This is a genomic window from Actinomyces sp. HMSC065F11, from assembly GCF_001813085.1.
Classification (GTDB): domain Bacteria; phylum Actinomycetota; class Actinomycetes; order Actinomycetales; family Actinomycetaceae; genus Gleimia; species Gleimia europaea.
This window is the reverse complement of the sequence record NZ_KV811472.1, coordinates 1-55034: the sequence shown is the minus strand read 5'-3', so window position 1 is coordinate 55034 and position 55034 is coordinate 1. Positions and strand designations below refer to the sequence as shown.

At 54.6% G+C, this 55034-nt stretch carries 69 protein-coding genes and 1 tRNA gene (1 of these 70 running past the window's edge); 15 read left to right on the top strand and 55 right to left on the bottom strand.

The window, feature by feature from the left end:
* The 17 genes from HMPREF2891_RS06000 to HMPREF2891_RS05935 all read right to left on the bottom strand — a co-directional run.
* Positions 1–240, bottom strand: partial view of a hypothetical protein gene (locus tag HMPREF2891_RS06000; protein ID WP_148131731.1) — the 5' portion only. The gene continues 783 nt to the left of window position 1, outside the view; 240 of the gene's 1023 nt are visible here — the first part of the coding sequence; the start codon lies at positions 238–240; its stop codon lies beyond the left edge, outside the window.
* Between the two features lie 122 nt (positions 241–362).
* A complete protein-coding gene (locus HMPREF2891_RS05995; protein WP_070664444.1) occupies positions 363–1310 on the bottom strand; it encodes a hypothetical protein in 948 nt (315 codons plus the stop codon).
* 9 nt (positions 1311–1319) lie between these two features.
* Positions 1320–2177, bottom strand: a complete 858-nt coding sequence (locus HMPREF2891_RS05990; protein ID WP_070664442.1) for a hypothetical protein — start codon at positions 2175–2177, stop codon at positions 1320–1322.
* On the bottom strand, positions 2165–5491 hold the full coding sequence (locus HMPREF2891_RS05985) for a phage tail tape measure protein (RefSeq protein ID WP_070664440.1): 3327 nt from the start codon (positions 5489–5491) through the stop codon (positions 2165–2167). Before HMPREF2891_RS05985 ends, HMPREF2891_RS05990 begins: the two co-directional genes overlap by 13 nt.
* On the bottom strand, positions 5484–5606 hold the full coding sequence (locus HMPREF2891_RS09865) for a hypothetical protein (protein ID WP_261666843.1): 123 nt from the start codon (positions 5604–5606) through the stop codon (positions 5484–5486). Before HMPREF2891_RS09865 ends, HMPREF2891_RS05985 begins: the two co-directional genes overlap by 8 nt.
* Before the next feature lie 197 nt (positions 5607–5803).
* Positions 5804–6355, bottom strand: a complete 552-nt coding sequence (locus HMPREF2891_RS05980; protein ID WP_070664438.1) for a hypothetical protein — start codon at positions 6353–6355, stop codon at positions 5804–5806.
* On the bottom strand, positions 6352–6837 hold the full coding sequence (locus HMPREF2891_RS05975) for a phage tail tube protein (RefSeq protein WP_070664436.1): 486 nt from the start codon (positions 6835–6837) through the stop codon (positions 6352–6354). The genes HMPREF2891_RS05980 and HMPREF2891_RS05975 overlap by 4 nt, the downstream gene beginning before the upstream one ends.
* Positions 6827–6982, bottom strand: coding sequence for a hypothetical protein (locus tag HMPREF2891_RS09670; RefSeq protein ID WP_186822303.1), 156 nt, complete (start codon positions 6980–6982; stop codon positions 6827–6829). Before HMPREF2891_RS09670 ends, HMPREF2891_RS05975 begins: the two co-directional genes overlap by 11 nt.
* A 12-nt stretch (positions 6983–6994) precedes the next feature.
* Positions 6995–7330, bottom strand: coding sequence for a hypothetical protein (locus tag HMPREF2891_RS09545; RefSeq protein WP_148131730.1), 336 nt, complete (start codon positions 7328–7330; stop codon positions 6995–6997).
* A gap of 4 nt (positions 7331–7334) precedes the next feature.
* Complete coding sequence (locus HMPREF2891_RS05970; protein ID WP_070664434.1) at positions 7335–7679, bottom strand: hypothetical protein; 345 nt, start codon at positions 7677–7679, stop codon at positions 7335–7337.
* Between the two features lie 46 nt (positions 7680–7725).
* Positions 7726–8034 (bottom strand): DUF6093 family protein, encoded by a 309-nt coding sequence (locus HMPREF2891_RS09970; protein ID WP_410002357.1) that lies wholly within the window; start codon positions 8032–8034, stop codon positions 7726–7728.
* Positions 8035–8080: 46 nt separating this feature from the next.
* On the bottom strand, positions 8081–8410 hold the full coding sequence (locus HMPREF2891_RS05960; protein ID WP_070664430.1) for a hypothetical protein: 330 nt from the start codon (positions 8408–8410) through the stop codon (positions 8081–8083).
* A gap of 70 nt (positions 8411–8480) precedes the next feature.
* The gene (locus HMPREF2891_RS05955) at positions 8481–9449 is read right to left on the bottom strand and encodes a hypothetical protein (RefSeq protein WP_070664428.1); all 969 of its coding nucleotides are present in this window, start codon (positions 9447–9449) and stop codon (positions 8481–8483) included.
* Positions 9442–9753 (bottom strand): hypothetical protein, encoded by a 312-nt coding sequence (locus HMPREF2891_RS05950; RefSeq protein ID WP_070664426.1) that lies wholly within the window; start codon positions 9751–9753, stop codon positions 9442–9444. The genes HMPREF2891_RS05955 and HMPREF2891_RS05950 overlap by 8 nt, the downstream gene beginning before the upstream one ends.
* 83 nt (positions 9754–9836) lie before the next feature.
* Positions 9837–10862: a major capsid protein gene (locus HMPREF2891_RS05945; RefSeq protein ID WP_070664424.1), complete on the bottom strand. Its 1026-nt coding sequence runs from the start codon at positions 10860–10862 to the stop codon at positions 9837–9839.
* A 12-nt stretch (positions 10863–10874) separates the two neighbouring features.
* A complete protein-coding gene (locus HMPREF2891_RS05940) occupies positions 10875–11243 on the bottom strand; it encodes a hypothetical protein (RefSeq protein WP_070664422.1) in 369 nt (122 codons plus the stop codon).
* A gap of 63 nt (positions 11244–11306) precedes the next feature.
* Positions 11307–11816: a hypothetical protein gene (locus HMPREF2891_RS05935; protein WP_146002556.1), complete on the bottom strand. Its 510-nt coding sequence runs from the start codon at positions 11814–11816 to the stop codon at positions 11307–11309.
* Between the two features lie 164 nt (positions 11817–11980).
* Between HMPREF2891_RS05935 and HMPREF2891_RS05930 the strand changes: the two genes are divergently transcribed.
* The 4 genes from HMPREF2891_RS05930 to HMPREF2891_RS05915 all read left to right on the top strand — a co-directional run bounded on the left by HMPREF2891_RS05930 (position 11981) and on the right by HMPREF2891_RS05915 (position 13853).
* The gene (locus tag HMPREF2891_RS05930; RefSeq protein WP_070664419.1) at positions 11981–12835 is read left to right on the top strand and encodes a CHAP domain-containing protein; all 855 of its coding nucleotides are present in this window, start codon (positions 11981–11983) and stop codon (positions 12833–12835) included.
* Between the two features lie 6 nt (positions 12836–12841).
* Complete coding sequence (locus tag HMPREF2891_RS05925) at positions 12842–13156, top strand: hypothetical protein (protein WP_070664417.1); 315 nt, start codon at positions 12842–12844, stop codon at positions 13154–13156.
* A 61-nt stretch (positions 13157–13217) separates the two neighbouring features.
* On the top strand, positions 13218–13550 hold the full coding sequence (locus HMPREF2891_RS05920; RefSeq protein WP_070664415.1) for a hypothetical protein: 333 nt from the start codon (positions 13218–13220) through the stop codon (positions 13548–13550).
* An 18-nt stretch (positions 13551–13568) separates the two neighbouring features.
* A complete protein-coding gene (locus tag HMPREF2891_RS05915) occupies positions 13569–13853 on the top strand; it encodes a hypothetical protein (RefSeq protein WP_070664413.1) in 285 nt (94 codons plus the stop codon).
* A 281-nt stretch (positions 13854–14134) separates the two neighbouring features.
* Here HMPREF2891_RS05915 and HMPREF2891_RS05910 read toward each other — a convergent pair whose 3' ends face one another.
* The 35 genes from HMPREF2891_RS05910 to panB form a co-directional block, all read right to left on the bottom strand.
* Positions 14135–14605, bottom strand: coding sequence for a hypothetical protein (locus HMPREF2891_RS05910; RefSeq protein WP_070664411.1), 471 nt, complete (start codon positions 14603–14605; stop codon positions 14135–14137).
* 25 nt (positions 14606–14630) lie between these two features.
* Positions 14631–14894 carry a hypothetical protein gene (locus HMPREF2891_RS05905; RefSeq protein ID WP_070664409.1) on the bottom strand — a complete coding sequence of 88 codons (264 nt, stop codon included), beginning with the start codon at positions 14892–14894 and terminating at the stop codon, positions 14631–14633.
* Positions 14895–14896: 2 nt separating this feature from the next.
* Positions 14897–15286, bottom strand: coding sequence for a helix-turn-helix domain-containing protein (locus tag HMPREF2891_RS05900; protein WP_148131729.1), 390 nt, complete (start codon positions 15284–15286; stop codon positions 14897–14899).
* Positions 15287–15303: 17 nt separating this feature from the next.
* Positions 15304–15579 (bottom strand): hypothetical protein, encoded by a 276-nt coding sequence (locus HMPREF2891_RS05895; protein ID WP_070664405.1) that lies wholly within the window; start codon positions 15577–15579, stop codon positions 15304–15306.
* A gap of 120 nt (positions 15580–15699) precedes the next feature.
* The gene (locus HMPREF2891_RS05890; RefSeq protein WP_070664404.1) at positions 15700–15903 is read right to left on the bottom strand and encodes a hypothetical protein; all 204 of its coding nucleotides are present in this window, start codon (positions 15901–15903) and stop codon (positions 15700–15702) included.
* Positions 15904–16059: 156 nt separating this feature from the next.
* Complete coding sequence (locus HMPREF2891_RS05885) at positions 16060–16509, bottom strand: hypothetical protein (protein ID WP_070664402.1); 450 nt, start codon at positions 16507–16509, stop codon at positions 16060–16062.
* Complete coding sequence (locus HMPREF2891_RS05880; RefSeq protein WP_070664400.1) at positions 16506–16874, bottom strand: hypothetical protein; 369 nt, start codon at positions 16872–16874, stop codon at positions 16506–16508. Before HMPREF2891_RS05880 ends, HMPREF2891_RS05885 begins: the two co-directional genes overlap by 4 nt.
* A 27-nt stretch (positions 16875–16901) precedes the next feature.
* A complete protein-coding gene (locus HMPREF2891_RS05875; RefSeq protein WP_148131728.1) occupies positions 16902–17549 on the bottom strand; it encodes a hypothetical protein in 648 nt (215 codons plus the stop codon).
* Between the two features lie 35 nt (positions 17550–17584).
* Positions 17585–17911 carry a hypothetical protein gene (locus HMPREF2891_RS05870; RefSeq protein WP_070664397.1) on the bottom strand — a complete coding sequence of 109 codons (327 nt, stop codon included), beginning with the start codon at positions 17909–17911 and terminating at the stop codon, positions 17585–17587.
* 119 nt (positions 17912–18030) lie between these two features.
* A complete protein-coding gene (locus HMPREF2891_RS05865; protein ID WP_070664395.1) occupies positions 18031–18573 on the bottom strand; it encodes a hypothetical protein in 543 nt (180 codons plus the stop codon).
* A gap of 68 nt (positions 18574–18641) precedes the next feature.
* Entirely contained in the window at positions 18642–19136 is a 495-nt protein-coding gene (locus tag HMPREF2891_RS05860; protein WP_070664393.1) for a hypothetical protein, read from the bottom strand.
* A 77-nt stretch (positions 19137–19213) separates the two neighbouring features.
* Positions 19214–19564: a helix-turn-helix domain-containing protein gene (locus tag HMPREF2891_RS05855; RefSeq protein WP_070664390.1), complete on the bottom strand. Its 351-nt coding sequence runs from the start codon at positions 19562–19564 to the stop codon at positions 19214–19216.
* 69 nt (positions 19565–19633) lie between these two features.
* A complete protein-coding gene (locus HMPREF2891_RS09965) occupies positions 19634–19978 on the bottom strand; it encodes a DUF4326 domain-containing protein (RefSeq protein WP_102218628.1) in 345 nt (114 codons plus the stop codon).
* 806 nt (positions 19979–20784) lie between these two features.
* Positions 20785–21129, bottom strand: coding sequence for a hypothetical protein (locus tag HMPREF2891_RS05835; RefSeq protein ID WP_070664382.1), 345 nt, complete (start codon positions 21127–21129; stop codon positions 20785–20787).
* Between the two features lie 41 nt (positions 21130–21170).
* On the bottom strand, positions 21171–21899 hold the full coding sequence (locus HMPREF2891_RS05830) for a hypothetical protein (protein WP_070664380.1): 729 nt from the start codon (positions 21897–21899) through the stop codon (positions 21171–21173).
* Between the two features lie 110 nt (positions 21900–22009).
* Positions 22010–22348, bottom strand: coding sequence for a DUF7698 family protein (locus HMPREF2891_RS05825; protein ID WP_070664378.1), 339 nt, complete (start codon positions 22346–22348; stop codon positions 22010–22012).
* A 92-nt stretch (positions 22349–22440) separates the two neighbouring features.
* Positions 22441–23943 (bottom strand): phage portal protein, encoded by a 1503-nt coding sequence (locus tag HMPREF2891_RS05820; protein ID WP_070664376.1) that lies wholly within the window; start codon positions 23941–23943, stop codon positions 22441–22443.
* A 31-nt stretch (positions 23944–23974) separates the two neighbouring features.
* Positions 23975–25441 carry a terminase large subunit domain-containing protein gene (locus HMPREF2891_RS05815; RefSeq protein ID WP_083311277.1) on the bottom strand — a complete coding sequence of 489 codons (1467 nt, stop codon included), beginning with the start codon at positions 25439–25441 and terminating at the stop codon, positions 23975–23977.
* Positions 25438–26037 carry a hypothetical protein gene (locus tag HMPREF2891_RS05810; protein ID WP_070664374.1) on the bottom strand — a complete coding sequence of 200 codons (600 nt, stop codon included), beginning with the start codon at positions 26035–26037 and terminating at the stop codon, positions 25438–25440. Before HMPREF2891_RS05810 ends, HMPREF2891_RS05815 begins: the two co-directional genes overlap by 4 nt.
* The gene (locus HMPREF2891_RS05805) at positions 26034–26969 is read right to left on the bottom strand and encodes a ParB/RepB/Spo0J family partition protein (RefSeq protein WP_070664371.1); all 936 of its coding nucleotides are present in this window, start codon (positions 26967–26969) and stop codon (positions 26034–26036) included. The genes HMPREF2891_RS05810 and HMPREF2891_RS05805 overlap by 4 nt, the downstream gene beginning before the upstream one ends.
* On the bottom strand, positions 26944–28299 hold the full coding sequence (locus tag HMPREF2891_RS05800; protein WP_070664369.1) for a putative antirestriction adenine methyltransferase: 1356 nt from the start codon (positions 28297–28299) through the stop codon (positions 26944–26946). Before HMPREF2891_RS05800 ends, HMPREF2891_RS05805 begins: the two co-directional genes overlap by 26 nt.
* A gap of 51 nt (positions 28300–28350) precedes the next feature.
* Positions 28351–28424: transfer RNA gene (locus tag HMPREF2891_RS09665), tRNA-Gly, on the bottom strand.
* 52 nt (positions 28425–28476) lie between these two features.
* Complete coding sequence (locus HMPREF2891_RS05795) at positions 28477–28890, bottom strand: hypothetical protein (RefSeq protein WP_070664367.1); 414 nt, start codon at positions 28888–28890, stop codon at positions 28477–28479.
* Complete coding sequence (gene metK, locus HMPREF2891_RS05790) at positions 28887–29951, bottom strand: methionine adenosyltransferase (RefSeq protein WP_070664366.1); 1065 nt, start codon at positions 29949–29951, stop codon at positions 28887–28889. The genes HMPREF2891_RS05795 and metK overlap by 4 nt, the downstream gene beginning before the upstream one ends.
* A 105-nt stretch (positions 29952–30056) precedes the next feature.
* A complete protein-coding gene (locus tag HMPREF2891_RS05785) occupies positions 30057–30599 on the bottom strand; it encodes a hypothetical protein (RefSeq protein WP_148131725.1) in 543 nt (180 codons plus the stop codon).
* Positions 30600–30669: 70 nt separating this feature from the next.
* A complete protein-coding gene (gene ssb, locus HMPREF2891_RS05780; protein ID WP_070664362.1) occupies positions 30670–31116 on the bottom strand; it encodes a single-stranded DNA-binding protein in 447 nt (148 codons plus the stop codon).
* Positions 31117–31126: 10 nt separating this feature from the next.
* A complete protein-coding gene (locus tag HMPREF2891_RS05775; protein ID WP_070664361.1) occupies positions 31127–31804 on the bottom strand; it encodes a hypothetical protein in 678 nt (225 codons plus the stop codon).
* A 331-nt stretch (positions 31805–32135) separates the two neighbouring features.
* Positions 32136–33203: a hypothetical protein gene (locus HMPREF2891_RS05770; protein WP_070664359.1), complete on the bottom strand. Its 1068-nt coding sequence runs from the start codon at positions 33201–33203 to the stop codon at positions 32136–32138.
* Entirely contained in the window at positions 33200–33391 is a 192-nt protein-coding gene (locus HMPREF2891_RS05765; RefSeq protein ID WP_070664357.1) for a helix-turn-helix domain-containing protein, read from the bottom strand. The genes HMPREF2891_RS05770 and HMPREF2891_RS05765 overlap by 4 nt, the downstream gene beginning before the upstream one ends.
* Positions 33391–34377, bottom strand: a complete 987-nt coding sequence (locus HMPREF2891_RS05760; RefSeq protein WP_070664355.1) for an AAA family ATPase — start codon at positions 34375–34377, stop codon at positions 33391–33393. The genes HMPREF2891_RS05765 and HMPREF2891_RS05760 overlap by 1 nt, the downstream gene beginning before the upstream one ends.
* 84 nt (positions 34378–34461) lie before the next feature.
* Positions 34462–34743, bottom strand: coding sequence for a VRR-NUC domain-containing protein (locus HMPREF2891_RS09960; RefSeq protein ID WP_070664353.1), 282 nt, complete (start codon positions 34741–34743; stop codon positions 34462–34464).
* Between the two features lie 160 nt (positions 34744–34903).
* Positions 34904–35791 (bottom strand): recombinase family protein, encoded by an 888-nt coding sequence (locus HMPREF2891_RS05750; protein ID WP_070664351.1) that lies wholly within the window; start codon positions 35789–35791, stop codon positions 34904–34906.
* A gap of 264 nt (positions 35792–36055) precedes the next feature.
* Positions 36056–36826: a polyphosphate--glucose phosphotransferase gene (ppgK, locus tag HMPREF2891_RS05745; protein WP_070664349.1), complete on the bottom strand. Its 771-nt coding sequence runs from the start codon at positions 36824–36826 to the stop codon at positions 36056–36058.
* Between the two features lie 16 nt (positions 36827–36842).
* Positions 36843–37727: a type I methionyl aminopeptidase gene (gene map / locus HMPREF2891_RS05740; RefSeq protein WP_016445027.1), complete on the bottom strand. Its 885-nt coding sequence runs from the start codon at positions 37725–37727 to the stop codon at positions 36843–36845.
* Positions 37728–37739: 12 nt separating this feature from the next.
* Positions 37740–38573 carry a 3-methyl-2-oxobutanoate hydroxymethyltransferase gene (gene panB, locus HMPREF2891_RS05735; RefSeq protein ID WP_070620454.1) on the bottom strand — a complete coding sequence of 278 codons (834 nt, stop codon included), beginning with the start codon at positions 38571–38573 and terminating at the stop codon, positions 37740–37742.
* Between the two features lie 142 nt (positions 38574–38715).
* Here panB and pheS point away from each other — a divergent pair, with 142 nt between their 5' ends.
* The 10 genes from pheS to argH all read left to right on the top strand — a co-directional run bounded on the left by pheS (position 38716) and on the right by argH (position 50654).
* Entirely contained in the window at positions 38716–39807 is a 1092-nt protein-coding gene (gene pheS, locus HMPREF2891_RS05730) for a phenylalanine--tRNA ligase subunit alpha (RefSeq protein WP_070664347.1), read from the top strand.
* Positions 39808–39809: 2 nt separating this feature from the next.
* The gene (gene pheT / locus HMPREF2891_RS05725; RefSeq protein WP_070664345.1) at positions 39810–42461 is read left to right on the top strand and encodes a phenylalanine--tRNA ligase subunit beta; all 2652 of its coding nucleotides are present in this window, start codon (positions 39810–39812) and stop codon (positions 42459–42461) included.
* Between the two features lie 91 nt (positions 42462–42552).
* Positions 42553–43047, top strand: a complete 495-nt coding sequence (locus HMPREF2891_RS05720) for a flavodoxin domain-containing protein (RefSeq protein ID WP_070620444.1) — start codon at positions 42553–42555, stop codon at positions 43045–43047.
* 86 nt (positions 43048–43133) lie between these two features.
* Entirely contained in the window at positions 43134–44204 is a 1071-nt protein-coding gene (locus HMPREF2891_RS05715; protein ID WP_070664344.1) for an Asd/ArgC dimerization domain-containing protein, read from the top strand.
* Complete coding sequence (gene argJ / locus HMPREF2891_RS05710; RefSeq protein WP_070664553.1) at positions 44204–45373, top strand: bifunctional glutamate N-acetyltransferase/amino-acid acetyltransferase ArgJ; 1170 nt, start codon at positions 44204–44206, stop codon at positions 45371–45373. Before HMPREF2891_RS05715 ends, argJ begins: the two co-directional genes overlap by 1 nt.
* A complete protein-coding gene (gene argB, locus HMPREF2891_RS05705) occupies positions 45370–46254 on the top strand; it encodes an acetylglutamate kinase (RefSeq protein ID WP_070664342.1) in 885 nt (294 codons plus the stop codon). Before argJ ends, argB begins: the two co-directional genes overlap by 4 nt.
* A gap of 2 nt (positions 46255–46256) precedes the next feature.
* Entirely contained in the window at positions 46257–47462 is a 1206-nt protein-coding gene (locus HMPREF2891_RS05700; protein ID WP_070664340.1) for an acetylornithine transaminase, read from the top strand.
* Positions 47459–48004, top strand: coding sequence for an arginine repressor (locus tag HMPREF2891_RS05695; RefSeq protein ID WP_034510949.1), 546 nt, complete (start codon positions 47459–47461; stop codon positions 48002–48004). The genes HMPREF2891_RS05700 and HMPREF2891_RS05695 overlap by 4 nt, the downstream gene beginning before the upstream one ends.
* Positions 48001–49233 (top strand): argininosuccinate synthase, encoded by a 1233-nt coding sequence (locus HMPREF2891_RS05690; RefSeq protein WP_034510948.1) that lies wholly within the window; start codon positions 48001–48003, stop codon positions 49231–49233. Before HMPREF2891_RS05695 ends, HMPREF2891_RS05690 begins: the two co-directional genes overlap by 4 nt.
* A 5-nt stretch (positions 49234–49238) precedes the next feature.
* Positions 49239–50654, top strand: coding sequence for an argininosuccinate lyase (gene argH / locus HMPREF2891_RS05685; RefSeq protein WP_070664338.1), 1416 nt, complete (start codon positions 49239–49241; stop codon positions 50652–50654).
* A 57-nt stretch (positions 50655–50711) separates the two neighbouring features.
* Here the strand turns inward: argH and HMPREF2891_RS05680 are convergent, their stop codons facing one another.
* From HMPREF2891_RS05680 to HMPREF2891_RS05670, 3 genes are all read right to left on the bottom strand, one after another.
* Positions 50712–51611 (bottom strand): TIGR01777 family oxidoreductase, encoded by a 900-nt coding sequence (locus HMPREF2891_RS05680; protein ID WP_070664336.1) that lies wholly within the window; start codon positions 51609–51611, stop codon positions 50712–50714.
* 34 nt (positions 51612–51645) lie between these two features.
* Positions 51646–52716, bottom strand: a complete 1071-nt coding sequence (locus HMPREF2891_RS05675) for a PTS sugar transporter subunit IIC (protein ID WP_070664334.1) — start codon at positions 52714–52716, stop codon at positions 51646–51648.
* 75 nt (positions 52717–52791) lie between these two features.
* Positions 52792–53325 carry a transcription repressor NadR gene (locus HMPREF2891_RS05670; RefSeq protein WP_070620414.1) on the bottom strand — a complete coding sequence of 178 codons (534 nt, stop codon included), beginning with the start codon at positions 53323–53325 and terminating at the stop codon, positions 52792–52794.
* A gap of 94 nt (positions 53326–53419) precedes the next feature.
* Here HMPREF2891_RS05670 and tyrS point away from each other — a divergent pair, with 94 nt between their 5' ends.
* Positions 53420–54685 (top strand): tyrosine--tRNA ligase, encoded by a 1266-nt coding sequence (gene tyrS, locus HMPREF2891_RS05665; protein ID WP_070664332.1) that lies wholly within the window; start codon positions 53420–53422, stop codon positions 54683–54685.
* Positions 54686–55034 lie beyond the last annotated feature (349 nt).

Sequence of the window (55034 nt, the reverse complement as noted above, 5' to 3'; positions counted from 1 at the left end):
CCCGTCCGGGTAGGACTGCAAGGTGCTCCAAATGTGGCGTACGACGTCCAACGGATCTACTTGGATACGGCTCCACACGTCTTCAACCCAAGGTTGACCTTTAGGGTAAGCACTGAACCCGGTGCATTCCACTTCAACCCCTTGACGCTGGTTCTCGATTCTTGTGACGATCCCTCCAGTAGTTAAAGCCCCGTTCTCCTCAACCCACACACCGTGGCGCCACGGTTCAAGAGGGGACACGAACTCACCCACAAAGAACCTTAAAGACGCTGGACGACTCAGACTAGTGGACCAGTGAACATCTTGGTAAGGAAACCCTGCCTCCCACGTGGCGCCTGTGAGCAGATCTTCAACCACTAACCTCATAGGGCAGTACCTCTGAAAGTCCACTTAATAGTTCCGGCACTCTGATAATCCAACTTGACGTTTCCGCCACTTGTGACAAGTCCAGCCAGGCCAAGAGTCACGGTGTCGCCCCTGAACTTTGACACGTCCAACGTGCCAGCCATATACAACGATTGACGCAGATTGTAATTAACCCACTCAGATCGTTCATGAATAATGATGCCGTTCTCACTCATATCCGCATCGCGTAGATTGTCCTTATCCCGCGTGGCGAACACTCTGACGCCTGCGACCATTCGAGACGCAGTGACCTCGATACGGACACCATTCATTGCGATTTCCACGATTGCTTCTGACGCCCAGTCGGGAACCTTCGCGCTCGTCCACGTGACTGCCTTATAGGAGGTGCCAGCAGCGCCAAACGGCATTTGCTCGCGTGGTGTAGACACCACCAACCCAGTTTCTTCTAGTGGCACAGCAACAGTTCGGAGGTCTGTAACCATTCCTGCTGTCACGCCACCCGACCCTGCTGGAATGGTAAGCCTTGCCAGTACGACATGTGGGTAAGAGACGGGGGCAGTCGTTGCCTTAGCTCCAACGCCCTGCACTAACTCCAACCGTGCAAAGTCGCCAGTACCTTGCCCGCCATACTCTGGGTCATCGATACGGATAATGACAAGGTCGGTACGTGTACCCCCACCAGGAGCGGGCACTTCCACCGTTGCATTCGCTACATTCTGAGCGACGTAAGACTGTCCGGCAGCACCCGCATAGGTAGACACGATCACAGCCGCTCCACCTGCTACCGTCACATTGAACGACCCGTTCGCAGTCACCTTCAGGTCAGTAGGTCGAACCACGCCTTGAGCGCCACTAGTAGCCGCATACGTTGCTGTCCTAGCGACTGCCGCCGAGTGGTAAACACCATCACCCTGAACCGCCCAGGGCACTGCTTGCATAACCATTAGAACTCCTTAGATAGTCGCGTAAGCGTCGCGTGTCCAAACGTCGACACTTCCAATGTCTGAATTACCGGCGCCCACCGATATTAAAACCGGATAGTCCCCAGGAGGGAGTAGCAAGTCACTGAACCGCACTCCCGCTCCCAACAACATGTGGGCGGGGCGACCGTCATAGGTCTTGACTGTGCGGGCACGGGCGTCCACCTCTATCCAAGGAGAAGGAACTACGCCAGTGAACGGTACACGCACTTTGCCTATAGTCACCACCGGATCTTTAACCGGCCCATATACGCGTATGCGGACCGGAGATGGCACTTCTCCTTTAACCTGCAGAGTCCCACCTTTAGCAGCGTCCGCTGCGCTTCCTTGCATGACGAGTGGAAACTCTGCTGGAAACACGAACCCGAACTTCACGTTCGGCTTGTGCGACACTGCCGACACTTTTCGCTCCGCACCATAAAACCAGGGGGACGACATTTGGAACGTGGCTCTCACACGCAGATATCGGAAGTGAATACCCGAATGGAGGTCACCTATCTCAAACCCGCGAGGGCGACCAAAAGCAACGACTCTACGGTTCGCAATGTTCAACGTCATCGCGGTCTCGCTAGTACGGTACTTCTCCCATTCGGACCGTAAACGGCGCACCAAGTTGAACGTTTCCTCAGCGGAACTAGTCCTGGAAACGCCGATATGCAGGTCAACTTCGGGAGATGCCACCAGATCGCGACCGAGGTGCAGTATTGACGTCTGCTCATCTTGAAAATCGTCATCAAACACGCTGCGACGAGGGACAACCACGTCTTCGAGCGTGTAACTGGTGCCCGTGCCCAACTGGATTTCACCGACTGTGACGTTCACCGTCGCCATTCCATGCTCCTCATTTCACGCCCGAACTCCCGAATAACCTTGTCCACCATTTCTTCAGTTGAAACCCCACCAATGTTGAGCGTGTTCACCGTTGGTGCCGGAACGTTGGTTCCAACGTAATGAACAGGCTGTACGCGCCCGCCAGTGGCGAACTTTGGTGCCCTACCTTCCCTCACGAGACGCCGCAACCTCTCAAGGTTGGCGTGGCCGCCAATCTTCAAAACTTCCTCTGCTGTCCACACGTGCTCACCATTTGACAGCCAGGCGGGGATAGAATCTGAAGTTGCGGTTCCGGGGCCGATCACTGGGCCGCCGGTTGCTAGTCCGACGGCGCTTTTGACTGCGTTCCAGGCAGAGCCAACTTTCTGTGCGAATATCGACACCGTGTGAGCGACGGGCAGGTTCGCCACCCATGTGTTAACAGACCCGGTCATGTTGTCCTTAGCGTTGACTGTGACTGTGCCAGTCCGCGTATCTACGTAATTCACAGCGCCGTCGGTTTGTTGCCTAGCCGGGCTGGTGTTCGCGTCGACAACGAACCTATACTCGCTCGACGCTTTAGAGGTCACCCCGTCGACCTTCTGGTCAGCGGAGCTGGTATTAGCGTCGACGTTAACCGTTGCCGGAGTGTTCTCAGTGGTCTCTGAGACTTGCGCTTTGAACTGTTCAATAGTCTCGGGTGGCAGTTCAATACCTGCGTGAACTAGGGCTTCCTCAATGCTCATGCCTTCGTTGATTGCAGCAGAGAACTTGCGCGCGGCTTCCGCGCCGTGAGATTGCATAATCTCACCTATAACGCCCATGACTGCTTCCGACTTGAGTGCTTCGGCGAAGGCTTCTGAAGACCCTGTGCCCGCGTCACCAAACAGTGCGTTCAACCTGTCGAATGCAGCCGTGTTACCTTCCGCACCATCAACAAGGTCCTGCACGATCTGCGCTCCCGCCGGCCCCATCTCCATCAACTCAGCGAAAGCGGCTCCCGACAAGGCACCAGATTCGACAAAAGACTGCAAGACAAGCATGTTTTCCTGCCAGTTTTTCATCGATTCGACTTGCTTTTCGATCCCTGACAGCCAGTCTCCAAGACTTGTATACGCTTCGCCCGTGTTCTCTGAGAGGTCAACGAACGAGCGTGATAACTCGGAGACGTGACCCACCCACTCTGCCATTTCTTCTTGCGTCATGGTCATAGCGCCACCCCAACGATCTACGGTCGCGGCAGCGTCCATCATCGCGGCGTCTTGGAGTTCGACAGCGCCAGTCGCTTCGTCAACCACCGGCACTAGTTCGCCTTGAGCCATTTTCAGAAGCATGGTCTCGTCCGCGTCGAGTCCTGCGGCAGCAGCCTGTCGTTTCAGTTCATCTGACAGCTCCGGCATGGCTCTCAGTAGATCTGTCTTTGCTGCTTCATCGTCACCTAATGTGTCAGCTATAAGGCGGAACTGTCGGGCAACGTCCTCAATATTGCCTGAGCTTGCCATCTGCGCAAACGTCTTGTCATAGTCTTTGAGCGCGTCGCGAATCTTTGATTCACCAGCGCGAATATCCAGACCAACTAGGCCAGCCAGCCCTTCAGTGAAAGATGCAAGACTACTGGTCGCCTTATTCCACATCGAGTCGTCGTTGATCCAGCTCAAAGCACTCTTAAACGACTCGGTATCAATATCGAACTGTCCACTGAACCAGTCTGTGAACGGATTGCCAGTAGACCTGACCTCCTGAAACAGTGAGGAGAGCGAGTCTCCGGACTGTTCAGCTTCCAACAATCGCCTTGAAAGTTCACCAGCGTCGATACTAGTTTCAACCATTGACTTGCCAACTGCGGACAAGGTGCTTAACAGTGCTAACCAGCCGGCCACTTTGCCAGCTTTTTTACCGACACCAAAAACCTTACTACCCTTCGTTGCAAACGTGTCAAACGTGGCAGAGGAAACTATCCCCAAGTTCTTCAGTGTCTGCATCAGTTCCGCAAACTTGACGACACTGTTCACAGCAAAACCGCCGGCAAGCATGATTCCACCACCAAGCAGGCCGATGCTCGTGAGTGCTCCAGCTACAGGCTCCGGCATGCTGCCTATCAGTTTCGCTAGTTCCGAGATGCCGTCCGCCGCAACTTGCACTGCAGGCAGTAGGGAATCGCCAAACGTGATTGCAGCGTCCCGGATATTATTCATTGCCAGTGTTCGACGTGCCGCGGTCGTTTGGAAACGTCTCGACGCTTCTTCTTCGAGTGCAATGTTCTCTTCATACGCTTGCCGCGCAAGCTGCATGTATTCGCCAACCTGGTCGGCCATTAGGGCGGTCGATCCTAAAGTACGCTGCATTTGAGCGTCGGTCATGCCAAGCTGACGCATGATCGACGTCGTATCCTCCCCAGCTTCTTGAAGCTTGCCGAAACCTTGCAGGAAGCTGACCACCGCGCTGGAAGCATCTTCCTCCCACGCTCTCCGGAACTGCTCGGCAGTCATTCCGGCAGTATCAGCAAACGTTTGCAGCTTGTCGTTACCGCTACGCGAAGCGTCACCCATGGTTTGGAAGAGCTTAGAGAACGCTGTTCCACCAATCTGTGCGGAAACACCAGCCGAGGTGAGTGCCGCACCCCACGCCAACACGTCGGAAGAACTCATCTGCGCTTGACGGCCAGCGGCAGCCAGACGCAAACCAGTCTCCATGATTTCCGCCTCTGTGGTTGCCGTATTATTGCCCAGTGCCACGATGGTGGCACCTAGCCGGTCAACCTGGCTGATGGGGTGCCCCATGATGTTACTGAACCGAGCCATGTCCGTCGCTGCTGATTCGGCAGTCATGTTCGTGGCTTCGCCGAGCATGATGAGCGTCTTCGTGAACTTAGCAACATCTTGACGCTTCACGCCAAGCTGTCCTGCACTCTCAGCGACCGCAGCAATTTCTTGGTGAGTGGCCGGAAGGACGTCACGCGCCAAACTTCGCAACTGATTTTCCAACACGCCACCAAGGTCAGCACCATCTACGGTTTTAGCAACACCAGCCCATGCAGACTCCCAGTCTTCTGCAGCTTTGATAGCCAGACCAGACGCTGCTGTGGACATACCACCCGTCACCATGAGTGTCTTGCCTAATGCCGTCAGGTCCGCCGAATGGTCACGCACCCACTGGGCGTCAGTCAAGTTCTTCCGAGCACCACCAGCAATGACTGAGAAACTATTGACAGCTGTCCTCGCTGTGTTATCAACATTTCTCCCGAAAGACTGAACGGCAACACCTGCACGTTGGAGTGCTGTCTCCAACCCGGTAGCATTGCCGTCGATCGTCACTGACAAGTTATAGTCACTCATCAAGCACTTCCTCAATTGGCCTTAGCGTTATGAAGGTGCCCGGCTGCGGCTTGTCCAACTGCTGTTCCAACAGTCCAACCAGCTCACACCCTCTACATGTGGTTACGTCAGCCACTAGCGCATTTCTATCTTCTTCAAAATCGGACGGGCGTGTTCCACATCTGGAGCACGCCTGCCGTTTCCAAGCTGCATACTCAAGCGCTTTGATTCGGTCAAGACCGGTCCAGGTTCCATCACCACCCAGAAACTGTGAATGGGGGATACCCCACTGGTCACACAGTTCTAATTCGGCTCTAAAAACCGGGTCGGCCTTTATCCTTTTCCCACAGTTTCCCACTTAACTGTCGGAGCGTCGTTGACCTGCAATGCAGCAGCGAACAGTTCGTGCCAGTCTCCCGCAGATAGTGCCTTATGGAGACCTTTAGCATCTTCGACCGTCATGCTGTCACCCGTCTCCACGAAAGTGCCATCTCGCTTCTCAACGTCCACATGACTTGCCGCAACCACGGCAGGCGCGAAGGAATCAACGTTGATTTTCCCGTTCGTGTCCGAATGGTCTAACCTCAGTCGGTCCATCACGTCAGCAGGAAGGCTACGGAAGCGGAGATGAATAGTAGCCTTATCCAACTCCGCTTCCGCGACCTCTACAGCTTGAACCAGGTCCGCGACACGGTTCGTAACCGCTTCGGGTGTGACGTCCTCACCATCAGTCTCAAGTTCCTTCGCAGCTTCCAATCTGCCCGCTACGAGATTAGTTCTAGCAACCTGAACTTCGTCGACCTTACTCGGGTCAACAATGACACTCACGGTTGCTTGAGCGCGGGGACGTTCCCGCAGTTTGGCAAGCTTATCTTCCCACGTCATGCTGTCGGTACCGCCAGGTCCTCAGCAGGCTCGCCAGTCACTGCGAACGTGACGGTGAACGTTGCAGGATCAGACGAGGAAACCGTAATGTTCGCGGAGCGTGAGCCAACACGAACCGGATAGCAGAACCCGGAAGTATCGCCCTGCTTCTGCCCTCTCGGATAGATCGCAACATACCCCTCCGTGTCACGCTTGAAGGTCGTCTCAAGCTCATTCGAATCAAGGTCCTCATAGAACTCGATAGTCGATTCAGACGTCTCCAGATTGCCCGGAATACTCGACTCGTGGCGAGAGCCAAGGTCTGGTGTAGGAATTCGCCCGACCGTCGTATTGAATCCGGAAATGTTCCGAATGAAGCCAGACAAGTTTTTACCAGCTTCAAGTTCTGCCTTAGTAGGCCCAGTCGACATGTCTGCAACCGTGGTCAGGAAGTACACTTCTGTAACTCCGGGACGTACGAAGCGGTTCTGCTTAGTGGTCATTTTTGCCTTCCTCCTTGGCTTCATCCTTCTTATCCTTGGCTTCATCCTTCTTAATTTTCCAACCTTGCTTAGCCCATGCTCGCGCTTGCGCGTCGTCTAGCACATCCGCGTCAGCCTTCAGGTCAGGGTGCGTAATTTTAATCATGATGTCCTCTCATCAGCGCACGGCAACCCTTATTACAAGTGTAGCCCAACCATCTAACGTTTCCCCTACAGGAATGCCATAAGAAATAATCTGTACACCCCAGCTCCCAGTTAAAGAGTCCAACACGCGATCATGGAGCTTGTACGCTTCTTCCCAGTCGGTTCCGGTGCACGTGATCTGGATTGAGACTTTGCCCGAAACGCCACCTAGATCCAAAGCTTCTATTACCCCGTTTAACGGACTTAAAACAATGGAAGGAGGAGAGGGAGGGGGAACCTGGGTTGAGACGCTTAGATCACCAGGTAGAGTGCGTTTCAGCCGCGTTAAGGCTTCGCTAAGAGATGGCATAGCGTTACTCCTCGATAATTTCGCGGATAGACCGCTGAAACACAGGATCAACCGTGTCCACAGCCGGTTGAACGTGTGGGCGCGGATGCTGATTAAAAACACGCCCAAGTCGATCAGGACCAGTGAAACCATATTCGAGCCGTCGGCCCTGGGGTGCTGCCGTCCCAACCACAGCTTGAACTCGAGCGCCCGACTGTCTCACCTCATGTGTCCACGAAGACTGATAGTGCCCCGTAACAACACGCGGCTTATCGAGACCTACAGGCGAGTCCGCTTTCACCATGTTCGCTTTAACCGCTGTCTCCAAAAGGTTCGCGGCATCAGACACCGCGCGATAAATAGCCGCCACTGTCCGAACCCGTTTCACCTCCAACTCTGCCTGGAGCTGGCCCGAATTATGAGATAGCAATTTCTTTAACCTCCGCCATAATCAAAACCTGGAACGAAGACGCTGGCGGTTGTGAAACTACCCTCCACTCCCGGCCCGAAAGAGCTGGCGGGCGAACCGTGGAAAGTCGCGAACCAGTAACCTTTATCCGATCACCGACACGCAAGCCCGGCCCGTCCCAAGGCAAAAGTATTCTCCCAACGTTAGCCGACTGAGAAGGAACAAGCCCAGGGGTGAAAGTGCTCCCTTCGGGGGGTGCAGGAATTAGCGCAGCAGGCCCACTCCACAGCTCCTGCCCGTCTCGAGAAACAGACACCACGTCGGGCAGGAACTCTTCGCCGATAGTGCGTAGCCCAGAAACATCAAATACCACGGTTCTTCAACTCCGAAAGTAGCGCCCTAGTGAACGCGGCGGGGCCTTGCCCTACGCCACGCTGCAGGACTGACTGTTCGATCTCTTCGGGATCAATATCGCCAAGGCGTGACAAAGTCCCGGCTTCAACGTCTCCCTCGACCTCCACGAGGTTAAGGACTGGCGACAGCCAGACCTGGACACCGTCGGGGGTGGCGTCTAACGCAAACGCTTTCAGGTGACTCCTAATATCGTCGCCATCCAATAGGATCTGGGAGACTTTCCCACGTTCCACTTTCAGCACCAAACGACTGAACGAGTTTTCCACAGGCTTGTCCATGTTCCACTACTACTTTCTTCTAATTCTAGTTCTAATTCTGTATCCGTGACATAACCGTTACGTAACGGCGTTACGTCAACTTCTTTCTAGCTTTTTCCAACCGATCAGAAACGTGCCTTAATCGTTGAGCGTTAGAGGAAACAGCTCGGCTCGATAGAACCCCTTCAACCCTGCTTAAACGATCCAAATCTTCTTCAAAAGTCTCCAAGTTTTCTGGCAAAAATTCCTCAAAATTTTCCCGAAATTTGTCAGGAATAGGCAAGAAACTCCTGCGACAGTTAGGGTGTGCAAGCGGAAACTCCCGCGCCTCTTCTAATGTTCGCAAAGTGCCGTTAGGCTTATCTGAATCCTTATGAGACACCCAGCCACAATCCATACCATCCGACACTAAAACCTGGCTCACATTTTCTTCCGAAGCCTTATTTAACGTGCCCATGTTGAATGCGACCTTCCCCTTAGTTCTTGCCGCCATTCGGGCATATTCTCCGACCGCATGGTGAGACCCGTCTCGATACACGATCGCGCTAATTCTGTACTTATCCTCAAGGAGACGACGGAAATCCCTTGCAGACTGTTCAGCCGTGCCGCCTAACGCTTGCCAAGAAAGAGTCTCTCGAGCCGCCTTGCGAACGACTCTTGCGAAACGTTTAGACGTGCGGCCCGCAGCTTCGCTAGCCGCTAGAAAGTCCGAGTAAGTGTCCGTGGCTAAAGCTTCGACTGCGTCTCTATGAAACAGAGTCCAACGAACCGGGCGCCGCAACCTGTTGCCCGCATATATGACACCCGCCCCATACTCGCCCGCGACCAGGGTAGACAAATCAGTAGCACCTACCTCGGCGACATCTTGAAAGTCGGAAACAGCGGCCTGCAATTCGCGCAAACGTTTCAACGCTTGCTTCTTGGGTAAACCCTCTTCGACCAAGGAAAGAACAGCTTGCCGTTCCTTCTCGACGCGATCCCACGCATTTTCCAGAGCCGCTGCGATTCGCTTTGCCTGTAGATCTGGATCAGAAACCGGCAACGGCGGCCACTCATACACGACGCCACCTGTCCGCAATGTGGAAACCAATGCTAGACGAATCCGACTCACCGTCTTGCGGCAGAGCACGCAAACGCGATATCTCGCTATCTATCGCTGCAACGTTATCCCTCATGCTCACGCTAAACGCCCCAGGAATAGAAACCGAAAGGGGCTGCGCAATGAGCTTTTGCCGGCGCTTAACCAGAATCGACACCGCCGCGTCACGCACTGAACCAAACTCTGTAACAACCGTTTCGAACTCGGCTCTATCAATATCGCCCAGAGTGCCCTGAGCCCACTTCCACTGACTGTCCGAAATCACTTAAACCCTCCCAATAATAGGTACGAAGAAGGGGAGGAGCGCCAGCAGGACAACGCCCCTCCCCTGCAGCCACGGTTCAAGAACTAAGACGGGAGAACCGTGGCGGCTACGATGCCTGGGGTAGCGAGAACAGGCATCGCAACAGCTGATGTCTTCGTCGTGACCGCAACCGGATCGTGCTCAAACTGCCGTGTCGCGACAATGCCCGGCGCGTTAGCTGCCGCAAGACGCGGATTGCCAGACGTTTGTAGCGCAAGAGCTTCCGCAGTTAGACCCATCTGAGTGGTCCCGACTTGCGGCACAGCGTAGACAATTTGATTGTCCGGGAGAACGCGGGTCGGAGATCCGTCTACGAAAACACTCTCGTCATACACCGTAATCCTGGGAAGTCCCCACCGGTCACGAACCGCATTAACCTCAGCAGGGGCCAAGACTCGACCGTCAACAGACTGTCCGAAATAGTCGGCTCTATAAGCTTGCGAAGCCGCAAGCGCATTCATCACGCGCCTAGAAGCAATAGCGACAGACGGGACACCTAGAGAAGCCTGGGCAAGCACGTCCATCCAGCTAAGCTCATCCTTCAGGATCGTCGCTTCCGGCTTGTCCCAAGTAGCAGAAGGCGAAACAATCTGCTTACGCGGAACCTTGAAGTCAACTACAGAGTCAACCCCATTTTCCTTTATCGTGATCTTGCCGGTAGAAAGCAACTGCCCAGCCGCCAGTTCAAGACGAGACTGGATTGCGAGCACCTGATTCTCGATATTGTCGAAAATCGAAGCAATAATCTCGGCAGAGTCCGCACCAGCCGCAGCGTTTTGCAGCAGGATCTGAGACTCCTCGATAGGCTCCTTAGCGCCCAGGGGAGGAAGATACCCCTCAGCTACGGTGCGCTTCCCCGAGGTAGACAGTCGGGGAGTCGGAGCGTTGAAAGCCCGATACTTAGCGACAGAAACTGTCACGTCGTTGCGAGCAATCTTGTACTTAGGTCCGCGCACAGTCTCATAAGGAAGCACGAGACGAGTGAGCACAAATCGATCCGCCAGCGGAACCCTACGAGCAAATTCCGTGGTATCCAGGTCGGAAATCTTATCCAGAAAAGCGTCAATCATGCTAAACCACCCTTACCGATACTCGATCAGCTTCGGTGCTTCAACGCCCTCCACGAGCGCGCCACCAGGAAGCTTCTTGGAATCAATAATTCCATGCGTCATCATGGCAGCCACCTGGGCGCCTGACGCTGGAACTGTCGCAAAAAGATGCCCAAGACAGGCGTCTCCAGTAGTAGACGCGGGCACAAATGCTCCATCGGTCCCAACCTTCAATGGAACACCCGCGAGAATATACTTCTTATCCGCCGAGAGGTACTTGGCAGCCGTGAACTTTGCCGTATCCAGCGTGATCGTCCGGTTATGCTCACGATCTACAGCAATCACCCAAGGACGGTCATCTCCGAATTCGACTTCTGTAATAGCGGGATTATAATCAGCCATTACTGTCTCCAATCATTGAAAACTTGCAAAAACCCGCCCTTATTAGGGGCGTCTACCAGTCGTTCAGTCCCGACCGTCAGGACCGCCGAACCTCTGCTTAGCGGCTTCAATTCCGAACGCTCCGGGCACGGTCTCGTGAGACTGTGCTGCCGGAACACCTTTAATCTCCGGTTGAACGTTCTTCGACGTGAACATTCCCGGGTACCGCTTCTGCAGATCCGTAACACTTTCATCAATTGACGTACGGTCAACCAGCTTCAAAGCGTCTTTAACATAACCGTCCTGAACTCCCGCGTGAACGAGAGCTGACTCTAAGCGCACCTCCTCCTTCTCCTTTTCGAACTCGGCACGCTCTTCATCCAAACGCTTACGGTCGGCTGCTAGATCCGCTTCAGCTTGAGTCCTTGCAGACTGCTCTGCATCCCGTCCAGCTTGGACAGCTTTGGTGAGCTCGTGAACGTTGTCAAAACCCAAACTCTCCAGAAGCTCACGACGACCTTTTTCAGCGCCTTTGCCGCGAGCGTCCGCAAACATCTTGTCCAGGTCTTCCTGCTTGAAAGTAACGTCAGTCAATTTCTCTAATCCCATGTAACCTTGAAGTGTAACCCTACAAGACTAGATTACAACACGACGGAGGAAAACAGTGCGACCCGACGAAATAACCGACGAATTCAAAGCGAAAATGAGCCTGATGGACAACCCAGACCTAGACCCCGCAGACGTGGAGGAGACCGACAATGACAACAGCAAGTAAAGTCCTCGAAGTCGCCCGAGGCGAGCTGGGGTATAGCCGTTGGAACGACCCGGCGGCGGGCACGAAGTACGGGCGTTGGATGGCCGAGCTCACCGGCCAGGCATGGTTCGGAACTTCCGGCGTGCCTTATTGCAATATGTTCACCTCATGGGTGCTTGCTAGGGCGGGCGTGAAAGAACCCGCCCCAGGCCATTTCGCCTACGTGCCTTCTACGATTAAGGAATACGCAAGGCAAGGCCGCCGCCTGGGCAACCCGCGCAACGCCGCGCCCGGCGACCTAGTGTGTTTTGACTGGGACGATGACGGGATTGCGGACCATATCGGCATTGTCGAAACCAACAACGGCGAGTATTTGACCTGTATTGAGGGCAACACTTCCGGGTCGTGGCAAGGCTCCCAAAGCAACGGCGGCGGCGTCTACCGTCGCACCCGCTATTGGAATTCGGTTATCGCGATCTTGCGCCCTGCCTACACCGCCACAGCCACACCAACCCACACAAACGCGGTAACAGTGGACGGCTATTGGGGCAGTGACACTACGCGCGCCCTACAACGCATTAATGGCACGCCGGTTGACGGCGTTATCTCTAGCCAGGAGATCGCTAACCGTGACTACATGCCCGCCGCCACGAGCGGATGGGAATGGACAAACCACCCCGTCGGCTCGCAACTAATCGCCCGCATGCAACGCGCGTGGGGCACGTCCGCTGACGGGATCATGGGTCCCGGCTCAGTAAAGGCCATGCAGAAATACTACGGCGTGACCGTGGACGGCTACATGGGAGTCGAGACAGTCAAGGCCATGCAGCGCGCTATCAACCGCCAACTAGGAAGGTAAAAAATCATGGAAACCGAGCTAACTGTTGCCGCGTTGGCGGGGCTTATCGCCCCGTGGCTAACCGCGATCCTGACGCAGGTCGAACTTCGATCCTCGTACAAGCGACTTATCGCTATCGCAGTGACGCTCCTACTCGTGGGTATCGGCATTTTCGCTACCTACCAGCCAACCACATGGCAGCAGGTCGCCGCAGTCATTGCCGCGTCCATTGGCGTTATGCAGGTCGTATACACCGCCATGAAACCCGTACTCGATGCAGTAGAGCTCAAGATTAATCCGGGGGGTGATGGCGATGGGCATACGCGAAGTGTGGCAGATTAGAAGTAACCCAGTCGCTAAAGTCTGGTCTCACGTACATGAACCAAAATCCATTGCTGTCGCGATGAGCGCCGCATACCTGGCGACGTTTATCGTGGGCGCGGTCACGCTCAAAGGCGAAACTCAAGCAGTGGATTACATTCACGGCCTGTTCCTAGTCACGGGCGGAGCGTTCGGCTGCCCCACAGCCCTGTTCGGGTATTACCAGCTGGAACGCGCCGCGATCATGTCGAGCATCGCCGGCGTCATAACGTGGCTTGCACTGACCGGCCTAACAAGCACCGGCCTGTTGGGATTGATCGTGACCGTCTTCTTCGTTACCCGCTGGATACGGATAAAAGACTTTGATGTCACGCCCGGCGAGCCCGTAGTGAAAGTCAAAGGCATCACGAAATAGCAGAAAGGAAGCCGATAGTTGGACTCTCAAACGGTTTCCGCGATTCTCGGTTCCGGCCTAGTCGTCGCGATCGTGCCTAAACTTTTTTGGGGCATCGTCGAGTGGGTGAAAGGCCGTCCCAAAGCTAAACGCGACATGCAAAAAGAAATCACCGCCGAGTTGGAGCGTGAGCGTGTGGCGCATTTCGACGCGATAACCGCCCTGTATGACGCTTTGCGAGAACTACACAAGGCGGGCGTGGACCCCGCGATTATTGACGCTTTGAAGGATCGAGTCTCGGAGGATAAGCCGCGCAACGATTAATACGCGATAACGGCCCTCACCTGGCTATTTTGGCTGGGTGAGGGCCATTTTCTTGTATGCGCGGACATTACAAAACCTGTCATAATATGACAGATTTAATAAAATTCTTGTTTTATGACAAACCGCGCCCGTGTTATTATCCTTCGTGTCAGATTGTTTCCCTGCGCTTGCGGGGATGACCCCATTTTTTCAATGTGGTTCGCTAACTGACTGTAACGCTCCCCGCGCTTGCGGGGATCACGGTGCCCCAGCCCTCACTTCGAGAGATGGGGCACCGTTTTTTAGTTAAAGTTCTGCCATCCCAGGGCGTAGCAGTCTTCGCGCGGCGCATGAAACAGGCCGTACGCCTTATCCTCGCCGTGGAGCGCGTCGAGCACGTCAAAAACCCAGGCCACCATTGCACTATCAAAATTGAAAACCCGCAATATCGCGCCCTCATCTACACCACAGCAACGCAAATTGTGGTAGCACGTGCCAAAAGTAGTGAACGCTTCTTTATATGCGCTATCGGTGTCGATTAGCTGATCATGCTTATCCTCGCCGCTGGTGATGGTTTTGTATGCAGCGCGCATACAGTCCAACTCGTCATGTGGCCGGTTGGTGAGGATAACGCCGCGCTCGGGGTTGAAAAAGTCCGCGATGGTTTCGCTCGCATGCTCGGCCAGGTATGCGCCTAGCCCGCCGATATAGAGGTTTTCGCGCGCGTGCGTGTGGGATTGAGGATCGTAGATTACAAAATCTTGTAAGCTCATTATTTCTCCTTATTTTTATGCGTGGCTACCAGTTGCCGCGCAAAACCTCATTAACGCGCGCCTGAACAGCCGGATACAAGTGGCCGAGGCGGCGTTGACGTTCGCGACCGTTGCCGTAACGCCCGCGCATAACATCGCGCGCGTAGTCGTCAATAATCTGGTTTACGCGCTGTTGCACCGCGTCATAGTCTGCGCCTAGCGTGCGCCGCCGGTATTCGTCGTCGCCGTAATAGCCGCGCAAAACCATGTCGGCTTTCTCGTCTATCCGCTGTTTACTGTACGAACGCACGATTACACCTCGCCGGCTGTAGGTTCAGTGGCTACGGGTACGAACTCGACATGGAGCCCCTCAGCGGCCAGCAGGACACCAACTATTACCGATAACGATTGGTGGTATTCCCAAGACTCGCCAGGATGCGCTTGTTCGTGCGATTCGCGGGTCTCGTAAACATTCACTTCCACGGTTTGCGGTTCATCGTCTGGTAGCGCGTCCAGAATAGTCTCCGCAATTTCAGTGGCTTCACCAACCATCTTGTAATACATGTGGTCGATTTTGGTGGCCACGGGCGGAATAATGTTGTACTCGCCCGTTTCCCACCGCCGCACAGTGCGCTGGTTCACTTCCATAACATCGGCCAGGCCAGTTTGCGGCAGCCCCATGCCTAGCCGCTTATATTTCATGTCGAACCGGTTCAATATTATTGCTCCTCTAGTTCCATAATGTCCACGATTTTAACGCGGTGGGCCCGCACGATTGCAGTTAAGCGCTTCATGAATTCGTATCGTGGCAGGTTCTCATCTAGCCCTAGCCTGTCGGCTAGAGTGTCGCGCTCTGCTTGTAGCTGGGCGCGGATCGCTTGAAACTGGCTGGGGTTTTCGCTGCTGGTCATGATGAAGTCGCAGGAGTAGCACCAAATTTCGTGCTGGTTCGCGTCTAGGCTGGTTGTCCCGCAGGTGGGGCATGTGGTGGTCATTTCAGTATCTCCTCGTGTGGTTAGGTGGTCCGTTTTGTCGTATTAATTCAGGTGTTCGCGTCGCTTGTTGTTCGCCTAGCGTAGGGCCGCGCCGCTATTGGTGCGGCCCTGTTTTGTTTGCTAGTCGAGCGCGTGCCTCATCGCGGCATCCCAGAATTCGCCTTCGTCTTCGGTGATGTAGTAGGGGTCTTCGCCTAGTTGGTGAGTTTCGCGTGTGCGTGCCACGTCGTAGGCGATGGCTTCGATGTCGTATTTGCCGTCTGAGCTGGCGAGGATTAGCTCGACGTCGGTGATGATGTCTTGGATCGAGGTTACGTAGCGCATTTTCTTGTTCCTTTCCGGTTAGGGCTTCTTTTCTTTGCCCTGTTACTTTCATTATATACCCTAATCTAGGGTGCGTCAAGTTATTTAGCGTTTTATTTATAACAAATAGGTAACAAACTACTGCGCTTCCGCGTCACAATCTCAACCACTCCTATCTCAATCGTTCAAGCCTGCGAGAATCTCGTGTACATGTTTCGGGTTTTCCCTAATAGCGTCCACAACATCACCGGGGATGTTGTCGATTAGGACCATGATGTTTGGATCGTCGAACGCGTCGCTCAACAGGTCCCACGTGAGGTGTTCTGCGACTTCTTCCACGTCAAACAAGCCTCCCTCGTTGTAGAACTCGTCGGCCTCTTCCTCAGACATGCCACTGGCAATATAGCGGTCGATAGTCTCCAACAGGTCCGCCCACCTGTACCAGTCCGGGGGATCATAGCGGCCCGCCGCCAGCTGGTTGAGCGTGCCTGCCCAACCGTCGCCCGGCATGTTACTAACCCACCGGGGGGACACAATCAAACTATTAGGATCAGCCAGCGCCCTCCGCATTGTGCGGCTATCCTTATCCGCCCTTACCAACACCGTGAATGTTCCATAGTCGTTCATGCTACTTCTCCCGTCTTATTTTTCTGTTCGAGCTTGCGCGCCAGTTGCTCGCACAAGTCTGCCGCGTACCCTTCCAAGCCCCCCGGAGCCTGCCAACCGAAGCACAAGTCCCTATCCTCGTACTCAAAGCCGCCTGTCTCTAGGTCTGCGGCCACGCACTCCAACTCGCAAACCACGTCCGGATAAGGCACTGCAAAACTTGGGATTTGAACCCACCAATACCGCAAGATGCCATCTTGCTCTAACAAGTGCACCCGCCTATCAATCGCGACCGGCTGTAACTGGAGCCGTAAATGTTCGTGCCCGTCAATAACGTTCCAGGTATGCCACTTCCGCACCGCCGCCGTTTTGTATTCCGTGTTCATGATTCTCTTTCCTTCCCTTGTTCTTTCTCACATGCTTTGAATGATTCGCGCGCTCAACATGTCGGCTATGCCGCACGCCTCTTCTTCGGACACGTACCCCCATAAGGGCTCACTCTCGCGCCATTCCGCCAGACCGTTCTTCAAGTCCACAACCACCACCATCACGCGGTTAACCCCATCGAGCTCAAACCCGCGATAGTTAGTTAAGAACTCCGCCGCGTACATGTATGGCCGTCCCGCCACTTCGCGCATCACCAGGAACCCCCGGCACTGTCCCGCGCCCGCCAGGTCTGTAAGCTCCTCCCAATCTTGAACCGGCTCGATACCGCCCGCGTCACCGAAAACACCCACCGCGCCACGGTCCTCAACAAGTTGATTTCGTTGGTCTAACTGCTCGGCCCCATCCTCGGCCTCGTGATACTCAACGTCCCAAAGATATTCCAAGTCCACCAGGCCCACGTCCGGATGTTCTTCACACCACCACACATACCCATAACGCCCATCCGCACACACTTCCAGCGTGTCCTCACCGTCAACGAATATGTGGGGAATCTCTACCGGTTCGAACCCGTCCACGCGCACAAACGCCCGCGAATAATCGCCCACGTTCTCGTACACGTCAAACCCGTTGTACCCGAAGAGCGCGTCAACGCTCGCAATAGTCCTAGTAGCCATTTTGTTCACTCTCTTTCTCAACCGCGTTAGTCTGCTTAAGGTAGGTAGCTGTTAACGCTCTGGCAGATATCGGAGCTGAACGGCACCGCCGCAACCTCGCCGCCCTTCGACGCAATCACGCACTCCAAGCGTGTATTAATCGTGAGCGTAACCCCGTACTCATAGTTGTAGAAACGAAGCTCCGCACCTACATATCCGCACGCCCCTGCCTTAATGAGAAACACGGTTTTAGCCGCGTCGATTAGCTCCGCCGTGTCGATCTTTGTGCAATCGTCCGGGCAAAGCTCATCATGCGCGGGAATCCACTCTCCCTCATAAAAGTCGGCGAAGTCCTTAGCGGTTGCAATAAGCTGGTTAGTCATTGTCTTTCTTCCTGTCTCTGGCCCAGCGTCTTTGCCGCGCCCCATGTCTTTAGTGCTCGTGCTGCTCAAGTATCAAAATGAACGAGGGGGGCCAGGCTTTCCAGCCCTCAGCCGCCGCTCTATCGGATCACGTACTGCCAAACCGCTCGCGGGTCGCTCGTAATCTCTTCAAACGCGCTCAAGCTCTGAAAGTCCTTGAAGAACTTTAGCCCCGCCTTAACTGTGCTTTCGTCTAGCTCGTGCCCGCCCTCCAACAGTGCGTCGCGCAACAGTGCGCGCAAGGCCCGCGAACCCGAAAACGCTTTAATCTCAACCACATTCTTAGAGGTAACGCGCCAGTCAAACCCCATGGGTGAAACGCCTAGCTTGTCCAGCATCGCCGTCACCACGCCAGTGACATAGTCATTAATCACCTCCTGCATCTCATCATGCAGGCGCGTCTGATCGGGATTCGGGTAAGCCCCGTCGATGAACCTGGGCCACTCGACACGGGGGATAAACTGGTCTGACAACAGCTCTTGGCCCGATTCTGTGCGTGAAGTGATCCGCCCGAAACGGTCAAGCACGGTCTCCGTTTTTCGGGCCTCCATGACCACGGTCAAGCAACCTCGTTTGATCTCTGCCTTGAGGTGCACGCCCTCGCCCACGTAGATCGTTCTCATTTTCGGTCCTTTCAGATTGTTTTTGTTGACACTTTCATCATAACACACGACTTGGAGATGTGCAAGTATTAAAGCTTGACTACTTCCACACTCGTCCCAGCAGCAAAGCAAACTAGATCCAACGACAAAACGTCCACCAGCTCGGTCCCAACCGGAAGCAAACACCTCGACTCTGCAAACTCGTAAGCTCTCGCATACTCATAATCAAACGCCAAAAGGTCGCCTACCGAACAGCGAACCTCCCCAACAACGATTTCAGACGCGACCGACAGGCTTCCCGGAAGCTGGTCCCACTCTGATTGCAGTCTCGCCCGGACAGTATGCGAATCCACAGGGAGGAGCGGCGACCAACCCTCAACATGAACGACCCCCTGCTCGTCAACCCACACAGACACAAGGGGTAGAAAATTTGCGCGGCTGCGCGACATCTCCCGACCTTCAAACCAGGCGCCACATATGGCGCCCTGGCGGTACTCCAGCTCGAACCCAACGACAGCGGGCCAATCCCTAAAATACAGAACTCGCCGAACCTTGCCGTTTACCCTACGCTCCGAAAACTCCATGACACACCTAACTGAAACCCTACGAGACAAACTCAAAGACCAGCCGCGTGACGCTAAGCGAGATCGACACGCTCGGCCTATCCTTTCTTACGTGCACGCACGTCGGTTGCCAGCACAACCCAACTGGAATCTGCACGGGTCGCGGGCAACCTGCCCTCTGTAACCATTAGCCGGACGGCTTCTCGGGTCACTCCTAGATACTCCGCAGCCTGACCCAAACCCCACACTTCTGGAAGATGAGAACTGTATGCGTACTCTCCCGTTCCTACCGCCAAACTTTCGACTTGCCCCACAAGGTTTATGGCTCGCTCTACAGCAGTCAGAATAGTCGGAGCTTCAATGTCTAGTCGCGTACTCCACCCGATGTTCGTCTGGGTCACCTCTCCAACCTTCGGCTCGTCCTTGGTTGAAACAGTCACTGTAAACATTTTGGACCCCCTTCCTGGTTCGCTAGCTATTCTCACCATATCCGACAACTTGGACAACGCCAACCAGCGTTACCGGTTCGCCAACGCTAACAGCCAATCAGCATGACACAGAGCCCCATTCGGACACTCGCAAACCAAATCCTTTCCCCGCAGCGCATACACCGGAAACATGACAACAAACCTCAAATACGCCTGCCGTAACTCCCACGCAGCAAGGCGCTTTGAACCAAATTCTGCAACCCTTCGCGGCCCTCTAGACAAATCAGAAAACATTAACGCCCAAGACCTGACACGCCCACGAGGATCCCTAACGGGACGCAACCAAAACGGACACGCCCACACCGAATGCTTCCCAACATAAACCTGACCGTTCGACTTCTTCGGCAAAGTCCGTGTACACAACCTCTCAGCCACGACGCACCCTCGCCACTTCAGCCTCCAGCCGATACGAGTCACCCTCTATGGAAACCCTCACGCCGCTCGCCAGAACAAACCCGTCTCGCTCGAGTGACTGGACAAACCTCGCCTTAAAAGTGTCGACAATCGCCGGGTGTCCCTGCTGGTATTGCTCACCCTTATACACCCAAGTCGCGCGCGCAAACCCCATCCAACTAGCAAACTGCATCATTCTCACCCTTCGTAAAATTCGAACTCTCTACCTTTGCTGACCGCCACAAGTTTTCTTGCCACGACCCATTCGACCTAAAACAGTTCTTGAACTCAGCAAACCGAAAATCGGTGCCCCATATCTGACACCCGTCGAACGTCACGTGATCGAATAGAGTCCAAGAGAACCCCACGTTCTCGAAGAAACAATTCAGAAACGTAACCCTCTCCAGGCTCCGGTAATCAAAGCTGACATAGCTGAAAAAACAGCCGTCAAAAACGACATCCTTGAGATTGTCCGACACTTCGCAAAACCGAATCACCTTGCCGCGAACGGCCTCGTTTTTCTCGAATTCAACTGCAGTATGCGGTACTGAAGCTCCACCGATTGAAGGAGCTGGCTTAACGCTCTGAACCCTCACGACCCCTCCAAGCGATCAATCCGATATAAATGCAGATACTTTCGACATGAAGGAGCCACACGACACCAGCCCAAAACCCTTCCGGTTCGACAAGTACCCACAGAGCCATGCAGCAGACGAGCACCATTGCCGACAAGAACATCCCAACTGCATCCCACTGCACGGAAACCCTACGGGACAACGTTGTAAACATTATTCCAGCCCCCAGTCTTCCAAGCGCACCGCGTTAAAATCTATCCAGTTGATGAGCTCTCCAACGTACTTAACTAGCTCTGGCGAAAGCGCATCTGCAGCCTGCTCGCGGATCTCCGTATCCCACATTGAAGCAACCACGTCTTCCCACTTGATGGACGCAACAATGTCGTCAAACCGCTCCTGTAGCTCGACACCCAGGCCGTAGAGGATGCCCTCTACAAATGTTTCCTTGTCGTTACTGTAGGCGTTCAGGAAATCGTCCCTAACTTTATTCAACTTTTCCTTGCCAACAGCGCTCTCGAGGAACGCAACCGTTTCTTCTGTGTAGTCATAATCAAACACGTCTAACTCCTCCTGTGGAGGTAACGCTCTCGCGTTACCGGTTAAATGTCTTCAAGTATGCCCTTGAATCGCAGGGCGAATGCTTCTGAGATGCCTGTGATCGGGTCCGTAAACAGCTTCCGCATGATCGCGATTTCCGTGTCCTGAAGCTCCGTCCTCTGACGAGCGTCGAGGTAAGACGCAAGTCGCCCGTTGGTTAATGCGGTAGCTACGACATTGGCTGCAAGACGAGAAAAAGCTGTAAGGCTCGTTCCACCGTCGGGCGACAGTACCGAGTAGTATCCCTCGTTCTCCAAATACGTGGCAGCCTTCTCTGGGTCGAAACCAGCGTCTTTAATATGCTTTAGCGCGTGAACTATGGTGAAGTCGCGAATTTCCTCCGCAGGGGGGTCTGTTTCTCTGCGTACCGGCCTATTGGCGTCATCTTGGGTGGAAGGTTGGGGGTTCCCTAAACCGTCCTTATACGCCCAAATGACGGCATCGCGGATAGCGTGCTCAGGGGCTAGGTAGAACCGGCGACTCAGATCCACTACTTCTTCCGTGGATCTATTCCAAACCTCTCTCGGGAATGCTTCGGCCACGGTAGCTTCAGCGAACACTTTCGCCACAGCTCCGATCGTGAACCTGGCAATCGAAGCTCCCGTGCGCTCGCCGGGGGAGAAGTATCCAAGTCTCTGTAGGAGATCCATACTGTCGCGGATATCGAGCCCCTCGCGTTCAATGTGCTCCATGGTGGCGATCAGGTGAGGGTCGACAGTTGTCTTGTGCATTTGACGTGTCCTTTCGTGTTTTTGTTGACAGTAAAAGCGCGCATCACGCTAACCTGCAAAAGCTACAACAAGCCGCCCCGACCTAAACAGGGTTGGGGCGGCGCAAAATCTTAAGGCTTGATCAAGCGGATGGCGGGACGGACCTCAACTCCCATCACCCATTCCTCGTTGACCGAAGTCATTCCAGCTATGATCCAACCGTGACGCACCATCGTGTCCAGGTAACTCATCAAAGCGGTAGACTTGCTGGAGATCGTGACCTCTTTAATTCCGAGCTTGTCTAGGCCCTCCAAGACTTTTTCGTCAACCTGACTCCCAACGCTCGAATCGAAGTCAAGGACGGGCTTCCCGTAGCGGCGCGATCTCACGTAAGCGCCCACAAGGAAGTGTGAGTACTCATCGAAGATCTCGGTTTTGTACGCTTCGGCTAGTTCTTGGTATGCCTTCATTTTCGTGCCCTTTCTGGGTGGTGTTTTTTTTGTTGACACTTTCATCATAACAGAAGGGTTGGAGAAGTGCAAGTTATTGACGGGAGGATATGCTACAAAGCTTCACCATCCAAATACTCCAACACGCGCCCCAAGTCACCAGTCGCGTCACCCAACCTGACAGCCCCATCAAAATCAACCGACCGCAGCAACGCAGCTTCATCCGCCGCAACAGACACTCCAGAAGACCTCAAAACGTCAACCGCAGAACCAACAGAAAGCACACCGCCCTCGACAGCCCTAGAAACCCAATCAACAATGCCAGACACGTCCTTCGGCATAAACTCTCCAAACGCCAAAGTCGCGAACACAGGCAACTCCTTCCGACCCCCAAGCATCGCCATACGCTGAACAAACTTAAACAAAAGCGCATACTTCGACCTGCGCGCCAAACGCAACTCCCGCACCGCGTTAGACAACGGCCCATACTGGATCTGCAACGCAACACCACTCAGAGCCAAATCAGACCCCCAGCCCCCAAGAGCCACCTCCGGAACGCGCGCAGACCGAGCAACACGCCGCTGCAAATCCCTCACCCGCTCACGCATCTCCTGCAACTGCGCCGAAGTGTCAATCGCCCTAACATCCCCCTGCTCGCCCACAGTAAACACGAAACCAGGCTCAACTCGATACTCATTACGACCAAACGCAGACCCGCCAGCACCCTTCATCACCAACATTGGCGTACCAGTAGTGCCAGAAGCCGCAGTCGCGTCCGTATCTGCTGCAGCCAGATCGTCAAGCACCTGAACAACACGCGACAAGGAAGACTCTCCAAAGTGCTCACCGGTTGCCGCGTTAGGCATGTGCACCACGGGGATAAAATCAATCCCCAACGGGTAGCGAACAATCTCGCGCCCAGAATCATCAACACGAGGAATGGCCCGCGAATCACTCAGCGCATCCACCCTAGTCATGTCAGTCAAATCCCAAACCAAATCGGACATGACACACTCTTCGTGTGACACGCCCTCATTCCACGGGTACTTCACAGCTCCAGTAGGCACCATCTCGTAAGTGATCCTGCGAAGCTTCCGCCTGCCGTCCTCCTCAAACTCCCATGCGAGATGAACCTTCCGAGGAAACGGGTCACCATGCAGCGAATCGTCTAATACCGGAAAGTAGAAACCTGGATCAATCCGCGACACCCTGGGTCGAGATCCGTCCCACCGGAGAACCCACACCGCGTCCCCCAAAGCCACGCAGTCCCGTTCCGCACTCATCATGCTAAGAAGGAAGTTCTCTCTTTCCATCCACTCACGCAAGAACTCGAGAGCACCCTCGTCCTCACATTCAACATCCTGACTGTCGCCAAGAACACTAGACACCAGTTGGCTCACGATAAGACCCGCGTCGCCATACTCGCGAAGGTTGGAGAAATCGTTCCCATACTCGGTCGCCAAAGCTCCAGCTCGATTACGAGAATAGGAATCAAGAATCATGTAGGCGGTCAGCCGGCGCCTATCCTCTTCGCGAATCCATGGTGCCTGAAAAGCGTTCAACGCTTTCCCCATAGCCGGATGATGGTCAAGCGCCGAATACTGGTCCAAAATCATAATCAGTCCTCCGTGTCCCTACAAGACAAGTCTACCTTTGAAGCCTTCGATCAGTAACGGTCACTCCGCCCGAAGCCGCGTCTAGCATAAGATCCCAAATCGCCCATACTGCAGCATCTAGCAAGTCAGGCGACTTCTCGCCCGGCGCACCAGTGTAAGTCAACATCTGTTCCTCTAAGGGGGACATCGTCTGAACTGGCCCGGAGTGGTGAACACGTCCCTGCTCGTATAAAGAAGCTACCGGCGCGGCGCGTGCACGCTTATCCCGAGTGGCGTGAACCACCCGAACCGGCACGTCAGGCGCAACCATTCTCATAACTGTAGGCAAATACTCTCCACCGTTATTCGCTTCAATAACTACCGCATCCGCCTGGAATTTCCGATACAACTCTGCAGCTCTAAGCATGGCCTGCTGTGGTGTGAACCTGTCTTGCTCAGCGTGCAACACAAAAGCTTCTGGAAGATCCGGAGAATACAAGCCGATTCGAGTATTGCGGCCAGCAACAACCATCGCGGTCAAATCCGACCCTTCCTCACTAGTGACAGCAGGATCAACACCGACCACGAGTCGGTCAAGTGGGGGAGCGGCAGCTCGAAAACCATCACCGTCCAGCATCCATTGCTGCCAGAGTGCGCCTTCAACATCTTCAAGAAGCTGACCCGCCAACTCCTGACGCCCTAACCGCGTGCCCTCATAATCACCATAAATCTTACGCAACGCGACAGGGGACAAATTCTCTTTATTCTCATCCGTATGGCCCCTCGTAATAACCACTGTTTCAGGCGTCTCCTGCCCCTTACGGACAAGCTTCTTAATGTGAGCCAACGCCTTCGGAGTAGTGGAAAGGACAACCTGGGGGGCGGTAGCTTCACGCAAACAGAACCACAGCATGTCATAAGTCTCTTGAGCGACCCTCTTCGGCCACGCTGCATACTCGTCACACCACGCTTTATCGAACGCCCAACCGCGAATGTTATCCGGCACCTCCGCAGAAAACCCATAAATAACAGTCCCGTTTCGAAGCGTTAACGCAAGACCTCCAGGGCCACCTCCCGCCGTGTACTTCACCTGCTCCTCCGCAGGAATCACAGCCAACAAACCAGACTTAGGCGACTCAAAACAAATCTCCCGCACAAGCGACGCGCTCTTAGCTAAAACAGCAATCTGCAAACCAGGCGTTTCCGCCCACTTCCGAACCATCTCCGCAGCAGTTCGAGTCTTACCCCAACCACGGCCAGTCATCATAAGCCATTCAGACCATTCGCCTGAAGGTGGACGCTGAGCCGCGCGGGCATGATGATGAAGCCACCCCTCATGGGGCAGTCCATCACATCCAGGCACATCACAATCCCACCGAGAAGCAAGCTGTCGATCCCGCTCCACCAACGCATTAACCACTCTTAAAACCTGCTGGTCAGACATCGCACTCAAAGACCCCAAGGCTCCATAAGTCTGAAGGAGCTTACGACCTACGACACGTTCTGCAACACTGCTCATGGAAGCGTCCCCACACTCCTACTCTGCCCAGGCTCCTTGTCATCCCCCGTAATCCTCAAATCGATCTCCCGCTTAGCTACCTGTAGGAGGTCCCTAGTTTGTTCCGCTGACAAGCTGGAAACATCTCCTGCGATAGTGTTCTCAGAGTCAACCGGGGTAGCGTCGCCACGCCCAGTCAGATTAAATAAAGCCGTCATGTACTTTGAAGAAACTTCAAACATGCGAGCCCACTCCGCAAAAGACATCTGCCCCGAATCCATAGCCCGGTTCAAACGTTCCATCAATTTGCGTTGCGCAGTAAAAGACAACGCGACGATATTGTCGAACGCGAGCTCCTTCTGCTCCGCCAGTTTTATTTCACGCTGCGCGTGCTGGTGGTCGTCCCATGCCCTGACTCGAATCACCCATCTCCATTGAGATGACCATTCGGCAATTAGTCGGATGCTTTTACCGAGCTTTTCGGCGGTTTTTGCTGCAGAGCGGGCTGCCCCAAGATCCCTGTAGGTGACGAATGCTTCATACGCTTTGGCGGTTTCTTGGGGTTGCCGTTCCCACGGTTCTCTATCTCTTGCTAGTTCCTGCTTTGGACGTTTCATTGTCCTGCTAGATAGTCAGCTGCCCATAGTTCGAGTGCTTGCCACGCGTTTGCTTGTGTGAGTTCTCCTCGTTGCTGCATGAGCTTGACTGCGTTGGTGATTACTGTTGCTGCTTCGATGGGGATAGACCTGGTGGCGATTATGGTCTCTATCGGAACGTGTAGTCCGCTTAACGGCTTGCCTGAAGCGTCGGTTCTGTATATCGGTTCTCCCGTTTTTTCGTTGTACCAGTGCGTTCTTAAATCTGTGTAGTGGTCTTCGAACACGTCTAGTAGTGCTCTTAGAGCGACCGCCGTGTTGAACACTCCGACTGCCCCGTGGGCTACTTCGAGATCTGAGACTATGCGGTCAAAGTCGTTTAAGCTTGCAACCCAATGTTGGTCTGATGCTCGTGCTTCGGTTGCGGCGCGTTCGAGAACCTTCCGGGCGTGGTCTGCTTCTTCGGGTAGGAACGAGATGCTGACTGTCTCGAAATCTAGGTTGGCTTCTCCGATGGATTCGATGGACACTTTTTCCAGTAAGTCCAGCTGCTGGTCGTCTAAACCCGCATAGATTTTTAGGTCAACTTCGTGAATGCTCTCGTATAGCTCTTTCAGGATTGACGGGTCGTCTTCTCCCTCGATAGCGTTGTGGCTCAGCTGAATGGCGACGCGCTGGTTGTGGCTTAGTGGCTCGTCAGTCACCATGACTTCAATTTCGGTTAGGCCCGCGTCCCTCGCTGCCATGACACGATGATTGCCTGACAGTACTAAATACTTACCGTCGTCGTCGAGACAGGCGAACGGCACGCTAGTGAGTTTCCCGTCTCGACGAATGTTGTCCACTAACTGCTGGTAGGTCTCGCGTTTCATCATCCGCGCATTGAGCTCCAGCAGTTTCAGATCGTTCGGGTCAAAGGTTCTTATCTCAGTCTTGAACTGTGCGCTGCCCATGGTGCTTCTTCCATTCTTCGAATCCTTCTTCGAGTGTCCACTGTCCGAAGGGTGCCACGTAATTAACTTTGTACCGGTACGGTCCGTTCTTTTCTTCCGTAACGTTGAGCTTTTTGAATAGGCCCCGGTACTTCATGCTCGACGGATTTTTTGTGAATGCTGTCGTTACCACTTCGGTACGGTGCCGGAGGTCGGTTCTTGCTAGTAGACGCTGCGCTTCTTTACTTAAAGCCGCGTACAGGACAAGTTTTGACAACCGCTTGTAGTCAGTAGGGCCTACAGCAAGATCAGTAATCATGTACGCGCCGCGCCCGATATTTTTGGGGTCGAACGCGAACATTCCGATTAAGTACGGGCCGCAGGTTACTGCGCACTGGATTCGCGCGCCGGTCGCTGTCTTGATACCCCGAGCCAAATACTGTGCTTTCAGCGTGTCCATTTGGCCCATAGTGATCGGGTGGATACGAAGCGGCCCTTCTTCCGGTAGTTCCTCGCCGCGTCTAAGCCGTGGAACCAGAATATGCTCTAGCTTCCGGAACGGTTGCACTGTCTTAGTCCGCTCAGTGGTGGAATAAACGTAAAACTTCCGCGCTAAGACTGTGGTTTGCACTTCGGCAGTGAGCTTGTCTTCAAACTCTGGGTACTCGCTCATGTCTTTGAGAGTGCCCACCAGGAAATGCTCCCGACGCGCTATAGAGCACGCCAATTCCTCGACACCTGACTGGCTGAGAATCTCATATTCGGGCGGGTCCCAGTCGAACATTAGGTCAAGGCTCTTCCACATGCGTTCATATCCGCCTTCATCGAATGGCGGGAAGGAGATAAGCGGATCTGTCTTTGGAGCTTTCTCCACCCATGTGGCGGCGTCTTCAGCATCAAATGAAACGATCTGGCCGCTCATGTGGTCGATGCTTTTTTCGAGCTTCTCCTTGGTCTCGGCCCAAAGCTTTGGAAACTGTGTTCGATAAGCCCGCACTTGCCGTTCATGGTAGGGGTGCTTTCGTCCTAAGTCAGGAAAAAATCGTGTGCCAAGCTGTATGGTCGCCATGGTTCCTGGACCGTCATCAAGATAATCCTCTAACCAAGGTGCAAGCTGTCTCCCTGCGTCGCTCAAATGAATACCCAGCGGCTGTTGCGTGTACATGCGCCCCAATGCGCAGGAATAAATCGACACGTCATTTGAATGGAGCTTAAACCCCATGTCTGCTAGCACGCGCTCGATAGTAAAATTTCCTGAGCACGCAATCCAAACGTCTGACCCTTTAGGCCATTCCCACGCTGCTTCCTTAATGATCTTCTGCAACGGAGTTGGGATAGTCCCTAAAAACATTAAACCCCTCACGTTCCCCGAGGGCAGGAGGTAGCCCCCACTGTTGCTCAGTGGAGCGCCGGCCAGGAATCGAACCCAGCCCTCCACACAGGTTGTGTGGCGTGCTCCCAGCACACTCCCGGCGCATAACTGAGACTCTAGCACAAAATACTGCAACCCTACTGGAGAAACAGAAAATTAAAAGAGCACGTCACCTTCTTCCAACGTTGGTCCCAACTCTCGAACCGGATCGCCAGTCTTCTGCTCCCACCACTTCGCAAACGCTCTTCTATGACACCACTGGCCAGGCTTCGAAATATCCTCAAAACATAGGAGCACTAAGCGGTAATCTCCTTCAGCCTTCGCGATACTTTCGAACAGTTCGGCAAATTTTTTAACTCCAACGCGATCCAAGTCCCGCCAATACGCTTTTCTGAACTGCTCCTCATTAAGTCCGTCAGCTATCAGCTTCCACCTCGGATAAACAGGTCTAGCCTTGTGCTTCAACTCGTACCTGAGCGGAAACTTTGGCGCCCCGTTAGACGTTTGAATTGGCACCCCGCTTGAAGGGGTAAACCTTGCGTATGACGCGGTAAATAGCTGGAAACTCACAGGCCCTCCAACTCTGATTCCCACGGGAAATTGTCTACAAAATGTCCAAACATCGCAGTCTTTTCAAAGATCGGTTTCGTCAAACCGAATCGTTCAATCGTTGCCGCAGGGCGGAAATCAAAATCCTTGTACCGTTCGGTCGCAGCTTGAATATCACCGTCACCCGAAACGCTGAAGGAGACTGGTTCAGGCTTGCCGATTGCGTACGCCAGCTGAATTTCACAGGTGTTCATAACATCGTTCGCAACCAGATCGCGAGCAATGGAACGCGCCAAATACGCGGCTGAACGATCCACCTTAGAAGCATCTTTGCCCGAAAAGGCGCCACCACCATGCCGCGCAGCGCCGCCGTAAGTGTCTGCAATAATCTTGCGCCCCGTAAGCCCAGTGTCAGCCGCAGGGCCGCCAATCGTGAAACGCCCCGAGGGGTTGATTAAAACCTTGCTGGTAGGTGATAGGTGGGAGACGCCTTGAAAGGCCCTTAGGATCGCCGTTTCGATATCATTCGGCGGGATTTCCGGAGAGTGGAGCAGTGACGCAACGATTGTAGTTACTTCACCATCATCGTTCATAGAAACCTGCGTCTTCCCATCTGGTCCGTAAAGGTCAGGGAAACGCAGATGCAGATCGTAAAGCCCGCGCGCCAACTTAACGGCTAGCGAATGCGCAGGGTGAAGAGCATCCGGCGTATTCGTGGCATACCCAAACATTAGACCCTGGTCGCCAGCACCTTGATCCAGCCCGAGACTCGCATTAGTGCCCATTGCAATGTCAGGAGATTGTCGGGATACGCGTGTTAGCACTTCGGGAGAATACTCCCACTTGTCTTTATAGCCAGTGTTCTCAATGACCTTCCGGGCTACGTTCTCTAAATCCACGTCAGCGCTGGTAGTGATTTCGCCACCAATCAAGAGCGTGTCGCGAGTAGCCATAACTTCGCAGGCAACGCGAGATTTTGGATCTTGCTCCAAGCAGGCATCTAGAATCGCATCACTAATTCGATCACAGAGCTTATCCGGATGCCCTGGTGTTACCGCTTCAGAACTGAAAATCGCCATCATTTAACCTCTTTCTTTCAGGTCTTTAATATCGGGATAAATAACAGATTACTTGGATTTAAGAAACAAAGGGGGCGTCCAGCGCGCCCTCCCCCTTGCGTTAAACAGTCAGTCCCACCAAAGCCACCAACCTTCCCTGGACGGGTTCCAAGAAGGACGTAGCGCGCGAATCTCGTCCGGCCTGTCCAAAGCTGAGGAGAGGTTCAACTCTTTCTTTAGACATTCCCAAAGCTCGTTACACTCGCAAGTCACATCGTGAAAATCGGCAACCTTGAACTCGGGATGCCCGTAGTAGACGAACCCCTCAATTGTGACGCGCTCGTCCGGCCTCGCGGGGCCAACAGCATACCCAACGAGATCGACCTGTCCAGCATTTTCAACCGCTGCGCGTAGTAGCTCTTCGGCGACGGGTGAGCAGTTCTGGCGATCCTTTAGGTTCTGTTCTGGTAGCGTCTTCAGTAGCTTCTCGGCCGTTTCAGCGCCGACTCCATGGAACGGCTCGTAGTTGCCAACCACGTCTGGCTGCACGTCGTCGGTTGGAAGCGGTAACCCTACCAGGTGTGGAGAGAGGATCTTCTTGATCTCTTTTCTAGTCGTCCATCCTCGCATGCCGTAGTATCCAACGGTTTGCTGAGCTGTCCCAGTACTCAATTTCTTGCCCTTTCAGTTGTTTTTGTTGACACTTTAAGCATAACCCGTAACTTGTAGTTATGCAAGTTATTTAGAATGGGGGTTCCGAGGGTTGAGACTCGAACGGATCCGCGTCAGCGTCACCCACAGAACCCTCGCCAAAACGCTCGCCCGGATTAGACCGAACCGCAGATACTCTGGCAAACCGTGTCGATACTCCAACTTCCTCCACCTGCATTTCAATAACCGAGCGACGCTCGCCCGAGCGCGTTTCAAAATCTCTCTGCACGAGACGTCCGTAGACAATAACGCGCGTCCCCTTCTGCAAGGAATCCGCTGAATGCTCAGCAGCTTCCCGCCACAAGGAACACCTCAAAAACAAAGTCGCACCGTCAACCCAACGCCGCTCGTTCTTGTCAAACGTGCGTGGCGTAGACGCAACAGTAAAATTAACGACAGGCGTGCCCGTCGCTGTATAACGCAACTCCGGATCGGCAGTTAAATTTCCGATCACCGTAACTAACGTTTCTCCAGCCATCTCTCCTCCTTTAGGCTGATATTGACTTCGGGTGACAAGCGGGGCAACGCGCCAACACGAGACGCCCCTCTTGCATAACCTCAACTAGCCGTGAACGCTCATCACACTCACCGCACCAAGCTGGTGGAGGTGCTTTCACGTTCCTAAATAACGGCAAATAACCTGCCACGTGTCGCGGCGACCCCCTTGCGTGATCCCAACCCGATACGGCTGCTTTAACCAACGCAGCAACGCCACGGGTCTTAACCAACTCCACCAGCTCGTCATGTATGGACATGTCCAAAGTAGAAAAAGACGTCCCGACACCCGCCTCTGAAAGCCCCTTCATAAGATCGTCCAAAGGCGACTGCGACTCGGCCTTCCGCCGCCTAAAACGCCGCTGGCGTTCACGATTAGACACACGCTCTTTCTCTAACGACGACTGTCCAGAATCCCAATCAGCCAACAACCAGCCACCCGGTGCGACTTCAAGAAGACCCGCGTTGATCAACTTCCAAGTAACTCGCCGCACCCTAGCGGCAGTCGGCTTGCGCATAAGCAACGGAACCGCTTCTGCAGGAACAAACCCATTCGTCTCTTGGTCGCCTGAGTACTGATAAGCACGATACAGAAACACTTCCGCTTCGTCATCCAAAGTCAACACAGCAGGCGACCTATACACATCCGTGTACAGCTTCACCCAACGCATCTCGTGCCGTCACTACCAAGCAAGTACTGATTACCATCCCAATAAGACACCGGAACCTCAGAGGGGTCAGCGTGGCGCGAGACAAGCCACCCCTCTTCCCGAGCCTTCCTACGATTCGACTCAACCCATCCATGGCAGCCCGTAGTGCCAGTCCCGCACAGGAGAACCAAATTAGACATATCCTCTGCTAAGCTCCGATTCGCCCCACCCATACCTCGAGGTACGCGATGGTGAATCGAATACTGCGCAACAGGGATCGCGTTCCAGACAACACGTCCGCATTTCACGCACTTACCATGATCCCGATCGATCACTCGCTGCCGAACCATCATCAAACAGCCCTCCCTACGCTAATGCTTCGCGAACCATAGCGCGGTTCCGTCAACGGAACCTCGTAACCAAGATCCTCAATCAGCGCCTGCATAGCGCTCGCATCGGGCTTAGCACGATAAAATGCCGGCTTGCTCCAGTCAAGAACAAACCCTCCGTACTGTCCGTTCTCAGTATCCGACAACACGGCGCGCGCCTTCTTCTTCATGTCGCGCCCCTGCTTCTCAAGCTGGAATCCCTCGAAATATTTTTCTAACTCTTGCTCCACGTCAGTCTGCCCTTCATGGATCAACAGCGCCTGAGGATCACCGTCACCCGAGTATCCCCAACCCTCTGTCCGGAAAGGACAAAAATCGCAGCCCGCCGATAGTCCAGGGCCGTCAAGCTCTCGCGGCAAATCTTCAGGTCTTGCCGAATCGCACACTAAAGAAATCCTCTCAAAAGCTTCCGCAAGCCTTGCCGGATCAACAGGCTCCTCCCAAACCCATTCAGCGCCAGACTCTCGAGACAAATACCGGATTCTGACTACATCGGCATTAATAGGTCCTAGCTTAGTAACGGCACGCTGTAACCCTACGTGAGGACGGGACTCATTAACCTGCGTCCCAAACTTGCTTAGCAAAGCTACATAAGTGTAAACCTGTCTGACGTGACTCTCTCTAGGCCCCTCATCGATTCGGGTCTGAAGAGTCCTCTCATTACGTATCGTCTTAAGGTCTTCAACAATTGTCTGTTCGTGGGACTTCGGGCGATACCGCGAGCGGATGCGCTTCGCATAGTCGTGAGATAGGTAAATCAGGTCAACATTGCCCGATACTGGCGTGCCGTAACCCACCTGGGTTTCAACCAAAGCGCCTTCTGTTAACCGCATGGCTTCCAATGCTCCCTCATGCAACCAGGTGCCGAGAATGGCGCTCATGCCGGTTTCCGTCACGTCAGACTCTTGAACGCCGTGATGAACATATCCCGCCCTTCTTACACACATTGAGAGAGTCGAAGCTCCCAGCGTTGACTGAACTGACCTAGGACGCACCTCGTCAACCGCAATCGCTGCTTCTTCTAGGCTCATGCCACTACCTCAACCTTCTGATAGTTCACTTTCAGGAACCGCTCAACGTCGGCCTTCCTATAGCGCCGTTGCCCACCGACCTTTATGAACGGAACGTTTTGCTTCCTGTATGCCCACTGATTAAGCGTAGAGACAGTCACGTTTAACAGTTCGGCTACTTCCTTGCTGTTCATCAGTTGGTTCTCCATCACTCTCCTCCTTCAAAGTTCGGAGCGCCTTCGCCACGTAAATCCGCTAGCCGCTCGGTGATAGCCACGTTCAATTCGGCTCTATCCCGAGCCAAAAGAGAACCAGAGTGCTCGTCCCAAATGCTCTTCAGAACTGTCTCATCTCGCGTCATCTCAACCCTGTCCAAAAGCACGGTGAGCGATGAACCAGTCAAATGTGGCATGTCACGGCCAACTGTGTCCCTACGGGAACATCCGAGCATGTCGAACACTACGCGCTCTAAATCTAGGCCACCCTCAATTGGAATTGGGTTCCCGTCGCTAGTCGACAGATTCAGAGACCGCGCTTTTACAATCTCTGCCTTACGGCCCTGCAAGTACAGATAGATTACGATGGTCGCGTCATACGGTAAGTCTTTATGCACGTGCGCTTTCCATTCAGTGCCACCGGTAGGGCGCCCCTGATTAAATACTGAGACTTCCTTAAGTCTCGCAGTAGCAACGACTATAGCGGGCATCGTCATAAGCGCTTCCACAATCAACTTGTGTCGCTTTTTCGCTTCGTTCCAGACAAGAGGAGGGACAATCGGCTCAGCATCCGGATCCCGACGTAAAAGCTCCTTATTGCTCTTAAGCCTTGCAGCCCGAGTCGTAGCCCACTGGGACAGCATCTCCCAAAGCGCGCTCATAGAGTCAATGCCTAACATTACAGGCGGTTCTCCTGCTTCTTGAGCGCGAAACGCTTCGTTACGCACCGCGTACACCTGCTCAAGAATGCTCTCGTATGTTCCGTCATGGACAACGACCTCATACTTGGCGCCTTTTAGCGCAGCATATTCGTCTGCACTTCCCTCGCCAAGGTCTAACCAAAAGCAACGACCTAACTGCTTTGATGCGGAGAACTTGGCGATGGCGTAACTCTTGCCGGCTCCAGTCTCTCCTGCGAGAAGTATGAGCGGCCAGGGCGCCTTGCCTGTCGGCTTTCTAGTAACTAAGTTCGGTGGCACAGCGGTTCCTTTCTTCTATGTGTTTTTATTGACGTTATAAAGTCTAACAGGTGTTTCAATCGTTTGCAAATGTTGCAGAATGATTCAATGTCGCAACCTCGCTGTTATTGCGTGGAGATCCTTGGGTCTCCATACGTGAACTTCAATTCCCGAATCCTGCAACTCGGAGAGAACCTGCACCTGATCCTTGGATAGTCGCCCAGTATTCGTCTTCAGCTCCGCGCAAAAGAACTCAGGCGCCCTAACAAAAACTAAATCAGGCCATCCCGGTTGGGTAACCCTACGAGAATCTGGCCAATGGAACACTTTCCATCCACACCACTTCGCCAAGTCAACAACTTGACTCTGAAACGCTGCCTCATTCATCGTCAGCTAACTCCAGTGCTATAAACACTGCCTGCTCAACAGGAAACGGTTCCGAACTTTCAGATAACTCTCTAATCCGCTCGACACTAATAGTGTCACAATCCAAAGAAGCCATACAGGAAGAATAACCAAAAAAACCCACTTCAACCCTTTTTTTAACTTATTCCCGCCAAACGACAGAGGTTCGGCGCGGATCATACAATTTGCTACCTCTAACTAACGCAGGCCCCACCTCGACCCGGTCGACCGTCACAGAAAGCAGGTCACGTCGCAATTCTGGCGACGCCCTCAACCACCAATCAGTAACCTCCTCCGCTTCAACAGAGAGCAGCTGCGCACGTTTCCACTTCTCAATGATTGCCTTAGCCTTTCCGATATCGTCATGGAGTGTCTGGGAAACCGCTTCCAGCTCAGGCATGCGTAAATTGCCACGCGCGTAACTAGCCCCTGCTTCTCGCAGTTTCGCTTCACCCTCTTCGATAGACTTAATGGCCACTTCGGCCTGGCGAGAGAAGCGGCTCATAACATTATCCAAATCGGTAACCGCTAAACGTGCCAAAAACCTCTCAGCCACATCGTTCTCAAGCGGCTGCGCTTGACACCGAAGACGGCCACACCCACCGTCGCCCTTCATGCAGACGTATGACCGGCGCCCCGTGTCTGTTGGGCCAGGACTGAGCTCCGAGCCGCAAAGTCCGCACACGGCAATGCCTGAAAGCATGTACTTGAGACGTCTGCTCTTAGGCTGAGAAGGCTTCTCCAACTTTGCGCGAACAGCGTCCCACGTTCCCTCGCTAAGAATCGCGGGCCAAGGCGCTTCGACCAGTTCCATGCCGCGTTCTATCTTGCCCGCAACCCGTGGAGAGATAAGTACACGCTTGAGAGAGGTGGGCGACCAGGAGTTTCCCGCCGTGGTTTTAATTGGCATCGATCGAGCGGTCGCGCGTAGACTTTTCCCGTCAATAACTTCTTGGGCAGCATCTTTGATGGCTTTTGCTTCTTCTTCGACGACATTAAGCCCCATGTCGTCATATCCAAATGGTCGCATAACCCCTCCAGTCGTCCCGTACGGTACACTGTAACATGACTGGAGCCGTGACACTATATGACAAAATAAATCGAGAAACATAGCGAAACATATCGAACCGTGTCAACCTCTTTAGGCGTCAATATCCGCGACAAATCAAGCAAAACCCATAGATACCGGATCTAACCGTTACAGAATCCGGCTTACAGGCCGTCTTCTCCGCCTTTACTTAAACGCGCCGCCCTCATTTATCAATGAATGAGGGCGGCGCAATTTCTAAGCGATCTATGCGGTTAGGTAGCGTTTGGCCAGAGCCGCAGCCCCTACAATGCCCGCAGTGTTGAATAGCTTGGCGGGAACCATGGGCGTTTTGATGTTGATGAGTGGCATGAACTGGTCATGCTTCTTAGACACGCCGCCGCCCACTACAAACAGGTCGGGAGTGAACAGCATCTCCAGGTGGGAATAGTACTTGGTGAGTCGCTTCGCCCACTTCTTAAACGACAGGCCTTCAGCCGTGCGCACTCCCGATGAGGCCCGGGATTCCGCATCGTAACCATCAATCTCAACGTGGCCGAGCTCCGTATTCGGCTGCAGTTGTCCGTTGTAGATCATCGCGGTACCAATGCCGGTGCCGAGCGTGGTAACAATAACGAGGCCGTCAACGCCCTTGGCTGCGCCGTAAACAACTTCGGCATAACCGGCGGCGTCTGCATCATTGACGGGATAGACCTTGCGGCCAAGTTCTGCTTCCATAAGCTCGATGACGTTCACGCCTTCCCACGACTTGTGCAAGTTGGCCATGAACAGAACCACGCCGTGCGAGACAGGAGCGGGGAACGTGATGCCAACAGGCATGGCAACAGGCAAATCAAACTGGTCAATCAGTTCTTTACAGGTTTGCGCTACGGCTTTGGGAGTGGACTTTTTTGGCGTAGGAATGCGCACGCGTTCCGTGGCGAACTCGCCGGTGTCAAGGTTGACCACGGCTCCCTTGATGCCGGATCCGCCAATGTCTATGCCAAAAGCAAGGTTTTGTTCCACTGCTTGTTCCATGGTGTGCTCCTTAGTTTTAGCGCAGGGTGAGGATCTCGGCGCCGTCCTCGGTAACTGCGATCGTGTGTTCAAACTGGGCGGTACGAGATCGGTCTTTGGTGACAACCGTCCAGTCGTCGTCCCACTGCTCCCATTCGATGGAACCGAGAGTGAGCATTGGCTCAACGGTGAAGACCATGCCAACTTCCATTATTTCGGTTGCGCGCGGCGAATCGTAGTGAGGGATGATGAGGCCGGAGTGGAAGGCTTCGCCAACGCCGTGCCCCGTGTAGTCGCGCACCACACCGTAGTCGAAGCGCTTGGCGTACTTTTCAATGACCCGACCAATCACGTTGATTTCACGGCCAGGCGCGATTGCCTTAATCCCGCGATACATAGCTTTCTCGGTGCGCTCGCAAAGCAGGCGAGATTCCTCATCAACCTCACCAACGGTAAACATGGCGCAAGTGTCGCCGTGTACCCCGTCGATGTAGGCGGTTACGTCGATGTTGACAATGTCGCCCTCTTCTAGGGGGCGCGAGTCGGGGATCCCGTGGCAAATCACTTCATTGATAGAGGTGCAACACGATTTCTTGAAGCCCATGTAGTCAAGGCAGGAAGGGTAGGCGTCTTGCCCGATGATGTAGTCGTGAACTATTTGATCCAAGTGGTCAGTGGTCACGCCAGGTGCTACAGCCTCGCCGGCTTTAGCTAGTGCGTCGGCCGCGATTTTGCCGGCCCGGCGGATCTTCGCAATGGTTTCAGGCGTTTTGATATCAGAGGTGGTAACCACCTCAGGCCCGTCATGAAACAGATATTCGGGTCGTTCAATGTGGTCTGGGACGTGTCGCTTAGGAGAGATGAGTCCTGGTTTTGTGTTGCCGAGCGGGGCGCGAAGCGCCAGCTGTGATGCGGAGGTCATGAATCTTGCTCTCTAGTTGGTTTTGTAATGGTCCGGGCCGGGGAAGGATCCGTCCTTCACTTCTTTGGTGTAGGCAGTAACCGCGTCTTTTAGGCTTTCGCGAAGGTTCGCGAACTTCTTGACGAAGCTCGGCACCCACTCGTACATGCCGGCCATGTCTGCCCAGACAAGTACCTGCCCGTCCGTGTCCGGTCCCGCTCCAATCCCAATAGTAGGAACATGCAGGGCATCGGTCACGGCTTTGGCAACCGGGGCGGGTACGAGTTCGAGGACGATGGCAACCGCGCCAGCTGCTTGTAGGGCAAGCGCGTCGTCAATCATCTTCTGCTTCGCTTCGCCGCGCCCTTGCATTCGGGGGCCTCCCAGGGCGTTTTCTGACTGCGGTGTGAATCCAAGGTGCCCCACAACGGGGATGCCTGCTTGGGTTAGTAGTGCGACGGTGTGTGCGATTTCCGCGCCCCCCTCGAGCTTGACGGCATTGGCTCCAACACGGATTAGGCGAACAGCATTATCGAATGCTTCCTTCGAGTCCGCCTCATACGCTCCAAACGGCAGGTCGGCCACAACGATTGGCCGGTTTATGGAGCGAGCCACAGCCGCGGTTGCGCGTTCCATGTCTTCCATGAGAACGGGAATGGTTGAACCGTAGCCCAGCTGAACGTTGCCGTAACTGTCTCCAACGAGGATCATGTCCACACCTGCCTCTTCAAAAATGGGCGCGGTGAGGGCGTCGTAAGCGGTTATCATCGTAAGTTTGCGACCGGCACTTTTAGCCATCGCAAGGTGATGCATGCGCCACTTCTTCGGTTCTTTGAACGATTCTTGGGCTGTATCTACACTCGTCATGTTTTCAATTATGCGCGGTAGCGCGCAAAAGTCACTTCATGTGTTTTGCAAGCTATGGGTTTGTCTAGCAAATTGGAACAATTCCGCAGTTAGAGGCCTTAGGCGCTAGTCTGGTAGTCGTTGATAAGCGACAAGGATTGATATGTCGAACATTGATGAGAATGTAGAAGTAAACCCTTTGGACGCTGAGCAAATGGATGCGACTGTGCAGCGTGCTTTGGAGGCTATTGGTAGTGCTTCGACTCTAGAGGAATTGGCGCAGGCCAAGCGGGAGCACTTCGGTGATGGGTCTGCGGTGGCGCTTGCAAGTCGCGTAATCGGCGGACTCCCGGGGGCGCAGAAGGCAACCGCAGGTAAGGCGGTTGGAAAAGCGCGTGCTGCAATCACCGCCGCTCTCGATGAGCGAAAGGCCTTGTTGGAGGCTGAAGAAGAAGCTCGCGTTTTGGCCATGGAGGCTGTGGATGTAACCGCTCCGGTAAAGCGTCAGCCCGAGGGCGCGCGTCACCCGCTTCAGGTTTTGATTGAAGAGGTGGCGGATTTCTTTACTTCGATGGGCTGGGAGATAGGCGAGGGGCCGGAGGTTGAACACGAGTGGTTCAACTTCGACGCGTTGAACTTTGACATTGATCACCCTGCAAGGCAGATGCAGGACACGTTCTATATCGATGGTCGCTCGGTTGGCGGCGAGACTGAGGGTGATGCGAATCTGGTGCTTCGCACGCACACGTCGCCCGTCCAGGCACGTTTGTTGCTTTCGCATGATTTGCCCCTGTACGTAGCGGTGCCGGGCAAGGTGTTCCGTTCCGATGAGCTTGACGCCACGCACACTCCCGTATTTCACCAGGTGGAGGGCCTCGCGGTGGATAAGGGGCTAACGATGGCGCACTTGAAGGGCACTTTGGACCACTTCGCGAAGGCGATGTTTGGCCCCGAGGCCAAGACTCGCCTGCGCCCGTCGTTCTTCCCATTTACGGAGCCGTCCGCAGAGATGGACCTTTGGTTCCCGCAGAAGAAGGGCGGCGCCGGCTGGATTGAGTGGGGCGGTTGCGGCATGGTCAACCCGAACGTGCTACGCGCCTGCGGTATCGATCCTGATGAATACACTGGTTTCGCTTTTGGCATGGGGCTTGAGCGCACCTTGATGTTGCGCCACGAGATTGCTGACATGCATGACATTGTGGAGGGCGATCAAAGATTCTCCCTCCAGTTCGGAACAACGGGGAAGGGGAACTAAGAATGCCAAACGTACCGATTTCTTGGCTTCGCGATCATGTGGAGGTTCTCCCCGGCACTGATGCGCAGCGCCTCGCCTCCGATCTAGTGAAGGTAGGTTTGGAAGAAGAGACGATTCACCGTGCAGCTGTGCAAGGCCCGCTGGTGGTTGGTCGTGTCCTTACGTTGGAAGCTAAAGAGCAGTCCAACGGCAAGATTATTAACTACTGTCGCGTGGATGTTGGCGTTCACAATGATGCGCCCGGTGAGGGCAAAGAGCCTTCGGATCTGCCCTCACGTGGCATCATTTGCGGTGCTCATAACTTCAAAGTTGGAGACCTAGTTGCCGTTGTCCTTCCTGGCGGCGTCCTTCCGGGTGATTTCGTTATCTCTGCACGTAAGACCTACGGCCACATTTCTGACGGCATGATTTGTTCAGAACGCGAACTTGGCCTGTCGGATGAGCACGATGGAATTATTGTCCTTACAGAAAAATTTGATGAAAGCGAGATTCCTGCACCAGGTGAGGACATCATTGGTCTTCTCGGCCTGGGTGAGGAACTGTTGGAAATCAATGTCACGCCAGATCGAGGCTACTGTTTTTCCATGCGCGGGGTCGCAAGGGAATACTCGCATTCGACGGGAGCGAAGTTCACAGACCTAGGTCTTGCTCAAAACCTAAAGACACAGCCTCCGGCTGCTAACGCTGAAGGTTTCAAGATCGAGGTTGATGATAGCTCTCCGATTCATGGCAGGGTAGGTTGCGATAGGTTCGTTACCCGCATCGTGCGTGGTATCAACCCAAATGCGCCGACGCCAGCATGGATGGTTAAGCGTCTGGAAGCGATGGGGATGCGCTCCATCTCGCTACCGGTCGACATCACCAACTACGTGATGTTAGATCTCGGCCAACCGCTACACGCATACGATTTGGCGGCGCTCGCGGAGCCTATAGTGGTGCGCCGCGCGAACGGTGGCGAGACCCTCGTGACCCTCGATGAGGTCGAACGCAAGCTCGATTCGGAGGACCTTCTGATTACCGATAGCCCTAACGGCCAGCGCGGTAGCCGGATTCTTGGTCTGGCTGGCGTGATGGGTGGCCAGTATTCAGAAGTTGAGGAGGCCACTACTGACGTTTTGGTTGAGGCCGCGCACTTTCACGCTGTCTCTATTGCGCGTACATCGCGGCGCCACAAGATTCCTTCGGAGGCTGCAAAACGCTTTGAACGAGGGGTGGATCCAGAGCTTCCACCGGTTGCAGCGCAACGCGTGGTTGATTTGCTGGTTGAGTACGGCGGTGGAGTAGCGGATTCTCCGGTTACCGATTACAACGAGGTTCCCAGGCGCGAAGCTATCGAGATGAAGCTGTCTGAACCTGCTCGCTTGACGGGCGTGGAGTATGGTGAGCAGCGGGTTATCGAGCTTCTCGAAACGATTGGTGCAACGGTCGAACGCCGTGAAAATGTGCTTTCCGTGACGGCCCCCTCCTGGAGGCCAGATTTGACTGAGCCTTGTGACCTTGTGGAAGAGATTGCGCGCCTTGACGGCTACGACAATATCGAACCGGTACTGCCTAAGGCACCAGCCGGTGTTGGATTGCCCAAGGCGCAGGTGGCTCGCCGGTTCGCGGCGCGCACGCTTGCAGACCGCGGTTTTGTCGAGGTGGGATCCTACCCATTTATTGGTGACGCGCACGATCGCCAGCGCATTCTGGATGGCGATGAGCGTAGAGAGGTGGTTACTCTTCGTAACCCGCTAGTGGATGGCGCGCCCAATCTGCGCTCTTCCATCATCGATACGCTACTGGAAACGGCGCAGCGCAACGCTGCCCGCGGTGCTGAATCAGTTCGCGTTTTCGAGCTGGGCATGGTTACGCGCCCGCAGGGTACGAAGCCTTCTCCTATTCCTTCGGCAGAGCAGCGCCCCAGTGGCCGTGAGATTGGTGCCCTTCATCGCGGAACTCCTAAACAGCCGTGGCACCTTGGTCTCGTTGCCGGTGGGTCAGCGGTTGGCAGTGCCATTCGTGCAGGGGCTCGGGACTTCGGTTGGGCTGATGTTTTAGAGGCTGCCCTCGCTGTCGGTTCTGCTTTGGGCGTGCAAGTAGAGGTTGCGCCGCTGTACCGCGATCCGCAGGTTCAGTTGACCCACGGAAAGCCTGCTCCGAAGCCGGTTGCTACCCCGGAGGAAGCCGCTCCGTGGCACCCGGGCCGCTGTGCAGTGCTGTTCGTCAGGCAGAAAAAGAATTTGGTTGAAGTTGGTCGCGCGGGCGAGCTTCATCCGGCCGTGGTTAAGGAATACGGTTTGCCTAAGCGGTCGGGCGCACTTGAGCTAGATCTCGATGCATTGATCAAGGCAATGCCGGCCAACCCGATTACGGTTTCTGCCGTTTCCACTTTCCCCGTGGTGAAGGAAGATATTGCCGTTGTGCTGGATGCGGATATTCCCGTCTCGATGGTGGTTGATGCGATCTACGCCGCCGGGGGAGATTTGCTGGAAGGCGTGGAGTTGTTTGACGAATACCGTGGTTCGCAAATCGATGAAGGCAAGCGATCGTTGGCGTTCGCACTCCGGATGCGCGCTGCCGACCACACGTTGAAGTCGGATGAGACGGCAAAGGTCAGGGAAGCGATAATCACGCGTCTTTCTAACCAGCTTGGCGCAAAACTGCGCGCCTAACTGGTTGAGCGGGGAGTTCGCGCTTCGATTTGTGGTGTGAACTCCCTGTCTCAAACTGTGCTATCGGTAATAAATAGGGCAAACTAGAGCTATGAAGATTTTGGTTGTATGGGCATCTCGCCACGGATCTACCCGTGACATCGCCAATGCGATTTACGAGGAGATGCGTAGCGAAGGTGTTGATGTAGACATTGTCAATGCTGCGGACGCGAAGGACATTTCTGAGTACGGCGGTGTTGTGCTCGGTTCTTCCGTTCACATGACGCAGTGGGAAGAGTCGATGCGTACCTTCATGAAGGAACATCAAGCGGAGTTGTTTGAGAAGCATCTGTGGACGTTCTCTGCGGGGCTGTCTTCAGTTCCCACAGGGCTCGTGAAGGATCCGGCTCGCGTGGGCGCCACCCAGATCGGTGTGCAACCGCGGATGAACAAGCAATTCTCAGGATGTCTCGACCCGTCCAAGCTGACGTTGCGTGAGCGCACGATTGCTCGTCTTGGCGGCGCAGTTGAAGGCGACTTCCGCGATTGGGATGACATTCGTGGGTGGGCGCGCTCTGTTGCTAAAGATGTAAAGTCTCTGGGCTGAGACTATCCCCGGCTCGTTTTCGGGTCGGGGATTCACTATATAAACACTTAGTTGATAACTATTCATAGCATGTTATAGTTATTCGCATGAGTGTTTCTGTTGGCATTGTTGGCGCATCGGGCTTTGCGGGTAGCGAGATCGCCCGTATTCTGAGTGAACATCCGCATTTCGATGTCCGCGTGCTTGTTGCCGCTTCTTCTGCGGGCACTCGGTTTGGTGATTTGAACCCGCATATTCCAGCTTTAGCCGACAAGATTATTCAACCGTTTGAAGTTGATGCTCTGTCGTCTCTCGATCTGGTTTTTGTGGCCCTTCCGCATGGTAAATCTGCAGAGATTACTAGCGCACTGGAAGGCGGCCCAGTGGTGATCGATGCGGGTGCGGATCACCGTCTCAAGTCAAAGGAGTCGTGGCAGCAATTCTACGGCGGCCCGCACATGCGGGCGTGGGACTATGCGATGCCCGAACTCGTCCACGCTGATGAGGCGGGCGCGATTCTCTCCGGGAAGCAGAAAAAAGCGGATACTCAACGCAAAATCCTCAAAAACTCACGCGCCGTGGCAGTGCCCGGTTGTAACGTTACTGCGGTAACACTTGCAATGATGCCGGCTGTGGCGGCGGGATTTGTTAGCTCCGGGTCGCTTGTGGCTACGCTTGCAGTTGGTTATTCCGGCGCGGGGCGCAGCGCCAAGCCACATTTGATGGCAACCAGTGCGCTTTCCAACATTGCGCCGTACTCAGCAGTTGGAAAGCACCGCCATATTCCCGAGATTGTGCAAAATCTACAGGTTTGCGGAGCGGGCGAAATTGAGGTGGAGATGACTCCCGTCCTCGTTCCCACTTCGCGAGGGATCGTTGCAGTGGTGAACACTGCCACGGATGGTGTGTCGACTTCCGAATTGCAAGAGGCGTACAGTGCCGTCTACGGCGCAGAGAAACTGATTGAGCTTTCCCCGGCTTACCCTCAATCTGGTCCGGTGGTAGGAACCGGCCGCGCGCAGGTGTGGGCGGGAGTGAACCCGAATACGGGTGTTCTCACGGCGATGACAGCGATCGACAATCTGGGCAAGGGAACTGCAGCTGCCGCGGTTCAAGCGGCTAATTTGGCGTTTGGTTTCGACGAGTGCCTCGGCATCTACATGAACGGAGTGTTGTGATGGTCACGGGTGTTTGTTTCCCAAAGGGCTTTGCGGCGGCCGGAATCGCAGCGGGTTTAAAAGCATCCGGAGGTAAAGATCTCGCTCTGGTAGTAAACGAGGGGATTTTACCGGCAGCGGCCGCAGTTTTTACATCGAACCGTGTAGAGGCAGAGCCCGTTAAATTCTCGCGCGCACAGATGCGAAACGGCGTGGTTACACACGTATTGCTCAATTCGGGTAACGCTAACGCCTGTACGGGAGAGCAAGGCCGAAAGGATGTGGAAGCTTGCGTGAATGAGCTTTCCCTTGCGGCGGGTGTGGACCAGGCAAAAATCGCGGTTTGCTCCACAGGAGTGATCGGAGAGTACCTTGATACGGCGGCTATCACCCGGGCGATTCCAGCCTTGGTGAGCGGCCTTGAGGTATCGGGCGCAACCAGCGCGGCCTCGGCAATCATGACAACCGATACCGTTCCAAAAGAGGTCCAGATTGAGGTGGACGGGTGGCGCGTTGGAGGTATGGCCAAGGGGGCGGGGATGCTGGCTCCTGCACTTGCCACCATGCTGTGCGTGATAACAACCGACGCGGTTATTGATAATGAAGCTCTTGATAGCGCCCTTCGTCACGCCGTCCAGGTGAGTTTCAACCGCCTCGATACGGACGGATGTATGTCCACTAACGATACGGTGATAGTGCTCGCTTCGGGAGAATCGGGGATTACGCCAGATGAGGCTACTTTCGCTACTGCATTGGAGCAGGCTTGCACAAAGCTGGCGAAGATGCTTCGTGATGACGCGGAGGGGGCTGAGCATTTCGTAGACATCACGGTTAGTGGTGCAAGTAGTGAGGCGGCCGCAGTCGAAGTGGCACGTGCGGTGTCTCGTTCAAACTTGGTGAAGACCGCAATTTTTGGAAATGACCCAAATTGGGGGCGCATTTTGTCGCAGATCGGCACGGTTCCAAGCTGGGTAGCTCCGTTTGATGTGGGCAAGGTAAATGTTTCAATCAACGGCGTGATGATTTGCAAGAACGGCAGTGTCGGTGATCCTAAGGAATCGCTTGATTTGGCGGCAGCCCAGGAGGTCAAGATAGAGATCGACCTGGGTGCTGGCAATAGTTCAGCAACCGTTTACACAACGGACTTGACGCACGCGTACGTACACGAGAACAGTGCATACACATCATGAGTAATCTTTCAGCATTGGACAAGACCAAGATTTTGCTTGAGTCCGAGCCATGGCTGCGGCGTTATTCGGGCCGCAAAGTTGTGATCAAATATGGTGGCAATGCAATGATCTCGCCGCAGTTGCAACGCGCATTTGCGGTTGACGTGTCGTTTTTGCATACGTGGGGCGTGCATCCAATAGTGGTGCATGGGGGCGGCCCACAAATCAACGAAATGCTGGATCGCCTAGGGCTACAGGCCCCGTTTGCGGATGGCTTTCGCGTGACAACGCCTGAAGTGATGGAGGTGGTGCGCATGGTCCTGGCTGGAAAAGTGCAGCGCGAACTCGTATCACTCCTGAATGAACGCTCGATCGCTGCAGTGGGGTTGTCTGGTGAGGACGCCGCACTGTTACACGCACGTCGCAAGGTGCAGGTCGTTGATGGTAAACCGGTAGATTTGGGGCAGGTCGGTGACGTGGCGGGGGTAAACCCAGCGCCTGTAGAGGATCTTGTTAGTCATGGCCGTATCCCGGTGATCTCGTCGATTGCGATTGATGAGGATTCTCCAGGCGATGTGCTTAACGTTAACGCTGACGCGGCTGCGGCGGCGATCGCGGTGGCCGTGGGAGCGCAAAAACTCATTATGCTTACGGACGTGGAGGGGATTTACCAAGACTTTGAAGATAAATCTTCGCTGCTTAATCGGATGAGCCGCGCGCAACTCGAAGAGTTGATGCCATCGCTTGCTGCGGGAATGATCCCGAAGGCGCAGGCCGCTTTGTCTGCGCTTGCAGGCGGCGTTGAGCAGGTGCATGTGATTGACGGACGCGTTCCCCACTCGATGCTCCTAGAGGTTTTCACCGACGAGGGCGTGGGCACGATGATTACCGAGGAGGGGTAGCTGTGGATTCAAACTGGCTTGCCCGCTATGAGGAATCTATGCTCGGCGTGTTTGGTGTTCCTGCGATGGTGTTGACCCGTGGGGAGGGCGTGTACGTGGAAGATGCGGATGGCAACACGTACATGGACTTGCTGGGCGGAATCGCTGTGAATGCACTCGGCCACGCCCATCCGGCTATTGCGCAGGCGGTTGAAAAGCAGGTGCGCACGCTGGTGCACGCCTCGAATTTCTTCGCAACGATGCCCCAAATCGAACTGGGCGAAGCACTGCGTGAGATCGTGGGCGGATCTGGCCAAGCCAAAGTGTTTCTTTCAAACTCGGGAACAGAGGCAAACGAGGCCGCCTTGAAGATCGTAAAGGCGCACGGGAACGCTACTGGTAAGAATCGCATTCTTGCGTTAAAAAACGCATTCCATGGCCGATCTCTCGGGGCGCTGTCCCTTACGTACAAGCCGGCTTATAGGGAGCCTTTCGCACCCCTCATCTCGAATATAGAGTGGATCGATCCTACAACTATCGCTTTAGAGAAGGCATTTTCCGCAGGTAATGTTGCGGGTGTTTTCCTCGAGCCGATTCAGGGTGAGGCGGGAGTAATCGAGGTTCCGCCTAATTTCTTGACGCGGGCGCGCACACTGTGTGATCGAAACGAAGCGCTCCTCGTTGTAGACGAGGTGCAAACCGGAATGGGGCGTACAGGACAGTGGATGGCCCATCATAGCGCCGGGGTGGTTCCAGACGTTGTGACCCTTGCAAAAGCACTCGGTGGGGGAGTTCCGATCGGCGCAACGATTACTTTATCTTCCGTTGCAAGCGCGGTTTTGAAGCCGGGTATGCACGGAACCACGTTTGGAGGTAACCCCGTTGCCGCGGCTGCGGCGCTCGCGGTGATTCGTACGATCAAGTCCGATGGCCTCCTCGAACATGCACGAATCTTGGGGGATCAGTGGATGGATAGCATCCGCGCTCTCAAAAATCCACATATTAAACAGGTTAGAGGCCGCGGCTTGCTGGTCGGCATTGAAATTGATGAACCGCGTGCCGGCATGGCTGTTAAGGTGGCGCAAGCCAGCGGGTTTATCATTAACGCGGCCAATCCCACAACCATCCGGATAGCGCCACCACTGATACTTACCGGGGAGCAGGCGGATGCGTTCACGGCGGCCTTGCCCGGCATTATTTCAAGAAGCTATAGCGAAGGAGAGCTGTGAAAGATTCGGATAACACCCGCACGCCAGCCTCGAAGGCTGGGCGGCACGCGGCGATTGAACAGATCCTCGCAACCCGGCAGATCGCGTCTCAGTCGGATTTGCGCGAAGCATTAGAAGAGGTCGGCATTTTCGTTGCTCAAGCAACGCTTTCACGTGATCTTTTGGAAGTGCGAGCAACAAAGGTTAGAGGCGTGGACGGACGCCAGATCTATGCGCTGGCTAACCCGGAGCGACCGGTGGAATGGGGCGAGGAAGGCGCGGAACAGAAGTTGCAGCGCTGGTGCCAGGATCTGCTGGTAGGAGGAGCCACAGCAAACAACTTGGTGGTGCTTCGCACCCCGGCGGGAGCTGCTAACCTCCTCGGCTCGGCTATCGACTTTTCTAGGGATGAAACGGTACTCGGATCCGTTGCGGGAGATGACACGATTATCGTCGTATGCGTATCAGATGAGGCCGCGCAGGCGTACTGCGACAAGCTACTCAAATATGCGGAAGGCGTTAAAACTTCCAGCCAAGAGCTACAGAAAGAAGAAAATAAATGAGTAAGAAAAACCGGATTGTTCTTGCCTACTCGGGCGGTCTAGATACCTCTGTTGCGATCGGTTGGATCGGGGAGCGTACAGGCGCGGAAGTTATCGCCGTTGCCGTTGACGTGGGCCAGGGCGGTGAGGATCTTGAGGTGATTCGCCAGCGTGCTCTAGACTGCGGTGCCGTTGAGGCCTACGTAGCTGATGCGCGTGACGAGTTCGCTAACGATTACTGTATGCCAGCGCTGAAGGCAAACGGCCTCTACCAGGGTGAATATCCTCTGGTTTCTGCGCTTTCTCGCCCGCTGATTTCCCGCCACCTGGTGAAGGCGGCCCGCGAATTTGGGGCCACTACGATGGCACACGGGTGTACGGGTAAGGGCAATGATCAGGTTCGTTTCGAAGTGTCGTTTACCTCGATCGCGCCGGACTTGGATTGTATTGCTCCGGTTCGTGACCTCGCACTTACTCGCGACGTGGCAATCGACTACGCCAACAAGCACAAGCTACCCATTGAGACCACCAAGTCAAACCCGTTCTCTATTGACCAAAACGTTTGGGGTCGCGCCATCGAGACAGGCTTCCTTGAGGATCTGTGGAACGCGCCCACCAAGGACGTCTACTCGTACACGGATGATCCCACTTACCCCCCGCTTCCAGACGAACTCGTCTTGACTTTCGAAAAGGGCATCCCCGTGGCGATTGATGGCCGCAAGCTCACGCCCCTGCAGATTATTCAAGAGCTCAACACGCGCGCCGGCGCTCAGGGCGTTGGCCGTATTGACATCGTTGAAGACCGCATGGTTGGTATCAAGTCTCGTGAGATTTACGAGGCCCCGGGTGCGGTTACGTTAATTAAGGCGCACCAGGAGCTGGAGAATGTCACTCTTGAGCGTGAGCAGCACCGCTACAAGCGTCGCGTAGACATGCGCTGGGGTGAACTCGTTTACGAGGCACAGTGGTTCTCGCCGCTCAAGCAGTCTCTCGACGCTTTCATTGATCACACGCAAAGCTACGTGTCCGGCGATGTGCGTATCGTCCTGCACGGTGGCCGCGTGACGGTAACGGGACGCAAGTCTGATACCTCGCTGTATGACTTTAACTTGGCCACCTATGAAACGGGTGACACATTTGACCAGTCCCACGCTCGCGGATTCATTGAGATCTACGGTCTAAGCTCTAAGCTCGCCGCCGCCCGCGACGTTCGTTTTGAGCACGGTGACGCGTTCGAGGCAACCAAGTAGGGGATATGTCAAACGACAACGTTAGTCTTTGGGGCGGTAGGTTCACCGGCGCGCCCGCGCAGGCGTTGGATGCGCTTTCGGTTTCTACCCATTTTGATTGGCGATTAGCCCGAGTGGATATTGCTGGTTCGAAAGCACATGCGAGGGAGCTTGGCCGAGTCGGCCTGCTCACCGAAGCAGAGCTTGACGCCATGCTAGCGGCGCTTTCCTCACTCGATGAGGACGTGGCGAGCGGCAAGTTTGCGCCGCAGCCCGGTGATGAGGACGTGCATACCGCACTGGAGCGTGGCTTACTCGAACGCGCCGGAAGTGAACTGGGTGGCAAGTTGCGTGCGGGGCGTTCTCGAAATGACCAGATCGCCACACTAATCCGCATGTACCTGCGTGATGAGGCAAAGCACCTGTCGGGCCGAGTGCTCGACCTCGTGGATGCTATTTTGCATCAAGTTGGTGAGGCGGGTGAGGCAATCATGCCGGGACGTACCCACATGCAACACGCCCAGCCCGTCCTCGTCGCCCATCATCTGATGGCGCATGCGTGGCCACTGATCCGGGATTTAGAGCGCCTTTCTGACTGGGATAAGCGCGCTGTGAAGTCCCCTTACGGTGCGGGTGCGCTTGCGGGTAATACGCTGGGGATGGATCCGGCCAATATTGCCGCAGAACTTGGGTTTGACGAGGTTTGTGAGAACTCGATTGACGCCACGTCCGCGCGTGACGTGGCCGCCGAATTTTCTTTCATCGCGGCGATGATTGGTGTGAACCTGTCGCGTTTGGCGGAAGAAATCATCATCTGGAACACGGTCGAGTTTGGGTACGTGACACTCGATGATTCATTTTCGACAGGATCGTCGATTATGCCGCAGAAGAAGAATCCGGATATTGCAGAACTTGCGCGCGGTAAGTCGGGCCGGATGATTGGTGACCTCACTGGCTTGATGACTGTCTTGAAGGGGCTTCCGCTCGCTTATGATCGCGACCTGCAAGAAGATAAGGAGCCGGTTTTCGATCAGATCGATACACTCGATGTCCTCTTGCCAGCAATGACCGGGATGATCCAGACCATGACGCTGCACACCGATCGTATGGAGTATCTGGCTCCCCGCGGTTTTTCACTGGCAACCGATATCGCGGAATGGTTGGTGAAGAAGGGCGTGCCCTTCCGCGATGCGCATGAGATCTCGGGGCGCTGCGTGGCGCTTGCAGATGCAACTGATCGTGAACTGTGGGATCTATCGGATGAAGAGTTCTGCGGGATTCATGAGGCTTTAACGGCTGATGTCCGGAGTGTACTTTCCGCGCAGGGCTCGGTTGCGGCCCGTGCCGGTCGGGGAGGTACGGCTCCAAGCCGGGTGCGCGAGCAGAAGGCCGAGTTGGAGCAAAAGGTTACGCAGCTCCGGCGCCGCCTCGCATCTAGCTAATGATGTTCTAAGAGTCGGGCGGGCTTGCGGTATTTTCGCAGGCCCGCCCGATTCGTTTTACCTAATGGAAGTAGAACTTTGCAGTTGCTCCTGCAGGATCTCGTCCTTGAACTGGAAGCCCGCTTCAAGAAGTCTTGTTGGTACAGCGTATTGTGAAGAAGTGGCAAGCACGGCCATGTCGCCAAGTACCATGCGCAGGGCGAACGCAGGCACAGGTGGGCCGGGAACGCGACGGTAGTGGGCGGCTGCCCCGGCTGTGAACTCTTCGTTCGTGCATGGATTTGGCCCGGTCAGGTTGAACGCGCCTTCCAGCTGCGGATTCTCTAACAGGAACCGCACCGCGCGCACGTGGTCGCGTAGTGAAATAGTGGGCATCCATTGTCGCCCATCGCCCAGGCGACCGCCGAGGAATGTTTTGAACAGGGGTTCAAGGGCGTGGAGCATACCTCCGCCATCCTCCAGAACCAGGCCAGTACGAATGTTGACAACGCGGTTCACCTTGGCGCGCTGAGATTCTCGCTCCCACACTTGGCATAGTCCGCCAAGAAAGTCATTGGCTGGCTGCGAGTCTTCTTCCAACACTTCGTTGTCGCGCGAACCGTAGTAGCCAACTGCGGAGCCGGTAAGGAATGTTTTGGGGCGCTGAGATTCTGGTAGGGAGTTAATAGCGTCGGCCAGAGTTTTGACTGATTTTAGCCGCGAGTTCACCAGCTCATGCTTGTATGCGTGGGTCCAGGGCCAGCGCGCGAGTGGCGCGCCGTTAAGACAAACCACAGCATCGACTCCCGCGAGGTTCCGAGGGTCGATGTCGTCGGCGTCGGGGTGCCAGCGGGCTTCGCCAGGCCCCGGTTCACTACGCGTTAAGCGAATGATTTCCCAATCGCTGTTCTTGAGTTCATTTTGTAGCGCGGTGCCCACAAAGCCACTTGCGCCGCCTATAACAATCCTTTTACGCATGCTTCATTGTTACACCTGCCCGCACGGGTGCGCATTAGGGCAGCTTCATTTGCCCGGGTTTAATCCACCCTCGTTTACGCATGATTTCGGAAATGCCTAGCGTTAGTAGCGCGGGAGCAACGAAGTGGAGCCCAACGATTAGTGCCAGTAGCGTCGCAGGGTTCGTGGTTTCGGACATGACAGTCCAAGTCATGATTTGGCCGACTAGGCCGGAGGTGCCCATGCCCGCGCCAGCAGCGTTGCTCTCCATGTGGAAGACGGTTGTAGCTATGGGGCCGAGGATAGCAGAGGTGAGGATCGGTGGGATCCAGATTTGGGGGTGGCGCAAGATGTTGGGTACTTGCAGCATGGATGTTCCAAGTCCTTGGGCGATGAGGCCGGAAACCTTGTTTTCGCGGTAGGAGGCCACGGCGAACCCAACCATTTGTGCGGAGGTTCCAACGGTTGCGGCTCCGGCTGCGAGGCCGGATAGTCCAAGAATGATCGATAGCGCGGCGGACGAGATGGGCAGAGTGAGGATGATGCCCATGACCACGGAAACGATGATTCCCATTGTGAAGGGGCGATGCATGGTGCCCCAGTTGATGATGTCTCCAAGGCTTAGCATCATGGCTGAGATTGGAGGACCAATTAGAAGTCCAAGTAGTGATCCGGAAACGATTGTTACAAACGGTGTCACGAGGATGTCCACGGGAGTTTTCCCGGACACTGCTCGGCCGATTTCAACAGCTACGAACGAGGCAAGAAAGGCTCCGAGGGGCTCGCCGGGGCCGAGCAGTTGCATGGTCAGGCCGTCTACTACTCCAGCGTCGAGGATTTTGCCCGCGTGGGCGCCAACCATGCCCGCAACTCCGGTGCCTGCGAGTACATAGGTGCTGGCTTCTAGCCGGTGTGCGACACCAATACCGATGCCTGCCCCAGTCAGAACGGAGGCGATGGATCCCATCAGCACCAGTGGTTTTCCAACAACGTCGGGGAGCAGGTTTCCAATTGAAACCATAATTGTGCCAATGATTAGTGTGGCAAAAAGGCCATGTGCCATGCCGGTTAGGCCGTCGATAAAGAATCGGTTTGCCGAGGTTTTTACTCTATTTGGGATTTTCATCGCCCATCTCCAAAGCGCTACTGTATATACACTCAGGTAGACGTTATCAGAGCGTTGAGTTATCCCAAATTCGGATTATTGCTTGGGCTCGGACAAGAAGCCGTGTTCGCCTAACGCCGCCTCAATCGCGTCGAGTGTTTCTTCACTATCGGCTTCGACCGTATGCTTGTGGTAGCCGTCAGTGAGTCGAGAGAGACGTTGGGGCCGTTCAAAGCTTTCCAGGAAGTTTTTCAAACTCTTGGGTGATATCACGTTTAGATCGGCGCTGATTTCTCCGTACTGCGGGTGATCGATCTTGATGTCCAGCACGCGTCCGCCATGCTCGATAATTAGCGCCAGTTCGGTTTTGGTTTCGCCGTAGTCGTGGCGAACTTTAAATTCGCGTCGAGGTAGCTGGACCGGGCGAATCAGCAGGTATCCACGATTGGTTGAAAAGATGGGGACGCCTTCGGCGCGCAAGAGGGCAATATCTTTGACGATGACTTGCCTGGTCACGCCAAGCAGGTCTCCAAATGCGGTGGCGGAAATAGGAGCGTCCGAGCTTTCTAGCTTTCTCAGAATCGTGCTACGCCTGTCGTTGCTAATACAGCGATTTCCCTTTCTCACCATAGGAACACGTTAGCCAAAAGATGATAAATAGTGAAAAATTGTGGCGGTGGCTTAGAATGCCATCGGAAAATGTTGTTATTTGGAAGGAATAGAAGTGGCCGATCTAATTGATGATCTGCAGTGGCGGGGATTGATCCGTCAGCACACCGATCTAGATAAGTTGCGTAAGGAACTGTCTTCGGGGCCGGTCACTTTCTATTGCGGTTTTGATCCAACTGCACCTTCGTTGCATCACGGGCATTTGGTCCAGTTGATTTTAATGCGTCACCTACAGCTCGCGGGACATCGTCCTTTGGCTTTGGTTGGCGGTGCAACCGGCCTCATTGGCGATCCGCGCATGTCGGGCGAGCGCACATTGCAGCCTCGTGAGGTTGTTGAAGGCTGGGTAGAGAGCCTGAAGAAGCAGATTTCGCGCTTCCTTGATTTCGAGGGCGAGAACGCCGCACTAATGGTGAACAACTTGGATTGGACGTCAGAGCTATCCGCTATCGACTTGCTCCGTGATTTGGGTAAGTTCTTCCGGATGGGAACGATGCTCTCCAAAGACGCGGTTGCCCGGCGCCTGAGCTCTAAGGAAGGCATTTCTTACACGGAGTTTTCGTACCAGATCCTCCAAGCTAATGACTACCTGCAGCTTTACCGTCGTTACGGTTGCACGCTTGAGACTGGCGGCGATGATCAGTGGGGCAACCTGGTTGGCGGCCTCGACTTGATTCGCAAGGTGGAGGACGTGGAGGTCAGCGTAATGACCACGCCTCTCATCACGAAGGCGGATGGCACGAAGTTTGGTAAATCAGAGGGCGGGGCCGTCTGGCTGAATCCGGACATGTTGTCGCCGTACGCGTTCTACCAGTTCTGGCTGAATGTGGATGATGCTGATGTGGTGCGTTTCTTGAAGGTTTTCACATTCCTAGATCGCCCGCAGATTGAGCGTCTTGAAAAAACGGTAGAGGATGCCCCGTATAAGCGTGAGGCGCAAAAAGCTCTTGCAGCTGAGGTGACCAAGTTGGTTCACGGTGAAGAAACTCTGCAGCGCGTGCTGGAGGCCACCAACGCTCTGTGGGGTAGTGGCGACCTGAAGAAGGTTGATGCAGCGACTTTGTCTGCGGCTACGTCGGAGTTGCCGGCCGGTGAGGTCGCATTTGGTGAGGCAACGATCGTGGATGCTCTGGTTGCAGCCGGTTTAGAAAAGGGCAAGCGTGCCGCGCGCACAACTGTATCCTCGGGCGGCGCGTACCTAAACAATGAGCGTGTTGAGAGTGAAGACCAGATTATTAGTGCCGAGGACGCCTTGGCAGATGGAACCGTTTTGATCCGTAAGGGAAGGCGGAATCTAGCAGTAGTGCGTCCTGCCAAGTAGGGCAGTCTAGCCTGGTGGCCGGGAATGTAGGGGCACGTATGCCCGCACACTCCCGGCCCAAACTATGCGTGTGGTGGGAGTCACCGCAGATTCGTTTGACCGGCTAAAAGTGAATGTGTAAAGTTGAAACTCGTTGCGAGACAGACGGCAAAGCCCAAAAGTTTCGCGGCCTGCTTCTAGGAAGTGTGATCCGAGTCAGGAATCTTGACAAGTGATTGCAACCTGGTAAGCTAGAGAAGCTGTTTCAGGCAGTGAAAACTCAGAAACAGCGTTACACCTCACTTCTTTCCCTACTAGATTTTGTTGGGATGAGTGTGTGTGGGTGTTGTTTGTGAACTCGATAGTGTGT

Coding starts and splice junctions, on each gene's coding strand:
- HMPREF2891_RS05995 (WP_070664444.1), bottom strand. CDS start 1,310: ATGGTTATGCAAGCAGTGCCCTGGGCGGTTCAGGGTGATGGTGTTTAC.
- HMPREF2891_RS05990 (WP_070664442.1), bottom strand. CDS start 2,177: ATGGCGACGGTGAACGTCACAGTCGGTGAAATCCAGTTGGGCACGGGC.
- HMPREF2891_RS05985 (WP_070664440.1), bottom strand. CDS start 5,491: ATGAGTGACTATAACTTGTCAGTGACGATCGACGGCAATGCTACCGGG.
- HMPREF2891_RS05980 (WP_070664438.1), bottom strand. CDS start 6,355: ATGACGTGGGAAGATAAGCTTGCCAAACTGCGGGAACGTCCCCGCGCT.
- HMPREF2891_RS05975 (WP_070664436.1), bottom strand. CDS start 6,837: ATGACCACTAAGCAGAACCGCTTCGTACGTCCCGGAGTTACAGAAGTG.
- HMPREF2891_RS09670 (WP_186822303.1), bottom strand. CDS start 6,982: ATGATTAAAATTACGCACCCTGACCTGAAGGCTGACGCGGATGTGCTA.
- HMPREF2891_RS09545 (WP_148131730.1), bottom strand. CDS start 7,330: ATGCCATCTCTTAGCGAAGCCTTAACGCGGCTGAAACGCACTCTACCT.
- HMPREF2891_RS05960 (WP_070664430.1), bottom strand. CDS start 8,410: ATGGACAAGCCTGTGGAAAACTCGTTCAGTCGTTTGGTGCTGAAAGTG.
- HMPREF2891_RS05945 (WP_070664424.1), bottom strand. CDS start 10,862: ATGATTGACGCTTTTCTGGATAAGATTTCCGACCTGGATACCACGGAA.
- HMPREF2891_RS05940 (WP_070664422.1), bottom strand. CDS start 11,243: ATGGCTGATTATAATCCCGCTATTACAGAAGTCGAATTCGGAGATGAC.
- HMPREF2891_RS05930 (WP_070664419.1), top strand. CDS start 11,981: ATGACAACAGCAAGTAAAGTCCTCGAAGTCGCCCGAGGCGAGCTGGGG.
- HMPREF2891_RS05925 (WP_070664417.1), top strand. CDS start 12,842: ATGGAAACCGAGCTAACTGTTGCCGCGTTGGCGGGGCTTATCGCCCCG.
- HMPREF2891_RS05920 (WP_070664415.1), top strand. CDS start 13,218: ATGAGCGCCGCATACCTGGCGACGTTTATCGTGGGCGCGGTCACGCTC.
- HMPREF2891_RS05910 (WP_070664411.1), bottom strand. CDS start 14,605: ATGAGCTTACAAGATTTTGTAATCTACGATCCTCAATCCCACACGCAC.
- HMPREF2891_RS05900 (WP_148131729.1), bottom strand. CDS start 15,286: ATGAAATATAAGCGGCTAGGCATGGGGCTGCCGCAAACTGGCCTGGCC.
- HMPREF2891_RS05895 (WP_070664405.1), bottom strand. CDS start 15,579: ATGACCACCACATGCCCCACCTGCGGGACAACCAGCCTAGACGCGAAC.
- HMPREF2891_RS05890 (WP_070664404.1), bottom strand. CDS start 15,903: ATGCGCTACGTAACCTCGATCCAAGACATCATCACCGACGTCGAGCTA.
- HMPREF2891_RS05885 (WP_070664402.1), bottom strand. CDS start 16,509: ATGAACGACTATGGAACATTCACGGTGTTGGTAAGGGCGGATAAGGAT.
- HMPREF2891_RS05880 (WP_070664400.1), bottom strand. CDS start 16,874: ATGAACACGGAATACAAAACGGCGGCGGTGCGGAAGTGGCATACCTGG.
- HMPREF2891_RS05875 (WP_148131728.1), bottom strand. CDS start 17,549: ATGGCTACTAGGACTATTGCGAGCGTTGACGCGCTCTTCGGGTACAAC.
- HMPREF2891_RS05870 (WP_070664397.1), bottom strand. CDS start 17,911: ATGACTAACCAGCTTATTGCAACCGCTAAGGACTTCGCCGACTTTTAT.
- HMPREF2891_RS05865 (WP_070664395.1), bottom strand. CDS start 18,573: ATGAGAACGATCTACGTGGGCGAGGGCGTGCACCTCAAGGCAGAGATC.
- HMPREF2891_RS05860 (WP_070664393.1), bottom strand. CDS start 19,136: ATGGAGTTTTCGGAGCGTAGGGTAAACGGCAAGGTTCGGCGAGTTCTG.
- HMPREF2891_RS05855 (WP_070664390.1), bottom strand. CDS start 19,564: ATGTTTACAGTGACTGTTTCAACCAAGGACGAGCCGAAGGTTGGAGAG.
- HMPREF2891_RS05830 (WP_070664380.1), bottom strand. CDS start 21,899: ATGCACAAGACAACTGTCGACCCTCACCTGATCGCCACCATGGAGCAC.
- HMPREF2891_RS05825 (WP_070664378.1), bottom strand. CDS start 22,348: ATGAAGGCATACCAAGAACTAGCCGAAGCGTACAAAACCGAGATCTTC.
- HMPREF2891_RS05820 (WP_070664376.1), bottom strand. CDS start 23,943: ATGATTTTGGACCAGTATTCGGCGCTTGACCATCATCCGGCTATGGGG.
- HMPREF2891_RS05815 (WP_083311277.1), bottom strand. CDS start 25,441: ATGAGCAGTGTTGCAGAACGTGTCGTAGGTCGTAAGCTCCTTCAGACT.
- HMPREF2891_RS05810 (WP_070664374.1), bottom strand. CDS start 26,037: ATGAAACGTCCAAAGCAGGAACTAGCAAGAGATAGAGAACCGTGGGAA.
- HMPREF2891_RS05805 (WP_070664371.1), bottom strand. CDS start 26,969: ATGGGCAGCGCACAGTTCAAGACTGAGATAAGAACCTTTGACCCGAAC.
- HMPREF2891_RS05800 (WP_070664369.1), bottom strand. CDS start 28,299: ATGTTTTTAGGGACTATCCCAACTCCGTTGCAGAAGATCATTAAGGAA.
- metK (WP_070664366.1), bottom strand. CDS start 29,951: ATGATGGCGATTTTCAGTTCTGAAGCGGTAACACCAGGGCATCCGGAT.
- ssb (WP_070664362.1), bottom strand. CDS start 31,116: ATGGCTGGAGAAACGTTAGTTACGGTGATCGGAAATTTAACTGCCGAT.
- HMPREF2891_RS05775 (WP_070664361.1), bottom strand. CDS start 31,804: ATGCGTTGGGTGAAGCTGTACACGGATGTGTATAGGTCGCCTGCTGTG.
- HMPREF2891_RS05770 (WP_070664359.1), bottom strand. CDS start 33,203: ATGAGCCTAGAAGAAGCAGCGATTGCGGTTGACGAGGTGCGTCCTAGG.
- HMPREF2891_RS05765 (WP_070664357.1), bottom strand. CDS start 33,391: ATGGAGAACCAACTGATGAACAGCAAGGAAGTAGCCGAACTGTTAAAC.
- HMPREF2891_RS09960 (WP_070664353.1), bottom strand. CDS start 34,743: ATGAATGAGGCAGCGTTTCAGAGTCAAGTTGTTGACTTGGCGAAGTGG.
- HMPREF2891_RS05750 (WP_070664351.1), bottom strand. CDS start 35,791: ATGCGACCATTTGGATATGACGACATGGGGCTTAATGTCGTCGAAGAA.
- ppgK (WP_070664349.1), bottom strand. CDS start 36,826: ATGGAACAAGCAGTGGAACAAAACCTTGCTTTTGGCATAGACATTGGC.
- map (WP_016445027.1), bottom strand. CDS start 37,727: ATGACCTCCGCATCACAGCTGGCGCTTCGCGCCCCGCTCGGCAACACA.
- panB (WP_070620454.1), bottom strand. CDS start 38,573: ATGACGAGTGTAGATACAGCCCAAGAATCGTTCAAAGAACCGAAGAAG.
- pheS (WP_070664347.1), top strand. CDS start 38,716: ATGTCGAACATTGATGAGAATGTAGAAGTAAACCCTTTGGACGCTGAG.
- pheT (WP_070664345.1), top strand. CDS start 39,810: ATGCCAAACGTACCGATTTCTTGGCTTCGCGATCATGTGGAGGTTCTC.
- HMPREF2891_RS05720 (WP_070620444.1), top strand. CDS start 42,553: ATGAAGATTTTGGTTGTATGGGCATCTCGCCACGGATCTACCCGTGAC.
- HMPREF2891_RS05715 (WP_070664344.1), top strand. CDS start 43,134: ATGAGTGTTTCTGTTGGCATTGTTGGCGCATCGGGCTTTGCGGGTAGC.
- argJ (WP_070664553.1), top strand. CDS start 44,204: ATGGTCACGGGTGTTTGTTTCCCAAAGGGCTTTGCGGCGGCCGGAATC.
- argB (WP_070664342.1), top strand. CDS start 45,370: ATGAGTAATCTTTCAGCATTGGACAAGACCAAGATTTTGCTTGAGTCC.
- HMPREF2891_RS05690 (WP_034510948.1), top strand. CDS start 48,001: ATGAGTAAGAAAAACCGGATTGTTCTTGCCTACTCGGGCGGTCTAGAT.
- argH (WP_070664338.1), top strand. CDS start 49,239: ATGTCAAACGACAACGTTAGTCTTTGGGGCGGTAGGTTCACCGGCGCG.
- HMPREF2891_RS05680 (WP_070664336.1), bottom strand. CDS start 51,611: ATGCGTAAAAGGATTGTTATAGGCGGCGCAAGTGGCTTTGTGGGCACC.
- HMPREF2891_RS05675 (WP_070664334.1), bottom strand. CDS start 52,716: ATGAAAATCCCAAATAGAGTAAAAACCTCGGCAAACCGATTCTTTATC.
- HMPREF2891_RS05670 (WP_070620414.1), bottom strand. CDS start 53,325: ATGGTGAGAAAGGGAAATCGCTGTATTAGCAACGACAGGCGTAGCACG.